Origin of the sequence: Vibrio sp. L5-1, from assembly GCF_021728315.1 — a bacterium.
In the GTDB taxonomy this organism is placed as follows: Bacteria; Pseudomonadota; Gammaproteobacteria; order Enterobacterales; family Vibrionaceae; genus Vibrio; species Vibrio splendidus_K.
Genome location: NZ_JAKKCQ010000003.1, coordinates 230,687 through 288,357, shown reverse-complemented (window position 1 = coordinate 288,357; position 57,671 = coordinate 230,687). Strand labels below are relative to the sequence as shown.

Sequence of the window (57,671 nt, the reverse complement as noted above, 5' to 3'; positions counted from 1 at the left end):
TCAACGATTGCGTTGAACAAGATGAATAGGAAACCAATCAAAATGGTTACACCCATTACTAACGAATAATCACGGTTAAACGCGGCATTAACAAACAGCTTACCAATACCCGGTAGGCCGAAGATGGTTTCAACAACAACTGAACCTGTAATGATACCTACAAACGCAGGCCCCATGTATGAAACAACAGGTAGCATTGCTGGCTTAAGCGCATGTTTAAGAACGATATAACGGTAACTTAGACCTTTAGCTCGAGCTGTACGGATAAAGTTACTGTTTAGGGTTTCAATCATGCTACCGCGAGTGATACGAGCAAAGGTTGCTACGTATAAAAGAGACATCGCGATAACGGGTAGGACGATGTACATGTACGTACCACCGTGCCAACCACCTGCTGGAAATATATGCCAGTGTAGAGAGAATAGGTAGATAAGCGCTGGAGCCAACACGAAGGATGGCATCACCACCCCGAGCATGGCGGTCGACATTATAGTGTAGTCGATCCAGGTGTTGTGCTTCAAGGCGGCAATGGTTCCGACCGTTACCCCCATCAATAATGTGAAGATAAAGGCAACAAAACCTACCTTCGCAGATACTGGAAGCGCAACCGCGATCAGCTCATTTACTGTGTAATCTTGGTATTTAAAAGATGGACCAAAGTCACCCTGAAGGATGTTGGTCAAGTACGTGGTGTACTGTTCAAATACAGGTTTATCTAAGCCGTATTTAGCTTCGATGTTAGCCATAACTTCTGGCGGTAATGGACGTTCGCTTGAAAACGGGTTACCCGGAGCGAAACGCATGAGAAAGAAAGATATAGTGATCAACACCAACATGGTTGGAATCGCTTCAAATATCCTTTTCATAATGAATTTAAGCATAAACTCACTCTTTCAGTCTGTGACAATTAAAATTAGAAAGACGCTACATGCGCGCTCTGCGCATGTAGTGTCTGTATCGTTATAGTTATATTAACTTTTTAGAATCGAAGCTTATTATTGAGCTTTGATGTATAAGTCTTTCGAGAAGATCTTATCTTCCGCGTTGTTGATAGGGAAACCACCAACGTGCGGATTTAGTAGACGTGATTTCACGTATTGGTAGATAGGTGCGATAGGCATGTCTTTAGCCATTAACGCCTCAGCTTCTAGGTAAAGTGCTTCACGCTCTTCTGCTGATGTAGAGTTAAGTGCTTTATCAATGATTTGGTCGTACTCAGCACTATCGTAGTGAACACCACCGGTAGTGTTGTTACTCTTCATTAGCGTTAGGAATGACGACGCTTCGTTGTAGTCACCACACCAACCAGCACGTGCTACTTCGAAATCACCTGAATCTTTAGAAGATAGGTAAGTTTTCCACTCTTGGTTTTCAAGCGTTACTTTAAGACCTAGAGTTTTCTTCCACATAGAACCCAGCGCTACAGCAATCTTCTTATGGTTTTCAGAAGTGTTGTAAAGTAGGTTGAAGTTAAGTGGATTGTCTTTACCGTAACCCGCTTCTTCAAGAAGACGAGCAGCTTCTTCATTACGTTCTTTTTGAGACATCTTGCCGTAAGCAGGAAGTTCAGGGTTAAAGCCAGCTGTGATTTCAGGCGTTAGGAAGTAAGCTGGTTTTTGACCTTGTGCTAGGATTGCGTCACTTACGATATTACGGTCAATTGCGTAAGAGATAGCCTTACGTACACGAACATCATCAAATGGTGCTTTCTTAGTGTTAAAGATGTAGTAGTAAGTACATAGGTTACCCGCTACAGATACATCTTCCGCATACTCTTTCTTAAGGCGCTTGAAGTGCTCAGTTGGAAGTTCATTTGTAAAGTCGATTTCACCAGATAGGAAACGGTTCATTTCCGCAACTTGGTTTTCGATTGGTAGGAACGTTACTTTATTAAGAACAGTTTTATCATTGTTCCAGTATTGATCGTTACGCTTTAGTACTAGGCGTTCATTAACAACCCATTTATCGACAGAAAACGCACCGTTACCTACAAAGTTACCCGGCTTAGTCCATTGGTCACCGAATTTTTCAACAGTCGCCTGATGTACTGGCTTCATTGTTGTGTGGCCCATCATCATTACGAAATATGGTACCGCTGTATCTAGTTCAACAACAAGCGTGTTTGCATCTACAGCTTTAACACCTAGCTCACTCTTGTCTTTCTTACCCGCTACGATGTCTTTCGCATTCACCATCTTGGTATATTCCATGTACCAAGCATATGGAGAAGCAGTGGCAGGATCGACTGCACGTTGCCAGCTGTAAACGAAATCTCCAGCTGTTACAGGATCGCCGTTAGACCATTTTGCATCTTTACGTAGGTGGAAAGTGAATGTTTTGTTGTCCGTCGTTTCCCAGCTTTCGGCTACACCTGGGATTGTATTACCTTCGCCATCTTGGTTCACTAGACCTTCTAGAAGATCACGAATTACGTGAGATTCTGGTACACCTTGAGATTTGTGTGGGTCGATAGTCGCAACTTCAGTACCGTTACCGCGAACAAGTTCCTGAACTTTTGCTAGTTCTGTGCCTGCTGGAACTTCAGCAGCGATAGAAAGAGTAGAAGTGGCAGCCACTGCCAAACCAGCACCTAGAAGAAGGGCCTGAGTGATTTTATTCTTGTACATTTAATAAACTCCAAGTTTTACGTATTGCATCCATGACTTCTTTGCTAAGTTCACTGAACGGCAGTGATTTAGATTTATTTAGCTCAAAATTTAAGCATAAAAATCTAAAACCTTACAAAGATTGAGGCACACACTATCAACCATTGAAGTAATTTGCCATAAACAAGTCGCAAAAAATCGGATAATTCTCCGAATTACTCAAGGTCACAGTGTAAATCTCTAATAAAAACCTAATGAATAGTGAATTACACATAGGGATTTATTAAAAAACAGCCTTTAGTGTTGATGTATCTGAATTGATACTTTTATTTAGCATCTTATGCTAGAACACTGTCGGCAAATTAACATTAATGCCACATGAAATCTAATTGCACATCACATATCCCCTAAATAGACTGCACTATTTGTGAGGATTATCACTTTATACAAAACAGCATAAAGCACTGCACCAAAACAGATTTGGAAATGCACCAAGACAGACAAAATCACGCTCCGAATTTATATGCAACATGAATGACTAGCTATTTATTAATACACCGATTATTTATAAATGACTTTGTAGCACGTACAAAAAAGCCGACCTTAATAGTCGGCTTTTTACTGTCTCAATCAACAGAACGAATTTTTGAAGCAATATCATATCGCGAGAATTATTTCTCCCAACGCTCCGCAGCTTTAGTATCTGAATCGCGAGAGTCAACCCAGCGAGCTGTTTCAGTCGTACGTTCTTTTTTCCAAAACGGCGCTTTGGTTTTCAGAAAGTCCATAACAAACTCACACGCTTCAAAAGCAGCGCCACGGTGTGCACTGGATACACCAACGTAAACAATCTGGTCACCGATATCTAGGTCACCCACGCGGTGAATCACTCGCATCTTCTGGATAGGCCAGCGCGCTTCAGCTTGATCACAGATCTCACTCAGAGACTTCTCTGTCATACCCGGATAATGCTCTAGAGACAAACCTATCACATTGTCACCAAGGTTCATGTCGCGAACTTTACCAACAAACGTCACAACCGCTCCCGCAGCCGTACCTTGAGCTAGATAATCGTATTCGCCACCCACAGAAAAGTCTTCAGCAGTAACCAATACTCTTGGATCAATAACTCGAGAGTCATTCATGGTTAACCTCCAGTAACTGGTGGGAAGAAAGCCACTTCATCGCCGTCTTTCACTTCAGTCGTCAAAGGTACGATTGATTGGTTGAGTGCTGCCAGCAGCTTGCCCTCTTCCAATGCGATATCCCATTTGCCTTCTTTTGTTACAAGGTGGCTGCGAATCGCTTCAATAGTATTGTATTGCGCATCGATCTCTAGGCTATCAACACCGACAAGTTCACGAGTTTGTGCAAAGAAAAGTACCGTAATCATGATTCCACCTTGAAGTGACCTGATTTACCACCTGTCTTCTCTAACAGGCGTACGTTCTCGATAACAATGTCTTTCTGAACAGCTTTACACATATCGTAAATCGTTAGCGCGGCAACAGAAGCGGCCGTTAACGCTTCCATTTCTACGCCTGTCTTACCAGCAAGCTTACATACAGATTCGATTCGAACCTTGTTTTCAGACTCGATAGCCTCAAGCTGAATTTCAACCTTAGTCAGTAGCAAAGGGTGACACAGTGGAATCAAGTCCCACGTCTTCTTCGCTGCTTGGATACCAGCAATACGTGCCGTTGCGAAAACATCACCTTTATGGTGGCTGCCAGAAACAATCAGCTCTAGCGTTTCTGCTGACATTTGAACAAAAGCTTCTGCTCTCGCTTCACGTACTGTCTCTGCTTTAGCCGATACATCGACCATGTTTGCTTCGCCAGACGCGTTAATGTGTGTAAATTGGCTCATACTCAAACCACCTTATACAGAAAGATGTGGCATGAAGTTACAAGGACGGTGGCTAGCATCCATCTGTTGCTTGATGATCTTAGTCCAACCGGTGCGGCATGCGCCTGTAGAGCCAGGCATCGCAAAGATAACCGTGTGGTTAGCAAAACCCGCAATCGCACGAGATTGAATCGTCGATGTACCAATCTCTTCGTAAGACACTTGGCGGAAAAGCTCACCAAAGCCTTCAACTTCTTTGTCGAAGAGTGGCTTAAGTGCTTCAGGTGTACTGTCACGAGATGTAAAGCCTGTACCGCCAGTGATCATGATCGCTTGTACGCTGTCATCAGCAATCCACTGAGATACGATAGCGCGGATCTTATACATGTCATCGATAACGATTTGCTTATCAACCACATTGTGGCCAGCTTCTTTAGCATGCTCCGCTAGGTAACCACCTGACGTATCGTTTTCTTCTGTACGAGTATCTGAAACGGTTAGTACTGCAATGTTTGCTGCTTGAAATTTGCTTTCTGCGTGACCCATTTGTTCACCTATTTAAAATTTTTCAATTATTAGGGCGTGTTGACCTTTCGTGATTAAATTTTGTTCGAGATAAAAGCGTTTTAATCGCGGCGAGGGGGAAGTAGCCTAGTCATTCTAAGCAAATCTCCCTCAACAAAGAGTAAAACGCTTTTAGCCGAACCCTTCGGGCAGCGTTTGCTGGTCATTTCTACTACGTTATCGGCTTCTCATGTAGGCTAGCTACACATCAAAGCCTCTGCCTTGTAGAAATACCCAGCAACTCGCTGCAAAAATCAGCTCGAAAGAGCAACACGCCCTAGACTTATTCGCCCAGCTTAAAGAAGCTGAGCGATAAAATGCTTTAGAGTATATAGCGAGTTAACCGCCGATTGACGCCAAGTTTGGAGTCATGCCGCTGTTGCCATCGTGTAAGAAATGGCTAACGGACTTGGTTTGAAGCTGAGCCTGAATTCGATCAATGAGCTCTTGCTCTTGTTGATCTTCTTGAATCAGATCTCTCAGTTCAACACCATGGTCGCCAAACAGACATAAGTGAAGTTTACCGGTCGCAGAAACACGCAGTCGGTTACAACTCTCACAGAAGTCTTTCTCGTAAGGCATGATCAAACCAATTTCACCCTTGTAGTCTGGGTGGACAAACACTTGTGCTGGGCCATCGTTAACAGCTTTGACTTTTAACAGCCAACCGTTAGCAATAAGCTGATTGCGAATCGCAACGCCAGATACATGATGTTTATCGAACAACTCGTCCATCTCGCCGGTTTTCATCAGCTCGATAAAACGTAATTGAATAGGTTTGTCTTTGATCCAATTAAGGAAGGCTGGTAATTCCTGACTGTTGAGGTCTTTCATTAATACGACGTTGACTTTGACTTGTTCAAAGCCAACCTCAAACGCTTTATCAATGCCTCGCATAACCTCTGTAAACTTATTCTCACCAGTGATCTGATGGAACATGCGCGAATCTAAGCTATCCACGCTCACGTTTATATGGGTTAAACCAGCATCACGCCAGTGCCCTACTTGTTTCTCCATGCGGTAGCCATTCGTTGTCGTGGCTACTTTTTCGATGCCTGGAGTAGAAGCAACAGTATGTATGATTTCAGGAAAGTCTTTACGCAGGCTCGGCTCTCCGCCAGTAATGCGGATCTTAGAGGTACCACAATCTGCAAACGCTTTAACAATACGTTTGATCTCGGGAACACTTAAAAAAGACGAGTTTTTTTGCCCTGACGGTTTATAACCATCTGGCAAGCAGTAAGTACATTTAAAGTTACAGACGTCTGTAACCGACAAGCGCAAGTAATAAAACTTGCGATGGAATCTATCTTCGAATTGTTGCGCCACGGAACACCTTTCCAAACACGGGAGGCATAATCATTTCCAATTAAGCCCTTGTGACAACATGTCACTGGCTCTTGATGCGTATCGGTACAGCAAATACCACTGTGCGACTTAGCATGCGAGAGCTCGGAGTTATGGCAACTGCACGTTATATTCACACGCGCAGTAGCTGAGTAATAAAATACTTAATATTTGTACGTGAATCTAGCTCTGATGACAAAAAACGGGTCACATCGGCAAAAAAAACGTATCAAACCCTCAAAATAACTCTTGTTGAGTATCTGACGAGAAGCATTTAACCTAAATTATAGTTGGTAATAATCTAACAAGAACAAAAAATGAATATTTACGCTTCAAAGAAAGTCGTAGCAATCGGTGGGGGCCATGGCTTAGGTCGCATGCTAGCTGCATTAAAAGACTTTGGTAACAACGCAACTGGCATTGTTGCGACCACAGATAACGGTGGTTCCACCGGAAGAATTCGAGACTGCCAAGGTGGTATTGCTTGGGGAGATACTCGTAACTGTATCAACCAATTAATCACAGAACCTTCGATCAGTTCGATGATGTTTGAATATCGCTTTCGCGGTCAAGGTGAACTCGATGGTCACAACTTAGGGAACCTAATGCTAACGGCGCTAGATAACCTTTCCGTTCGCCCATTGGAAGCAATTAACCTAATTCGAAATATGCTCAAGGTCGATGTCAATATCGTCCCGATGACCGAACACCCTTCAGACCTCACGGCCCTCTCAATGGATGGTCGTTGGGTAACCGGTGAAACCAACGTAGATGATATGACAGAAAAGCTGCGCATGATGGACTTATCACCGGAAGTACCCGCCACCAAAGAAGCCGTTCTAGCCGTTGAGCAAGCGGATTGTATTGTCCTGGGTCCAGGAAGCTTCCTAACCAGTGTTATGCCTCCGCTGCTACTTCCTGAAATAGGAAAAGCCATCGCTGAGAACACCAAAGCTAAAGTGATTTTTGTTGAAAACCTGTCGCCGGAACACGGCCCAGCAGGAAAGATGACGCTTCAAGAACAATTAGAATGGTGTGAGCGCACCTGTAAAGCGAGAAAAATCGATGTCGTGCTGGGTAATGCGCCCCACCCTGAACTTGAAGGACTATGGAACTGTGTAACCACTGATCTTGCCTCTCCTAATCGAGATTGGCGACACGACCGTTTAAAACTCCAACAAGCGATTAGAGATCAGTTGGTTTAATTTGGCTGCCTGAATCTAATTTCCAGCCTCCAAACAATACAAAACAAAACAAAAAAGGAGCATCATGCTCCTTTTTTAGTCTCTTTAATAACTAGCCGCTTTAGAGATCCGTCATCAACTGCTGATATTCAGTGTACGTTGATAACAGGAGCTCTTGCATATCTTGGAAATCAATCTCGGTTACAGGCAATGCTTGCTTCACTTTTGCGTCTAAGCTAATCGCAAAACTACACAAAGAATCGGCGCCAAAACTCGCAGCGCTACTCTTAAGTGCATGGCTTATATCAGCCAAGTACTTAGATGTATCCGATGCTTTATTTATCTCTAGATGTTCGTAGTAGCCTTTCAACTCACCTAAGAAGATTTCCAGCAAAACTGGTACATTCTCTTGCCCTATTTCACCGGCAAGTTCATCAACTTTTTGCTGATTTAATACTTTCGTCATTATGATTTTCTTATTGTTTGGTGATTACTGCTTCGCATTCCACGTTTGCAACTTACGGTATATCGTCGATGGACTGACATCTAAGAAACCGGCCGCGCGGGGAATGTTGCCGTCACACGCTTTTATGGCCTGTTCGATAGCCGTCTTCTCAGTGATCCACAATGGGAAAATATCTTTTACCGTGATGTCTTCGTTCTGCTTCTCTTTCAAGCGCAGGCTGTTTTCAATCGGTTGGTTCAATGGTGGTGGAAGCATATTGAGAGTAATCTCTTTGCCGTTATTCAATACCACCACGTTCCGTAATACGTTTTGTAACTGACGAACGTTACCCGGCCACTCATATTGATTAAAGCGATCAAGCACTTCCTGAGCAAAACGCACAAACGCCTTACCTTCCTCAACCGACATGTAGCCTAGTAACGAGTACGCAATCTCGATGACATCTTCACCGCGCTCGCGCAATGGCGGCAGGTGCAATGGAATCACGTATAAACGATAGTATAAATCTTCTCTAAAGCGACCTTCTTGTACTTCTTTCCAAGGGTCACGGTTGGTTGCACATACGAAACGAACATCGACACTCTTCATCTTCGAAGAGCCAACTTTTTGAAAAGTACCGGTTTGGATAAAGCGCAGCAGCTTAGTTTGCAGCTCTAAGTCCATCTCGCACAATTCATCAAGGAACAGTGTTCCGCCATCAGCGAGTTCAGCGGCACCTTGACGATCAGTTGCAGCACCGGTAAAGGCGCCTTTAACGTGACCAAACAGCTCACTTTCAATCAGATCTTTAGGGATAGCCGCACAGTTAATCGCGATGAAAGGCTTGTCACCACGCTTGCTCGCCGCATGAATAGCTTCTGCACATACCTCTTTACCCGTACCACTCTCACCCGTGATGAAAATACTGGCTTTACTCGATGCTGCAGAGTCGATAGTTCGGTAAACCTGCTGCATGGTTTGGCTACTGCCAATGAAACCTTGATAGTTTTGATTTCCCGGATGCTCCGAGCTGTTCTTAAGTTTGGTGGCTTTGCGGATCGCGTTGTTCACCGTAATACGGAGCCGGTCGGCTTCACAAGGTTTGATAAGGAAATCTTGAGAACCATGACGCATAGCTTCTACGGCTGTATCGATAGAGCCGTGAGCCGTCATGAAGATAACCGGAACTTCAGGGTATTTTTGTTTTACAGCAAATAGCACGTCCATACCGGTCATGTCAGGCAGACGTAGATCTAATAAAATAAGGTCTGGGATTCGATGATTCAAACTCTCGATTGCATCGCGGCCAGTGCCGACAATGTTGATATCAATTTCGAGCGGTGTAAGATACGAGCGATATAAAGCTGCTACCGAAGCGGTATCCTCGACCATCAACAAATACTTCGATTTGTTATCTAGCGTTTTTGATTGCATATCCTAGCCATTTATAATTTGCATTTCTTATTATAGTCGCATTCCGCTTTGCATTATGCAAATTAGCCACAATATTTGTAGTGTGTTTTTTTACTTACTTCAAACAATCAATGTTTTATCTATCTGGCACGAACGATGCAACGGTATGAATGACCTTCGGGTCACCTAGCCAACTGACGTTGTTAGTGGACCGAGTGTTCACAAACGTAAGCCAGTAGAACATTTACTACTGGCTGTTTTTTTGTCTGAAACACTCTCAATTCTTGTGTTGAGGGGAATACTTCTCGAGTGAAAAGTGAGATTAACTGTTGGTAATAAACTGCTTTCTTAACTGCTCAATTTCATCACGCTTCTGTGCGGCCAATTCAAATTCCAGATTCTGAGCATGCTGATACATCGCAGCTTCTAGCTTGCTGATCTCTTTATCAAGCTGTTGCGGCGTAAGTACTGCATAACTTTCAGAAGGCTCTGCCACCTTAGATAGTGGAACTTGTTTCGATTGGCGCTGCTGCTTCGACTTGGTTAGATCACCCAGTTCCATAATGTCTTTGATATTGCGTTTCAACGCTTGCGGCGTGATGCCTTGCTCTTCGTTGTAAGCCTGCTGTTTCTCTCTACGACGATCGGTTTCATCAATCGCTTTTCTCATCGACTTAGTAATCGAATCACCATAAAGGATCGCTCTACCTTCCAAGTTACGCGCAGCACGACCAATGGTTTGGATCAGAGAACGCTCAGAACGCAAGAAGCCCTCTTTGTCTGCATCAAGAATCGCCACCAGCGACACTTCAGGCATATCCAAACCTTCACGAAGTAAGTTAATACCCACTAACACGTCGAACTCGCCCAAACGTAGGTCTCGAATAATCTCTACACGCTCAACGGTATCGATATCCGAGTGCAAATAACGAACCTTAACACCATGCTCACTAAGGTATTCGGTTAAGTCTTCTGCCATTCGTTTAGTCAACGTAGTGACCAATACGCGCTCTTCTTTAACTGAACGGATTCTGATTTCAGATAACAAGTCATCCACCTGAGTCGCGACAGGTCTTACTTCGATGATTGGGTCTAACAGACCAGTAGGACGCACCACTTGATCAGCAATTTCACCATCTGATTTATCAATCTCATAATTACCCGGCGTGGCCGACACAAAAATGGTTTGTGGCGCGATCGATTCGAACTCTTCAAATTTCATCGGACGGTTATCCAACGCAGAAGGCAACCTAAAGCCAAACTCAACTAAAGTTTCTTTACGAGAGCGGTCACCTTTATACATGGCGCCAATTTGCGGCACAGTTACATGTGACTCATCGATGATCAGCAAACCATCATCAGGCAGGTAATCAAATAACGTTGGAGGCGCTTCCCCTTCCGCACGGCCGCTCAAGTATCGTGAATAGTTTTCGATACCGGAACAGAAACCCAACTCCGTCATCATCTCGATATCAAACTGAGTTCTTTGAGAAATACGCTGTTCTTCGAGAAGCTTGTTGTTGTCTTTTAAATATTGAGCCCTATCGCGCAACTCATCCTTAATCTTCTCAATCGCCTCAAGGATCTTCTCTCTTGGGGTTACATAGTGAGTTTTTGGATAAACTGTAAAACGCGGTAAGTCTCTTTGTTTCACCGCACCAGTCAGAGGATCAAAAATACTAATGCAGTCCACTTCGTCATCGAACATTTCAATTCGAACCGCATCTTGGTCAGATTCTGCTGGGAAGATATCAATCACCTCTCCACGAACACGGAACTGCCCACGTTCAAATGCGACATCGTTTCTTGAATATTGCAGCTCAGCCAAGCGGCGTAGGATGTCTCGCTGATCCATCACCTCACCACGACTCAAATGAAGCATCATCTTCAAATAAGACTTAGGATCACCAAGACCGTAGATAGCCGATACAGACGCAACAATAATGGCATCTTTTCTTTCTAACAAAGCTTTGGTAGCTGAAAGTCTCATTTGCTCAATATGAGCATTTATCGACGCATCTTTCTCGATAAAGGTATCCGTGGTTGGAACGTAGGCTTCCGGTTGGTAATAATCGTAGTAAGAAACGAAGTACTCAACGGAGTTATTCGGAAAGAAAGATTTCATCTCGCCATAAAGTTGAGCTGCCAACGTTTTGTTAGGCGCTAACAAGATTGCTGGTCTTTGAGATTGAGAAATGACGTTGGCAAGAGTAAAGGTTTTACCAGAGCCCGTTACCCCTAATAGAGTTTGATGTGCCAAACCAGAATCTAATCCATCTAGTAATCTGGTTATCGCTGTCGGCTGGTCACCGGACGGGCTATAGTCCGATACCAAGTCAAAGAGTTTACTCATAGGTCGCCATTTCCATACTGTGTATTTAATCAGGTCATTGTCACTCTAGGAGCTATGTCGTTGCAACTATTATCTAGAGAAATGCTTCTTAAGATTAGATATCAGTGATAGCTTTTACTTTTAGAAATTGGTATTATCCGTGCCCTTGCAAGATCTCTTCAGCTAAATCACTTAATTTTTCATCCACTACTTTTCCCCAAAAAATCTAAAAATAGCACTTGTTTTACTGTATGTTTTATAATCGTCAAAAGTTATACAATCGTGATATTTTGATACAAATCTTTTAAATACATTACCTTACCTCAGATTTTTATATTCTCAGATTTATCCTAATTATTGTTGTTAAAGTTTCACGCACACACTTATCCACAATTTTGGTGGATAACTAAAGAAAGGCTAAATCCGGTAAGGCGTCCAAGAAAGTAAAGTTTTTTATATTATTTTTTTCTGCTATTTTTTATTGACAGAAATTCGGACTATTATTAGAATTCGCGTCGCTAACAAGCAATTCCCCTTTAGTTCAGTTGGTAGAACGGCGGACTGTTAATCCGTATGTCGCAAGTTCAAGTCTTGCAAGGGGAGCCAAATTCAGAAAAAAGCTCAATCGAAAGATTGGGCTTTTTTCGTATATAACTGCGACTAACTTGTTCCAAGTTAATGTCACAAACCTAGCCGCCCGCGTTCAAGTCTCGACAAGGGGGCCAAATTTAAAGAAGCCGCATCACTTGATGCGGCTTTTTGCGTTTTAGCGGTTTGGGAACGTATTCGACTCGCAGCTTTCCTTCTCTTTTTGATAGTTCTGAGCACAAAAAGCCACAAATATGACCCTATTTGTAGGAAGTAAATCGAGTTCAATTCAAGAATGATCTTATGAAAGATCCAGTTTGACTACTCCTATAAACTGTCTCACGAAGTAAAAATTGGCCGTCTATACTTACGGTAACTTTAATAATCAATCGATTACCTGATGTTTTTTTCACCAAGTGTCTAAATCCCTAGTGATCCTTGGTTGTTATTAGGTAAGCAAAGCAGGATAATATCGGGATCGGAATCTCAAGAATTAATCCATTATGACCGAATACCTTTTGTTGTTGGTTGGCACAGTGCTGGTCAATAACTTTGTGCTAGTGAAGTTTTTAGGGCTATGTCCTTTCATGGGAGTCTCCAAGAAACTGGAGACTGCGATTGGCATGGGCCTCGCGACGACTTTCGTTCTGACGTTAGCGTCGGTATCTGCATACCTAGTAGAAACCTACATCCTTACCCCTCTGGGTATTGAATACCTGCGTACCATGAGCTTCATCTTGGTTATCGCGGTGGTTGTTCAATTTACGGAAATGGTCGTTCACAAAACCAGCCCTACCCTTTATCGTTTATTGGGTATCTTCCTGCCTCTTATCACCACCAACTGCGCTGTATTAGGTGTGGCACTTCTGAACATCAATGAAAACCACAACTTCATTCAGTCAATCATCTATGGTTTCGGCGCTGCGGTTGGTTTCTCGCTTGTATTGATCCTATTTGCTGCAATGCGTGAGCGTATTGCGGTTGCTGATGTTCCAATGCCATTCAAAGGCGCATCGATTGCGATGATCACAGCAGGCCTAATGTCTCTGGCATTTATGGGCTTTACTGGGTTGGTGAAATAAACATGAGCACCATCTTAATTGCAATCATTGCACTCGCCGTTTTAGCCGCCGTTTTTGGCGCTATCTTAGGCTTTGCTTCTATCCGCTTTAAAGTGGAAGCCGATCCGATCGTTGATCAAATCGACACCATATTGCCGCAAACTCAGTGTGGTCAGTGTGGCTACCCAGGTTGTCGTCCATACGCAGAGGCGATCGCTAACGGAGACAAGATCAACAAATGTCCTCCGGGCGGCCAAGCTACGATTGAGAAGCTTGCAGATTTAATGGGCGTAGAAGTTGAAGACTCCGCTCATGATTTAGATAACAAAGTAAAAACCGTTGCCTTCATTCATGAAGATATGTGTATTGGCTGTACCAAGTGTATTCAAGCCTGCCCTGTTGACGCCATTGTTGGTGGTACCAAGGCGCTGCACACCGTCATCAAAGATGAATGTACAGGTTGTGATCTATGTGTCGCACCGTGCCCTACTGACTGTATCGAAATGATTCCAGTGGCAACAACGACTGAAAATTGGAAATGGCAGATGAACATCATTCCTATTACTGATATCACTAACCAAGCAACTGATGCGACCGCGTCAGAGCCTAAGGCATAGGGTTAGTATGATCTCTTTAATTGAACAAATTCGCACGGGCTCTATTTGGAACTTCCCGGGCGGTGTGCACCCTGCTGAAAACAAGAAACAGTCGAATACTACTGATATCGTGCATGCAAGGCTTCCTGAAGAAATCGTTCTTCCAGTGAAACAGCACATCGGTAAGCCTGGTAACTTGTTGGTTGCTGTCGGTGATGCCGTACTAAAAGGTCAACAACTGACGGCCTTAGAGACTGGCTTCACTTTGCCAGTACATGCACCAACATCGGGTGTGATTACCGCTATTGAACCACGAACCACCGCTCACCCTTCAGGCTTGAGTGATGTGTGCGTGGTTATTAAACCTGATGGCCTAGACTCTTGGGTTACAAAACACCCGGTTGAAGATTTTTCTACAAAGACATCCGACGAACTGCTTGATGTGATTCGCCAAGCTGGTATTTCAGGTATGGGTGGCGCAGGCTTCCCTACGGCTAAGAAGCTTCAATCAGGTCTAGGTCGTACCGACATTTTGATCGTCAATGCTGCTGAGTGTGAACCTTACATCACCTCAGATGACAAGTTGCTGCAAGAGCATGCCGAAGAAGTATTGAAAGGCATCGAAGTGGTTGAACACATCCTTCAACCAAAGCTGACGGTTATCGGCATTGAAGACAACAAACCAGATGCGATAAAAGCACTGGAGATTGCTGCGAAAGACAAAGATATCGTCATTCGTGTTATCCCAACCAAATACCCTTCTGGTGGTGAGAAGCAACTTATCAAGATCCTCACCAACAAAGAGGTTCCAGCTGGCGGCATTCCTGCAGACATTGGTGTTTTGGTTCAGAACGTCGGCTCTCTTTACTCGATTAAGCGAGCGGTAATTGACGGCGAACCCGTGGTTAACCGCGTGGTGACTTTAACCGGTAAAACCTTTAAGCAACCTCGTAACGTTTGGGCGCTATTAGGCACACCAGTACATGAGTTACTTGAAGAGTTTGGCTACAAAGCAGATAAAAAACTGCCGCGTTTAATTTTGGGCGGCCCGATGATGGGCTTTACCTTGCCGCATGCCAATGTACCAATCACCAAAACGTCGAACTGTATTTTAGCGCCAACGCGTCGTGAGATCTCACCAAGCACTTACGAAATGGAATGTATTCGTTGCAGCGCATGTGCTGAAGCTTGTCCTGCATCTCTACTTCCTCAACAACTGCAATGGCATGCGAAAGCCAACGAGTTGGATAAGTGTGAAGAGCTGAATATTAAAGACTGTATTGAATGTGGTGCTTGTGCGTTTGTCTGCCCAAGTGAAATCCCTCTTGTTCAGTACTATCGCCAAGCGAAAGCCGAAATCAAAACAAGAAAAGATGAAGCGACAGCTGCAGAGCGCGCCAAGATTCGTTTCGAAGAGAAAAACGCTCGTATGGAGCGTGACAAAGCAGAACGTGAAAACCGCTTCAAGAAAGCTGCTGACAACCGTCGTAAAGATATGAAATCAGCCGATGGTGATGATGCGATTGCAGCTGCGATTGCTCGCGTTAAAGCTCAAAAAACAACAGTAGACCAAACACCTAATTCAGAACCAGCAGTGAAACCTGCGGTAGCCGCTGCGATTGCTAAGGCAAAAGCGAAACAAGCTGCAGCTCAAAAAGCAAACGACGCCGGACCTGATAACTCTGAAATGTCTAAGTTACGAGAAGAGCGTAAGAGACAAGCTAGAGAACGTAAGGCACAACAAGCTGCAACGGATAATCCAGCAGAGAACTCTGGTGATACTAAGAAAGATGCTGTCGCTGCGGCTATTGCTCGCGCTAAAGCAAAGAAAGCTCAACAAGCGGAATCAGCGTCTGAAGCTTCAGCTGAAAGTACTGGCGATGCCAAGAAAGATGCTGTCGCTGCGGCTATTGCTCGCGCTAAAGCCAAGAAAGCACAACAAACAGAATCAGCTTCTGAGGTTCCGGTTGAAAAATCAGGTGACTCTAAGAAAGACGCAATCGCTGCCGCTATTGCTCGCGCTAAAGCCAAAAAAGCACAACAAGCTGAATCAGCTACTCAAACCGAAAGTGAAGCTCCGGTTAAAAGTTCTGGCGATGCTAAGAAAGATGCTGTCGCTGCGGCCATTGCTCGTGCTAAAGCCAAGAAAGCACAGCAAGCTAAGCAAGACCAAACAGCAGAAACTCCTGAGCCAGTGATTGAAGTTGAAGCTGAAATTCAATCAGAGCCCGTCGATCCTAAAAAAGCTGCCGTTGCCGCTGCAATAGCTCGCGCTAAAGCGAAGAAAGCACAGCAAGCTAAGCAGGTCGAAGCAGAAGCAACCGCTCCTGAAGCTGTAGTTGAAATTGAAGTGGAAGTGGAAGTGGAAGCTGAGATTCGATCAGAACCAGTCGATCCTAAAAAAGCAGCTGTTGCTGCCGCAATTGCTCGTGCTAAAGCAAGAAAGGCGCAGCAAGAGCAAGACAAAAAGAATAATGAGGAGAAAGAGTAGTGGCCTTCTTTATCGCCAGCTCACCGCACGCACACAATCGTAGAAGCACCCCAGATCTCATGAAATGGGTAGCTATTTGTGCATTGCCAGGTCTACTAGCTCAAACCTACTTCTTTGGATGGGGTACGCTCATCCAGTTAGTATTTGCTATTGCACTTGCTGTTACCTTTGAAGCCGCTGTAATGCTGCTAAGAAAACGTCCGCCAGTGATGGCATTACGTGATTACAGCGCTGTTGTGACCGCTTGGCTACTCAGTGTCGCGATTCCGCCACACTCTCCGTGGTGGATTCTCGTGATAGGTATGTTCTTCGCGATTGTCATCGCAAAACACCTTTATGGCGGCCTTGGGCAAAACCCATTTAATCCAGCGATGGTCGCTTACGTTGTTTTGCTGATCTCATTTCCAGTTCAGATGACCAGCTGGAATGCACCAGCCAGCTTAACGGCTGAAGCAACGAGTTTTGTGGACTCCTTCTTGATGATCTTTACTGGTTTCAATAATGAAGGTTTATCTCTACAGCAAGCTCGTTTAGGTATTGATGGCACCACGATGGCAACGCCACTCGATGCCTTCAAAACCGCATTAACGGCAGGTAACACAGCTTCTGAAGCTCTGTCTCAACCGCAATTTAGCTGGTTAGCTGGCGTGGGTTGGGAATGGGTAAACCTTGCTTACCTTGTTGGTGGCCTAGTGTTGATTAAGCAACGTGTGATTCAATGGCATATTCCGGTAGCTTTCATCGGCAGCCTTGCGCTGTTTAGCCTGGTATTCTTAATCTTAACTCCAGGTGAAACCGCTTCGCCAACCATTCACCTATTGTCTGGCGCAACCATGCTTGGTGCATTCTTCATTGCAACCGATCCGGTTTCAGCCTCGACGACAGTGAAAGGTCGCTTGGTATTTGGCGCTCTGATTGGCGGGTTAGTCTTTATTATCCGCAGTTGGGGTGGCTTCCCTGATGGTGTGGCGTTTGCTGTATTGTTAGCCAACATGTGTGTTCCACTGATTGACTACTACACCAAACCTCGTACATACGGCCACTAAGGAAGCAGATACTATGCTAAATGCAATTAAGAAAAACGGTCTTGTACTTGCGATTTTTGCCTGCGCTTCGACAGGTTTGGTGGCCGTTACTCACTACCTGACCAAAGATCAGATCAAACAGCAAGAACAGGCTCAGTTACTGTCTGTGCTTAACCAAGTGATCCCGCACGATCTTCATGACAACGAGCTGTTTTCAGCTTGTACTTTGGTGGAAGCTGAGGAGCTTGGAACAGAACAAGCAATGCCGGCTTATATTGCTACACTCAACGGTGAACCTAGCGCGATTGCGATCGAAGCCATTGCTCCTGATGGCTACAATGGTGCAATAAAAGTAATTGTTGGGATGAAAATTGACGGTACCATTTTGGGTACACGTGTGCTTTCCCACAGGGAAACTCCGGGGTTAGGCGATAAGATTGACCTTCGAGTGAGTAATTGGATACTCTCTTTTGCAGGTAAACAAGTAACCGAGTCGAATATTGACCGTTGGAAGGTTCGTAAAGATGGTGGTGATTTCGACCAGTTTACCGGCGCAACCATCACACCAAGAGCTGTCGTTAAGTCCGTCAAACAGGCGGTTCAATACGTTAACCAAAATAACCAAGCATTGCTTGCTCAACCTCTAAATTGTGGTGGTGAATAATGAGTGACCATAAAACACTGATCAAAAATGGCATGTGGGCCAATAACCCTGCCCTAGTGCAACTTCTTGGGTTATGTCCGCTGTTGGCTGTCTCTTCAACTGTGACTAACGCTCTTGGATTAGGTATCGCTACCTTGCTTGTATTGGTCGGGTCGAACGTGTCTGTTTCTCTGGTTCGCAACCATGTGCCAAAAGAAGTGCGTATTCCAGTATTCGTGATGATCATTGCGTCACTGGTAACCTGTGTTCAACTACTGATGAATGCCTACGCATACGGGCTTTACCTATCTTTGGGTATTTTCATCCCACTGATCGTAACCAACTGTATCATCATTGGCCGAGCGGAAGCCTTCGCTTCTAAAAACGAAGTTTTACCTGCTGCTCAAGATGGTTTCTGGATGGGCCTTGGCATGACATCGGTACTGGTTGTATTGGGTGCGATGCGTGAGGTTATTGGTAACGGAACCCTATTTGATGGCGCAGACCTACTCCTTGGTGATTGGGCTTCGGTGTTACGAATCCAGATATTCCAATTTGATAACAGCTTCTTGTTAGCCCTGCTTCCACCAGGTGCCTTTATTGGTGTTGGTTTCTTGATTGCTTTGAAAAACATCATCGACAACCAAGCTAAAGCTAGACAGCCCAAACAAGAAAAACCAGCTATTGAACGCGCTCGCGTTACCAATGCCTGATAAGTTACAGTTGCTTAAACCCTGCTGAGTAGCTCAACCGCTCAGCAGGTAAATAGATTAACCAAGTACACATAATAATGACGCTCATAAGAGCGCGTGACCGATGATAAAGCCTGAACCATTGCGGAACTTGTTATTTTAAAACGAGTAAGTTTGAAAGAACTTCGCCGGAACTCAAGCCCTAACTATTTGAAAGTAATGTCGCTATGAACAATGTAAAACGAGTAGAAATACTTGAGCGTTTAAGAGAAAACAATCCAAAGCCAGAAACTGAGCTTAACTGGAACAGCCCTTTCGAGTTGCTGATCGCCGTGCTCTTATCTGCGCAGGCAACCGATGTCAGCGTCAACAAAGCCACTGATAAGCTTTACCCTATGGCTAATACTCCACAGGCTATTTTCGACCTAGGTGTCGACGGCCTGAAAGAGTACATCAAGACCATCGGCCTGTTTAATTCGAAAGCAGAAAACACCATCAAAACGTGTCGTATGCTGCTTGACCTACATAATGGTGAAGTACCGGAAGATCGCGCTGCATTAGAAGCCCTTCCAGGTGTAGGCCGCAAAACAGCAAACGTAGTGTTAAATACTGCATTCGGTTGGCCAACCATTGCCGTTGATACTCACATCTACCGTGTATCAAACCGAACTAAGCTAGCGATGGGTAAAACTGTCGACGATGTCGAAGCAAAGCTGCTCAAAGTCATTCCAAAAGAATTCAAACTGGATGTCCACCATTGGCTCATTCTTCATGGACGTTACACCTGTGTCGCGCGTAAACCACGCTGTGGCAGCTGTATCATTGAAGACCTGTGTGAGTTCAAAGAGAAAACGGACGTCTAGGCTCATAAGCTGTTAGCCCTAAGCGAAAGAAGCTAACAGGCCTATTGGCCAAAAGCGCCGCGTTTATCTAGCGGCATAAAACAGAATTACAAAAACGTATACATAATTAAAGCTAGGAGCAAATCATGTCAAACGGTCGTATTTTACACACCATGCTACGCGTGGGTGATCTAGACAAGTCTATCGAGTTCTACACCAATGTAATGGGCATGCAGCTATTACGTAAGAACGAAAACAAAGAGTACGAATACACGCTGGCTTTCGTTGGCTTTGGAGACGAATCTCAAGGCGCTGTGATTGAGCTGACTTACAACTGGGGTACGACTGAATATGACCTTGGCTCAGCTTTTGGTCACGTTGCTATCGGTGTTGATGACATCTACACAACGTGTGATGCAATTAAAGCAGCAGGCGGTAACGTAACGCGTGAAGCTGGCCCTGTTAAAGGCGGCTCTACACACATTGCGTTCGTTAAAGATCCTGATGGCTACATGATTGAGCTGATTCAGAACAAACAAGCAAGCGCAGGTCTGGAAGGTTAATTCCTCAATCTCTTTGCGAAGTTGGGCTTGAACGCCTGATGAAATGAAAAAGGAAGCGAGCACTGTGCTCGCTTCTTTTTTATGTTTCCACGCATGAACAATACCCTTCACCAATTATTATTAACAATCTCACCAATGAAACTTTACATGATAATGATTATCATTTAAATTAACCACCTATTGATTAGTGAGGTAATACAATGATTAGCGAATGGGAAAAACACACGTTACTTGCCGATACTGCATTGCAGCTCGACGATCCTGTACGAAGTATTCTTCACTATCAGCAAGCACTGAACTTGAGCGAAGAAATCACTGAGCGTACCGATATTCAGGCTGACGAACGCCTACTGATCTCAGTGATCTCTTGTCACAATCTTGCGCAATTCTGGCGATGGGCTGGTGATACCGAATACGAGCTCAAGTATCTTCAATTGGCTTCAGAAAAAGTGCTGACACTGATCCCGCAGTGCCCTAACACTCAATGTTCCAGCTTTATCGATTCTATTGGTTGCTGTAAGAAAGCGCTGATCGATTTCATGAAACGCCATCCCAATCCTAAAATTGCTTCTATGGTAGAAAAGATCGATACCGCGACCAACTGTGAAATGATCGCTCGTTTCCGCTTGAACTAAACGAGTTACGTTTAGACAATAGCTCCAAATTTTAAAGACAAAAAAGCCCGTCATTACGACGGGCTATCTGATTTCAAAACAAGCAATTATTCTGATTAAACCTGCGTACGACCTAAAGAGATAACAACGCGTCGGTTCTTGTCTTTACCAATTGGCGAATTGTTGTCTGCAATCGGACGACGTTTACCATAGCCCTGAACTTGGATACGATCTTCTGGCAAGCCTAAAGATTTGAAGTACTCTCTTAACGATTCCGCTCTGCGCTCTGAAAGGTTTTGGCTAACACCTTTGCTGTCGACAGAATCGGTGTACGTTGCCACCAGCACAAGATCGATGTCTTGGTTATAGCGAACGTAATCGGCGATCTGGCTCAGCCTTTTGCGCGACGACTTGTTCAGCTGATCACTATTACGGTCGTAGTGCAAAATAGTGAAAGAGATATCTTCAAAGCTGTAAGGCAACAGGTTAGCAACACAGTCACTGAACACATTGTATTTTTCTTGGAATAACACCGACGACAGCGACACTTCGATTCGCTGATCTCGGCTCTGCCACTCTTGGTAACTGAATGTCGGGTAGCGCCCTTTCTCCAACTCACTCAAAATCCCCCAAGCTGTTTGACCACCGACGTAGCCATTAAATTGTTGGAAGAACTTAATGGTTGTCATGCGATCAGCACTTTCACCCGGACGCCAAGGTGGCGGCATCGAAATCAAGCTGACATTACGCGTAGCACCCATTGGGCGACGCATTTTAAGCTCAAAGTCCAAAATGATTTTTTTACTCGCGCGAGATGAGAACTCAGCATCACCAAAATTTGGGATAGGGTGAACCAAGCGGCATTCGAGTGGCGTGTTGGCCACCATCTCCCACTTTGACTGTTGAGGAGATGCTCCATAACGCTTTTCTTGTGCCATTACTGGTAACGACATAAGTAGCGAAAATAGCATTGAACCTGTTATGAGTTGTTTCTTCATAAAGTGGAGTATCTCTTAAGCAATTCGTTTAACAATGCAGCCAATTGCCGCATTTTTCTCTCACGTTTAAATATGCAATTATCAAGCCGCAATGGATTAGGTAATTTATGATTTATTGCCCTTCCCTAGTTTTTATCACTGCTATTATCTGCAATAATGCAGCCTTAATCACACTTATTTGGGCTAACATGACTGTAGAAAACGAAGCTCTGACCCTAAAAAAACGCTTTCGTGGCTATTTTCCAGTGGTCATCGACGTGGAAACCGCAGGGTTTAACGCTGAAACCGATGCATTATTAGAAATCTGTGCCATTACATTAAAAATGGATGAGAACGGAGATCTGCACCCTGCATCAACGCTTCATTTTCACATTGAGCCTTTTGAAGGCGCAAATATAGAGCAGGCAGCATTAGACTTTAACGGAATTAAAGACCCATTTAGCCCATTACGTGGTGCTGTGTCGGAACAAGAAGCCCTTAAAGAAATCTACAAGCTAGTGAGAAAAGAACAAAAAGCTTCAGATTGCAGTCGCGCAATCATGGTTGCTCACAACGCTACATTCGATTTGAACTTTGTTAATGCAGCAAGTGAGCGCTGTAAGCTTAAACGCGTCCCTTTCCATCCATTTGCTACTTTTGACACTGCAGCTCTTAGTGGTCTTGCCTACGGTCAAACCGTTTTGGCTAAAGCTTGCCGCACTGCAGGGATGGAATTTGACAACAAAGAAGCACACTCTGCTTTGTATGATACGCAAAAAACCACAGAGTTATTTTGCGGCATTGTAAACAAATGGAAAGCCCTTGGTGGTTGGCCTCTTGTTGACGAAGAATAAAAAATAGAGTCGGTAAACGTTCACTCGTATTGCCTTCATAAAAAACACAACATCCCGAGAATAATATGAATCCTGTTGTAATTTCAGTTTGCATCATGCTTGTTTTAGCTTTGATGCGCGTAAACGTAGTCGTTGCTCTCACGTTCAGCGCAATTATCGGTGGCGTAGCCTCTGGTATGGGCTTGAACGACGCAGTCGCGGCTTTCGAAAGTGGATTAGGTGGCGGTGCAACTATCGCACTTAGCTACGCTATGCTTGGTACATTCGCTGTTGCTATCTCACGTTCTGGTATCACAGACCTGCTTGCTCAAAGCGTCATTAAGCGTATTCACGGTAAAGAGAACAGTGCAGCATCTAATGGTCTAAAATATGGCATCCTAGCGTCTTTGATCCTAGTGACCATGTCTTCGCAAAATGTAATCCCTGTACATATCGCCTTTATCCCAATCTTAATCCCACCTCTATTAGGCGTATTCGCAAAAATGAACCTAGACCGTCGTCTGGTTGCGTGTGTGCTGACTTTTGGTCTGATTACACCTTACATGGTGTTACCGATTGGTTTTGGTGGCATCTTCCTAAACAACATCCTGCTAAAAAACCTTCACGACAACGGTCTTGAAAACGTAGTAGCAAGCCAAGTACCAATGGCGATGTTGTTACCGGCTGCAGGCATGATCTTTGGCCTTCTTACGGCCGTGTTCTTTACTTACCGTAAGCCACGTCAATACAAAGAAACGTCTCATACTGTTGTTTCAACCGAAGTGAAAGAGATCAACAAGAAGCACATCCTAGTGGCTGCTGCTGGTATTGTTGCTGCGCTAACGGTTCAACTATCGACAGGTTCTATGATCATCGGTGCTTTGGCTGGTTTCATGGTATTCACCTTCGGTGGTGTAATCGCTTGGAAAGAGACACACGATGTCTTCACTAAAGGCGTTCACATGATGGCAATGATCGGTTTCATCATGATCGCAGCGGCAGGTTTTGCGGCAGTTATGAAGCAAACAGGTGGCGTTGAATCTCTGGTTGAAGCACTTTCAACCAGCATTGGTGACAACAAACCTCTAGCGGCACTGCTTATGCTAATCGTTGGCCTATTGGTAACAATGGGTATCGGCTCTTCGTTCTCTACGATTCCAATCCTTGCGACTATCTACGTTCCTCTAGCGGCAGCATTTGGTTTCTCACCAATGGCAACGATCGCTTTAGTAGGTACAGCTGCAGCGCTAGGTGATGCGGGCTCTCCTGCTTCTGACTCAACATTAGGTCCAACATCGGGTCTTAATGCTGATGGACAACATGAGCACGTTTGGGAAACCGTTGTACCGACATTCTTACACTACAACATCCCACTGATCGTATTCGGTTGGGTTGCGGCTATGGTTCTGTAATTGGGTTCTTTAGCTAAGAATCGATACGCAATAAACCGTAAGTAGTAAGCTGTAAGCTATAAGCTATAAGCTAAAGAAAGACATTATAAAGACCGCCTCGTGCGGTCTTTTTTGTTCCTGGGATTCATTCCACTCTTCCTTCCTCTCAATGAACCGGCGACGCCAAACAAAAAAGGCTTACTCTGATGAGTAAGCCTTGGAAATAATTTGCATTAATACAGACAACTCTCGCAGAATTATGCAGCGGGAGCGTTGTTCACAAGCACTTCACGAATCGACTTAAGCGTCGCTTCAGTCGACTGGTAATCGAGCTCGACTTCACTAAAGATACCGTTCACTTCAAGCATTAACGTCGGGTAAGAATGTACGCCCATCGCTTCTTTAAAGCCTAACTGGTCATCTAATTCACTTTCCAATAACTTACTGGAAAGATCATTTTCAAACTGTTGTACATTCATCCCTAGCTCTTCAGCTAACTGCAAATGCGTTTCTTGGCTGTGTGGCAACATCGCACGAAGATAGTAAGCGTGTTGAATTGCTTCAAGCATCGCTTCGTAATGGTCTTGAAAACCAGCAGCGATCACGGCACGACAAGCAGGGTAAGTGCTGCGAACTGGTTGGCATTCAGTCCAAAATTCGTGGTTGAACTCAGTACCCAACTTAGCTTCAATCTGCTTCCAGATAGCTTGCAGCTTACCTTTCATCTCTTCTGACATTGGATCTTCAGAATCAGGGGCCAAACCACCGACTACGTAGTTAAACTCAATACTCGCAGGTAGCTGCTGTTTCAAGAGTTCTAATGTTGGCTTATAACCCCAGCACCAACTGCACATTGGGTCATGCACATAATGAAGTTTTACGTCCATTGTTCATTCCTTATCGAGTCTTTCAAACCATTCAAACAAAAAAGGAGCCTCATTAAGGGCCCCTTCCATTCAATATTTAAGCGCAAAGGCTTAAAGCTTACTCAGCGTCGTCGCCAGCTACTTTAGCAGCCGCTTCTTTAACGATTGGCTGAAGTTCGCCTTTTTGGAACATCTCAAGAATGATGTCACAACCACCGATCAGCTCACCGTCAACCCAAAGTTGTGGGAACGTTGGCCATTGTGCGTAAGCTGGAAGCTCTGCACGGATGTCAGGGTTTTGTAGGATATCTACGTAAGCAAATTTTTCACCACATGCCATTAGAGCTTGAGATGCTTGAGAAGAAAAACCACAGCTTGGCAGCTTAGGAGAACCTTTCATGTAAAGTAGAATGGTGTTTTCTTCAATTTGCTGTTTGATTTTATCGATAGTTTCCATTGCTTCCTCGTTAATGGATTACGGCTTTTATTGCCTTTATTCTACCCCAAACCAAAAGAATAAAAACCATATAAAAAAAGTGGTTTACGAGCTAAGCTAACAATTCACACAAAAGTGATGAATTAAGCTTTTAATAAAGTAAAAACTTGCTAAACTATATCGCAAGTCAGCAAATTGACCATGGTTGGCTGTAAAGCGAACCATGAATAATAATATCACTGGAAGCAATCGAAAGAGTTAACTCTTTCATATCAATGGAGAATTGAGCAATGGCATTTGAACTACCGGCTCTTCCTTACGCGAAAGACGCGCTAGAACCACACATCTCAGCAGAAACGCTAGATTTCCACCACGGTAAGCACCACAACACTTACGTTGTTAAGCTAAACGGTCTTATCCCAGGTACTGAGTTTGAAGGCAAAACACTAGAAGAGATCGTTAAGACTTCTACTGGTGGTGTTTTCAATAACGCTGCTCAAATCTGGAACCACACGTTCTACTGGCACTGTCTTGCTCCTAAAGCAGGCGGCGAACCAACTGGCGCTGTTGCAGAAGCTATCAACGCTGCGTTCGGTTCTTTCGAAGAATTCAAAGCGAAATTCACTGATTCAGCAATCAACAACTTCGGTTCTTCTTGGACTTGGTTAGTTAAGAAAGCTGACGGTTCTCTAGACATCGTTAACACTTCTAACGCTGCTACTCCTCTAACAGAAGAAGGTGTTACTCCACTTCTAACTGTTGACCTATGGGAACACGCTTACTACATCGATTTCCGCAATGTTCGCCCTGACTACATGGCTGCATTCTGGAACCTAGTAAACTGGTCTTTCGTAGAAGAGAACCTAGCTAAGTAGTTATTACTTACGCTGCGCTATTTATAGCGAGTTATCTATTGAAAGCTCATGCCTCGGCGTGAGCTTTTTTGTATCTATCGTATTCCACAAAATCTAGACCTTTCTTAGCCTATTAACCTATTAACCTATTAGCCAGTTAGCCAGTTAGCCAAAAGAGCTTACTTATCGACCAACTCCTATCACTCTTCCCCACTCTGCATAAATTCTCTATTTGCCTGTAATTAAACACTAAAGTTTGCCGACTCCATGCCGTTAAAGGTGTATCCAATGAGAGGCAGCATGCAAATACATACTTTAGACAAAGCAGGAATCATCAACGAACTGAAGTTCGGCATCGGGATCAGCCAAGCGGTTGAGCAAGGTCGCCGTGCAGATTTCGCGTTGCTGTTATCTATGTTTTCTAATGACGTTCGTGATTGCACGCCGATTGACACCATTGAAGTCACAGAGACAACTGAAGATCGCCTGCGTAAACACTTCGGCGTGGCAGAACCGCAACAGCTGCGTTCGAACCAATCCTCGTATGAGATTTCAGCTCAGCAATCTAATCATTTTCATCAAGCTAGCCTTGCCAGCGCAAAACTCAGCCATTACTTGAAACCGGAAGCCCTTGCCTTCATGCCTGAAGATACGGCCGACTTACCCGAAGAGGTTTACCAAAACCTTTCTGGTCATGACCGACGTAAATTGGCAAACAAACAAGTACCTGATTTGCCACTTGCCACGCTCTACAATGAACTATCAACTGCCCAACGTCAGTACCAAATTCAAGCTCAAGTATAGCTGCCACCTACCTTTCCTCTCTTTCGCTCTCTATCAACTGCTATTCTTGATTAGTTCGCCGCATTTCAAATTATTCACATGAGTGATATGAACCACCAGCCTTGGGTGAGCGTGAAATACGAGTTGTCGATTACTACTTGAAGTTACTGCGAAATGTGAGCTGCCACTAAGTTCATAAAAACTTATCAATTGGCACGCCTTTGTTTGAACCTCTTCACACCCATTGTATGAAATTTAACCCATCCTTATCCGACATGGACGATTTATTTAGGTGCTGGGATGGAAATAAAAAGCTCAATTATATTGGTGACATCTGCAGGCTCGCGACTCGGAGGGACGATTGCGAACCACTTTGTTAACCTTGGAGCCACAGTCATCCTTTGTGATAAAGACACGGAAGCACTTCAAGCGACCTATTTACAATGTGCTCGTTTTTCTGACTCGGTTTACCACTACACGCTCAAAAGTAATGACAACCAAGCAATTCTCAGTGTGTTTGATTTTATTCAAACCACCTTCAACACTACGCCCGATGTACTGGTCAATAATTGGATAAGCTCTCCGATGCCAAGCCTAATTGGCGATCAGCCTGTCAGTAGCTTTATCAATGATCTTTCCTCTATGGCTACGACTCTTTTCGCATTTGGGCAAATTAGTGCCGAGAGATTACGAGAGGAGGATAAAGAAGGCGTTATTGTGAATGTGATCTCTCACGATGATTTCCATGACGTGTCCGGCTTAGAGAGTGCGAATTCAATGATCACTGGCTTTACCCATAGCTGGGCCAAAGAACTGACTCCATTTGGTATTCGAGTCGGCGGTGTTGTCCCTGCAGTCCATAACTCCGATGGCAAACTCAACCGATGCCACTGGGCTCAGCTGCAAGATGAACTGACCAGAACAACGGAATACATCGTCTCTAATGATTACTTTAGTGGGCGAGTGGTAGCTGCTGAGGTTTAGTTCTTCCCCGATGCCAAGCACATTTGAGCCATTCATTTCTAATCGAGTGACGTAAGTCTAGCCTTTCAAGCCGCGTAGAGCAGGCAGTAAACATAAAAAAAGCCCCAGTCTCTCGACTAGGGCTTTGATCTTTTCCCGATAGATAAGGTTCGTGCTAGCGAAAACTTATCTCAAAACTAATGCTTACTTATTATGCGTTAGCTTTTTCTTTTTTAGCTTTTGCCGCTTTCGCGTCAGCTGGCTTTTGGTCAGCTTTCTTAAGAATCACTGTAGTGCCTTCGAAAGTTTCACCTTCAACGTAAGGAGTACCGAAGTAAGACGTTGTTAGTACTTCTTTTAGCTCAGTGATTAGTGGGTAACGTGGGTTAGCACCTGTACACTGGTCATCGAACGCTTCAACAGCTAGCTCGTCTAGTTTCGCGATAAAGTCAGACTCGTTAACACCCGCAGCTTGGATTGATAGTGGGATGTCTAGGTCGTTCTTAAGCTCTTCTAACCAAGTTAGTAGACGTTCAATCTTCTGAGCAGTACGGTCACCAGCTTGGCTTAGGCCTAGGTGGTCAGCAACTTCAGCGTAACGACGACGTGCTTGTGGGCGGTCGTACTGAGAGAATGCAGTTTGCTTCGTTGGGTTATCGTTCGCGTTGTAACGTACAACGTTTGAGATAAGTAGTGCGTTAGCAAGACCGTGTGGTAGGTGGAACTCAGCACCAATTTTGTGAGCCATTGAGTGACACACACCTAGGAATGCGTTCGCAAAGGCAATACCAGCAATCGTTGCAGCGTTGTGTACTTTCTCACGAGCGATTGGGTCTGCTGAACCGTTTTTGTAGCTTGATGGTAGGTATTCTTTAAGCATCTTAAGAGCTTGTAGAGCTTGACCATCTGAGTATTCGTTCGCAAGAACTGATACGTAAGCTTCAAGAGCGTGAGTTACGGCATCGTAACCACCGAACGCTGTTAGAGACTTAGGCATGTTCATTACTAGGTTAGCATCAACAACAGCCATGTTTGGCGTGATTTCGTAATCCGCTAGTGGGTATTTAGCACCAGTCTTGTCGTCAGTAACAACGGCGAAAGGCGTAACTTCTGAACCCGTACCTGAAGTTGTAGTGATACATACAAGCTCAGCTTTTTTACCCATTTTAGGGAACTTGTAGATACGCTTACGGATATCCATAAAGCGCATTGCAAGTTCTTCGAAGTGAGTTTCTGGGTGCTCGTACATAACCCACATGATCTTAGCAGCATCCATTGGAGAACCGCCACCTAGAGCAAGGATTACGTCAGGTTGGAAGCTCTTCATTGCTTCAGCACCTTTCTCAACAACAGACAATGTTGGATCCGCTTCTACATCGAAGAATACTTGAACTTCAATACCCTGTGCTTTCAGGATTTGTACTACGTCGTCTGCGTAACCGTTGTTGAACAAGAAACGGTCAGTTACTAGGAATGCGCGTTTCTTACCTTCTAGGTCGCTCATTGCGATTGGAAGGCTGCCACGACGGAAGTAGATAGACTTAGGTAGTTTGTGCCACAACATATTTTCAGCTCGCTTCGCTACAGTTTTCTTGTTGATAAGGTGCTTAGGACCTACGTTCTCAGAGATAGAGTTACCACCCCATGAACCACAACCAAGAGTTAGAGAAGGTGCAACGTTGAAGTTGTACAGGTCACCGATACCACCGTGAGTAGTAGGGATGTTGATTAGGATACGAGCCGTCTTCATCTTGTCACCGAAGTAACGAATACGATCTGCGTTTACGTCTTGGTTAGTGTAAAGACCAGACGTGTGACCGATACCACCGATTTCAACCATCGTTACCGCTTGAGCAACAGCGTCTTCGAAATCGTCTGCGCGGAATAGACCTAAAGTTGGAGACAGTTTCTCGTGAGCGAATTCGTCATCGTAAGAAACTTTACCAAGACCTTCACCTACAAGAACTTTAGTATCAGCAGGAACTTTAACACCCGCCATTTCAGCGATTGCTGGAGCAGGTTGACCTACGATCTTAGCGTTTAGGTTACCGTCGATAAGAAGAACTTTACGTACTTTATCTGCGTCAGTTTTAGATAGAACGTGAGCTTTGTGAGAAGCAAAACGCTCTTTAACTTCGTCATATACTTCGCTAACTACGATTGCAGCTTGCTCAGAAGCACATACTACGCCGTTATCGAATGTTTTAGACATAAGAATAGATGCTACAGCACGTTTGATGTCAGCTGTTTCATCGATAACAACAGGAACGTTACCAGCACCAACACCGATAGCAGGCTTACCAGAAGAGTATGCTGCTTTAACCATGCCTGGACCACCAGTAGCTAGGATAAGCGCGATACCGTCGTGCTTCATAAGCGCGTTAGAAAGCTCTACAGATGGTTGGTCGATCCAACCGATGATGTCTTTTGGTGCGCCCGCTTTAACAGCCGCATCTAAAACAAGTTTAGCAGCGTCGTTAGTAGAGTTCTTTGCACGTGGGTGTGGCGAGAAGATGATGCCGTTACGTGTCTTAAGAGAGATTAGAGATTTGAAGATTGCTGTAGAAGTTGGGTTCGTTGTTGGAACGATACCACAGATGATACCTACAGGCTCAGCGATAGTCATTGTGCCTAGGCTGTCATCTTCTTCTAAGATGCCACATGTTTTTTCGTCTTTGTATTTGTTGTAGATAAATTCAGATGCAAAGTGGTTTTTGATAACCTTATCTTCAACAATACCCATTCCAGATTCAGCAACTGCTTGTTGTGCAAGTGGGATACGAGCGTGGTTAGCAGCAAGAGAAGCTGCACGGAAGATTGCGTCTACTTTCTCTTGAGAGAATGTTGCAAACTCTTCTTGTGCTGCTTTAACGCGAGCTACTAGAGCATCAAGTTCCGCTAAGTTAGTTACAGGCATGGTGGATCTCCTAAAATAATAAATATTAAAAACTTTTTATTAAATTCGCTGCTTGCCTTTAACCTTAAACATCAGCGTTCTTAGTAAATTGCTTTCAGGACTGAGTATATTATTTCACTGTGTGAAAAAAATTGACCCAGATCAGTTACCCAAAAAGAATTAACCAGAAAGTAGTAAGGCAATCGCAAAAATTAACTTAAGAGCATGATTTACATAGATTTAAATCACACTTTCCGTTAGCGCAAAAAACAAGCAAACAGACAACTTTTTTCTACATAGCGTCATAAACTGTAAAAAAGTTTCATTTTTAGTCCATTAAATTACATGTATACAGCTATATTCGTGCTACTGAGAGTATATCCATACCGTTGCAGCGGCTAGATTCTGACATAATTTTTATTAAATTCGTGCGATGGTTAACAGTTACTCAATAACAAGTTACAAAATGAAACACTAACAACTAGCTTTCAACAAGGCGAATACAAAAGTGAGATTCAATTAGTTTTTCTAAAAAAAATCCCCTATTTCAGGTTAGTTTTTTTCATTCGTGCAAATTGAGTTTGTCCCTTACATTACGCGCTCTGACTATTCACAGATCAATACTTCAACTTTAAGTACGCTAACTGGAGACCGCTCTCATGCAAGGCTTAGAACTCGCAATTTTTATGCAATTCTTCCTTGGGCTTGTTGCTGCCGTAAACCCTATCGGCATCATGCCTGTTTTTGTTTCTCTTACTGCTCATATGCCGCCAGAAGAGAGGAACAGGACAGCCTTACAAGCAAACATTGCTGTTGCCGTTATCCTGATTGTGTCGCTTGTTGCGGGGCAAATGCTGCTTGATATGTTTAGCATCTCGCTAGATTCATTTCGTGTTGCAGGTGGTTTGCTATTGCTGAGCATCGCATTTTCGATGATGAGCGGTAAGCTAGGTGAAGATAAACAGAACAAACAAGAGAAATCTGAATACATCAGCAAAGAACAAATCGGTGTTGTACCACTGGCTATGCCGCTAATGGCAGGCCCGGGTGCAATCAGCTCGACCATTGTTTATGGTTCTCGCTATCCTGCTGCCATTGATACCGTAGGAATCGGCATTAGTATCATCGCGTTTGCAACGTGCTCTTGGCTTCTGTTCCGTTCAGCGCCGGTTATCGTTCGCTTTTTAGGCCAAACGGGTATCAACGTGATCACTCGTATCATGGGCTTGATTCTTGGTGCATTGGGCATCGAGTTCATCGCCAATGGCCTACGTAACCTGTTCCCAGGTTTGGCATAACGTTTAACGGCATTTCAGTTGCTCTAAAAGGGCAACCACTACTGAACGATAGATGAGGCGAGTAAAGCAATTGGGCTTTCACTCGCCTCGTTATTATGAAGCTTGTATAATGATTGTTAATGCATTTAACAGAAGATGAATCTTTCCTTATGTCACGCAAGCCACTCAAGCATCATTTGTACGTCATTATCTTTGGTACTCACACGCCAGCCGGACGTGCATTTGATATCTCTCTGATCGTTGCAATCTTGGCTTCGCTGTTGGTTCTGATCTTAGAGTCCATCCCTAATGTGATGACCGAATGGTCACAGCAGCTGCGTTATATCGAATACACCTTTACAGCCCTCTTCACTCTTGAGTATTTATTAAGGCTCTATTGCTCTCCGAAACCAAAATCTTATGCCACCAGCTTTTATGGTGTCGTTGACCTATTGGCGATTCTTCCAACCTACCTAGCAATCATCTTCCCAGGCGCTTCATTTATGGGTGTAGTGAGACTGCTGCGTGTCATGCGTATCTTCCGAATTCTAAAACTAGTTCGCTACCTGCAAGATTCCAATATCTTGTTGCGCTCACTGTTGATGGCACGACGAAAGATACTGATCTTCTTCAGTACAGTGGGTATCTTGGTCGTTATCTTCGGCGCTCTGATCTTTGTTATTGAAGGACCAGAAAATGGCTTCACCAGTATTCCCCACAGTATTTATTGGGCAATTGTAACCATCACCACGGTTGGCTACGGTGACATGATCCCCCAAACCGCGTTAGGTAAAGCGATCGCTTCGCTTACCATGCTATTGGGTTACTCTATCCTAGCCGTCCCAACGGGTATCATTACCGCAGAACTCAGTAATGAAATGAACTCACACAAAGAGTTGGTTAAGTGCCCGAACTGCAACCGCGCTGGCCATGATTCGGATGCCATGTATTGCAAACACTGTGCGAGTGAATTGGCAGACCCAGACAAGCGTGTCGTCACCGACGAGAAATAAAAGCAGGCACGAGATTCGAGTAGCGAGATGCGAAGAGATTTAAGGACAGTTTCGAGGGCCGAATAACGAGATATCAATAAACTAAAAAGGGTTGACCTTTATCGTCAACCCTTTCGGTTTATCAGCTAATAGAATTTAAGCAATCTTGCCTATTACGCTTTCTCAGCAAGGATAATGCGCAAAGTACGACGTAGTGGTTCTGCAGCACCCCAAAGTAATTGGTCACCGACAGTGAACGCGTTCAGGAAGTCGTTACCCATAGACATCTTACGCAGACGACCTACTGGTACAGACATAGTACCTGTTACTTTCGCTGGTGTTAGCTCCTGTGCCGTGATGTCACGGTCATTAGGAACCACTTTAACCCAATCATTGTGCGTCGCGATGATCTCTTCGATCTCGTCCATTGGCACGTCTTGCTTAAGCTTGATTGTTAGTGCTTGAGCATGACAACGCATTGCACCGATTCGTACACAAGTACCATCAATCGGGATTGGCTGACCATCTAGGCCAAGAATCTTGTTCGCTTCAACGCCTGCTTTCCATTCTTCTTTGCTTTGACCATTGTCACGCTTCACATCGATCCAAGGGATTAGTGAGCCCGCAAGCGGAGCACCAAATTGGTCTGTTGGGAATGAAGATGAACGAATGGTATCAGCGACTTTTTTATCAATATCAAGGATGGAACTTGAAGGGTTTGCTAGCTCTGAACTTACGCTATCGTTGATCACACCCATTTGTGAGATCAGTTCACGCATGTTCTTAGCACCGGCACCAGAAGCCGCTTGGTAAGTCATGGCACTCATCCACTCGACCATGCCTTTCTCGTAAAGGCCACCCAAAGCCATAAGCATTAAGCTCACAGTACAGTTACCACCAACGAAAGTGTTAGTACCGCCGTGAATGCCTTGCTGAATTTGAGCCAAGTTAACAGGATCAAGAGTGATGATTGAATCAGCGTCCATACGCAGAGTAGAAGCTGCATCAATCCAGTAGCCTTTCCAACCTGCTTGACGCAGTGCTGGGTATACTTTTGATGTGTAATCGCCGCCTTGACAGGTAATCACAGCATCAAGCTGTTTTAGGCTATCAATATCAAAAGCGTCTTGAAGTAGACCCGCATCTTTACCACCTAGAACAGGGGCAGGAATACCAATCTGAGATGTGCTGTAATAAACAGGCTCAATCAAGTCGAAGTCTTTCTCTTCAACCATACGTTGCATTAGTACAGAACCAACCATACCGCGCCAACCAACTAGACCTACTCTCATCGCTCACTCTCCATGTATAAATTAAAAATTGCTCTCCCCCATCTATAAGTTTTTCAGAAACAGAACTCAAGCGCTTTTTGTCAAAAAGTGTAACTTTTTCGTTTCTTTTAAGTGAACGTAATGAATCGTGCAGTTATGTCTGTATCGACATTCAATGTCTACACCATTGTTAAAGCACCCATTATCGTCAAATTCAAACATTTACATCGCCAAAACCGCTTGAATCGACACCCATCACAAACAGTAAATCCCTCTTTTAAACCAAGGTTAATCAGAATTATATTTTACAAAACGAAAACAACGTGCGACAAACCTCAACATGTAACAATCATGAATTTAACAAAATTTCAGATTATGAAACCACAATTGATTGAGTTAACAGTCAAATATCACAACTTGGGCGTATTTTTTCGATATAATAAACTAATTACTGTAGTGTCCGTTTTGCACCACACACTATAACGAAGCACTATAAATGCTCGAATTAACAAGAGGCTTTTATGAAGCAGAGTAAAACTCGCCTACCGAACCTATTACAGGTATTCATCGCGTTAGGACTATTTCTATCCCTTGCTTTTTCCTTTACAGCAAAGCTTGACCTTCCAATTCAACTTGCCTTGTATATTGGTTGGTTCATTATCATGGTTCTTGGTATTCGTCTTGGCCACGAATACAAAGACTTAGAAAAAGCAGCACTCAAAGGAATATCCAATGGCTTAGGCGCGGTTTTAATACTTTTAGCCGTTGGCGCTCTTGTTGGTACTTGGATCTCAGGCGGGATCGTACCTACTATCATTTACTATGGTCTGAAAGCTATCCACCCTTCTATCTTCCTTTTAGCGACCATGATCATCTGTTCTCTAACCGCATTGGCGACCGGTACGTCGTGGGGTGCTGCGGGTACTGCAGGCATCGCGATGATGGGTATTGGCCAAGGCTTAGGTGTTCCAGCACCAATTACAGCGGGTGCGGTACTATCAGGCTGTTACTTCGGTGACAAGATGTCTCCACTTTCTGATTCAGTGATTCTGGCTTCTTCAATGTCTGGTGTCGAAGTGGTTGAACACATCAAAGGCATGCTGCCTGTTGCGCTAATCAGCTACATTATTACCGGCATCATGTTTACTGCGTTTGGTTTCCACTACGCAGGTAATGTTGACATGAGCCAAGTAGATTCTGTCATCAAAGCAATGGAAGTTCAGTTCTACATCACGCCTTACTCATTCGTTCCAGTACTTATCGTGCTTGGCCTGTTGGCTTTCCGCATGCCTTCATTCCCAGTCATTAGCTTTGGTTCTCTGCTTGGTATTATCTGGGCAGTCATGATCCAAGAGATCGATTTCCTAACGGCATTCAACACTGCTTGGGCACCGTTCTCTATATCATCTGGCGTAGAATTCATTGATTCAATTCTTAACCGTGGTGGCATGTCTTCAATGCTTGGTTCGGTCGCGGTTATCGTATTTGGTCTAGGTTTTGGTGGCTTACTGGATAAAGTGGGCGTACTAGAGACAATTGCTAAAGTGTTCGAGCGCCGTGTAAACAGCGCAGGTTCTCTAGCAACGAGCACAATTGGTACGGCTTTCATGGGTAACGTGTTCGGTTCTGCGATGTACGTATCGTTAATCCTTACGCCAAAAATCTGTGCGAAGAACTACGACCGTTTGGGCTACAAACGTAAGAACCTTTCTCGTAACGCTGAGTTTGGTGGCACGTTAACGTCAGGTATGGTTCCTTGGAGTGATAACGGTATCTACATGGCGAGTATTCTAGGCGTTGCAACGCTATCTTACGCACCGTTCATGTGGCTAAGCTTCATCTGTATCATCGTGACTATAGTGACCTCTTACATGGGGTGGTTCGTTGATAAGTGTGAACCAACAGCACCAGCCGTTGAAACTGAAGAAGCGGCAGAGCTTACTAAGCAGCAAGCATAAGTTAATGCCTCAGAGCTTTAGAAAGTAAGTACAAAAACGTTAATGATATAAATGCAAAAAGAGCGCCCTAGAGCGCTCTTTTTTTGATCTACTGGTTTATCTATTTATCTATTTATCTATTTATCTATTTATCTATTTATGGTTCGCTTACCCAACCAGTAACCGATGCCTAACGGTGCAAAGAACACCACTAAGATAAACAGGATGAAGTAGATAATCACACTTTTGATTAACTCCATCAGCTTATCAATCGCCAGTACCACCACCTCTTGAGATACGCGGTCAAGGTCTTGCGTAAACAACTCCCTTTCTGAAGTCACGATACCTGCAATCTCAATGCGCTCTTTCGCAATCATCTCTACCAGAGCTTCTCTTTCACGTGTCACCATTTTTTCTAACGCCACACGCTCTTCAGTGAGCATCGCTAATTTCTGGTCTGTCTTGTCGCTAAGATCGTTGAGTAGAGGCTGCATTTCTGTCGACATAATAGAAGCCAGTGTTTGCATGTACTCAGGGTTGTTCTCGATGAAGTCTTGCATGCTTGCTGACGTTTGACGAAGACTTTCTAATGTCATAGACAGGTCTTCACCCGTTAGCGAGCTGTTTAACGCAACCAGCTCCGCTTTCCAAGACATTAGTTTAGGCGTCTGGTCAGCCATCAAACTTAAACGATCGGATGCGTCACTCATTGCTTCTGGCATGGTGCCTAAGCTCTGGACAATTTGCGACTCGTCTTTACCTAGATAGTTCAGCCATTCACGGTAAGCGGGGGTGATTCTGAATGTGAGGTCTTTAAATGGGTGGCTAGCAGCAAACTGCGCAACGAACACTTTGCTGTTCTTGAAATCACTCGAGCTCAATACACCCTTTGCCAGTTTTTCTGCTTCTTGATCAAGAAAACGAGCAGTCTCTACCGCATGATCCGTCGCGAACAGATCCGCACCATCGCCTTGGCGATAAAACTGATTCATTTGGGCAGTGAACACCCACGAGTCGATTAAGGCAGACATCGGTGAAGTTTGATAAGCCGCTTGCTGTAAGCCCTGCTCCGCATGGATCTTCCAAAGCAAGACATAAGATTGATGTAAGGTGTCATCAGCAGGGTAAGATTGAGCAATGAGATCGGCAGAGTCTTCTACTCGCATAAAAAACATCTTGGCGTATTCACGCGTCATGATTCGAGCATTCAGCTCTTGTTGAGTGAGAGGCGTCGTCTGAGTATCTAACTTAACTTCTAATAGAGAACAACCACTTAGCGCAATACTAAGCACCAACACCATCCAACGTCGACTCGAAAATCTTAACATGTAAACCTCTGACAAAGACTAAGGGCGCGGATTGTATGAGCACTTCGTCAGAGTATTGTCAAAATTCCTACAAAAGTTAACGCTGCTTATCTAAATATTCAAACGCAGCATCTATAGAGGCTTTTATTGCCGCCTCTAGTTCTTCTAAATCGTGTTCACTGATCGCTCTCGACTGTTTCATTGTCATTTCAATAGTTGCTGCAATGATCGCTAATCGAGACGCTTTGATACTGCCTGCCACACCTTTTAAGCTATGTACAATACGAGCAGCAGAGGTTTCATCTTTAGTGAGAAGAGATTTGAACTTCGTGTAATCATCAGCGTGATCTTGTACAAAGACGCCAAGTAGCAATTCGACAGACTCAGCATCACCATCAAGCGTTTCTAGCATGTCTTCAATATCAATCGCAGGCTTTGAATCAGTGACACTTGCAATGTGTTTCTCTGCCACTGGAGCTTCCTCTGTGTTCTGCTGAACAATTTCCTGGCTTGCTACGTTAATGCCCTCTTGAGCTTGAAGGTCGGAATGTTTGCTCGTTGGCGTAATCTTCAATACGGAAGGGTCATTAGTTGGTTGTCTCACCGCAGAGAGAGCATTTTCCTTACTTGAATCGGCTAATGGTTCACGACTCAGTTCTTTGTCTGTTTGTTGAATCAATTTTCTCGATCTAACGCCCCACAACACTAGTGTGATCATCGTTACCAAGCTTAAACCTAGCATCACTAGCAATAGGTTAAACTGACGGTCATGGAACTCAGCTTCAAGTTTAATGATCTGTTCGTTCACCGAGTTTTTCTTGATTTTATCGACTAAATAATTGAGCTGAGCGTAATCACTCAACAACGCTGAGGCATCAGCCAATAACTGTTGCAGTGCGTCTTGCTCTTCAGTTTTTAATGAATATGATTTTTCTAGAATGGAATCAAACGCACGATAAGTCGCTGACGAGCTTTGATTGTCAGAATACATCGCTTCAAAAACAACAACGCCGAATTCATTGAGTAGCGGTTTTAGTTTAGGGGAAAGCTCTTTATCAGCGCGCAGTATCTTAATATTGTCAACGATGTCTTGAACCTGGCTTTCTATCGGGATGAACTCATCAAACTTTTCTAGGAACTGATCGGCTACGTAAAGCAGTTGATTCGCATCAGGACGAAACAAGGCGTGTTGAAAATCAGATTCAATCTGCAGTCGGATCGAATAAACCAACTGAGCATCAAGTGCTAACTCATTGATACGAGAGACTCGCAGCGGCTCAGAGAAATAAAGCGATTGCCTCAATTCATTGACGCGAATACCGAGTTCTTCAATTTGAGCAAGAGAATTGGTGTAGGAACGGCTTAGATTAAGGAGAGCCAATGAAGGAAGTAGCCACAGAGCCAAGAGCACAACCAAGAAAGTGGCCGGTTTTTTAAAGCGTTTGGGCTTTGCTACTGATTGTTCCATCTATATTCCTTGTGCGTGTTAACTTGAAGCCATGACACTTGCTAAAAGACTAAGCACAAAACAAGCGACAACATCTTGCTGCCGCTTTTACTCATTAACTTCGGACTATGACTTATTGCGAGTCAGTTGGTCACGTAAGTTCGGTGGAGTGCCTTTAATCGTTAGCGTGTCTGTCTCCGGATCGTAAAAGATACGTTCGCCTAGAAGCAGACTATCAAAACTAACATTCAAACCGCCACCAGCACCAACAAATTTTGTTAGTTTACGCATAGTTGCGCGATCAGCGGGGAAACTGTCTTCTAACTCGTAGCCTTGCTCACTAGTATAGTCAAAGAAGCTTGTACCATCAGTGCTTGCTGGCAGTTCTCCAGAAAGTTCACGAACTTGAACTTCATCGCCCGCTTTTAGCTGTTCGTTACAGTAATCCGCAACCTGCTTTTTATAGCTGATCGCTTCTTCTTTTTCTAACTTAGAGTCTGAAACGAAATCTTCTACCGCTTGCATCAGTACTTGGTTTTGCTGTTTCGCATCCAAACCGACTTCAGCTTGTAAGAAATCTAAGAAGAAATCCGCGACTTTACGGCCAACACGTCCTTTAATGTAAGTTAAGTAACGGTTTGACTCTTTGTCTGTGTCGTATGTTGAAAGGTCAAGGCGCGCCACAATATCCATCTTTGAGATATCAAGGTAATCAGTCGCACTGATGTCTAACCCTTCAGTCACTTTCAAACTTTGGTTCGAAGGCAGTAAACCGATGAAAAGGTAGTCTGTCGCCAGTGATTGGTATTCAGCGAGTACCAAAGTGCCTTCGTCAGCAAATGGGTATTTCGATAACTCATCTTTTAGACGTAGCGCACTTTTTTGAGAGAAATCATAGAAACTTTGCTCTCCCGCTCGAAATTCATGCAACGACTGCTGGAATTCGCTGTCGGATTTGAAAGAACCAAACCCTTTACCTGCTTTTGAATTAAAAACACGGTGAAGTTCAGCAACTAGGCTTTCAGATGAAGCATCGTTCTCTAGAGATTCAGCACGATAGTTAACAATCAGTTCATCCTGATCGTTCTTGCTCAGCTGGTGTAAAATTACGTTGGAAAGGTGAAGGCTCATAGTGAAAATATTACCGTTCAGGTTTCAGTTGTCGTGCATAGTAGGTTATCATAAGCCGCTTTTACTATCATTATTAGAGTCCTTATGCCGATTATATCTAAATACACAGATGATCAAGTTGAAAAAATCCTAGCTGAAGTAGGTGCTGTACTCACTAAGCACAAAGCTTCACCAGAACTTTCACTGATGATCGCTGGAAATATCGCAACCAATGTCTTAAATCAGAATGTTGCTGCTTCACAACGCAAAGGAATTGCTGAAAAATTTGCCGAAGCTTTAATCTCTTCTCTTGAAGATAAAAAGTCTCACTAAATTTGATTGACGGATAAAAGAATTATAAATGGTAGACAGCGCAAACTCATATAGCGATCGCGTATCTCGACTTGTTGGTTGGGGTCACTGGTTTGCATTTTTCAACATCATTGCTGCGATGTTGATTGGTACTCGTTATATTACTCAATCTGCTTGGCCAGAAACCCTATTGGGTCAATTTTATTTGGCTGCATCTTGGGTTGGTCATTTCGGGTTTTTAGTATTCGCGCTTTATCTATTAGTGCTGTTTCCGCTCACTTTTATTCTTCCGTCGAGGAAGTTATTACGTTTGGTTGCCGTTTGCTTTGCAACCATAGGTTTAACTGTCCTACTGATTGATACCCAAACGTATCAAAATATAAACCTCCACCTGACACCTGTCGTGTGGGAGGTTTTATTCAGTGGAGAGGAGTCTGCATTCACATCTGATTTGCAACACCTCTTCATTGTTATGCCGCTTATCTTCTTATTACAGCTAGGTCTGTCTGAGTGGGTTTGGCGTAAGCAACGTAAACTGTCTCATAAACACATTGGCCGTCCGATTACTGCCGTCTTCTTCTTGTGTTTCATCAGCAGCCACTTGACTTACATGTGGGCTGATGCGTATTTCTACAACCCAATTACTAGCCAGAAAGCGAACTTCCCACTGTCATACCCAATGACAGCGAAAAGCTTTATGGAAAAACATGGTCTGTTAGACCGTGAAGAGTATCTACAGCGTTTAGAAGCAAACAAAGAGAACGTAAACTTAGTTAGCTACCCGCTCGAAAAAATTCAATACAACCGCCGCAGTGATGATCTTAATATCCTGATGGTGAGTGTAAACAACCTTCGCTCTGATGCACTTAATGCCACAGCGATGCCAAACAGCTATGCCTACGCACAACAATCGATCAACTTCACCAATCACTACAGTTCAAGTAACGACATGTTTGGTATCTTCGGTTTGTTCTATGGCCTTCCAAGCAGCTATGCAAGCAGCATCGAAGCTCAAGGTTCAAGTGCAGTACTATTGGACGTTTTAGATAATCACAATTATAAGTTTGCGGCTTTCAGTGGCGACAACTTTGACGATGCACTTTACTCGGAAATCATCTTCCGAGGCCGTGATGTTATGCCAGAGCAAGCAACTTATGATGACAAAAGCGCGATACAAGCTTGGTCTAACTGGATTCAATCACCACAAGCCAAACGTCCTTGGTTTAACTTCATTGAGCTGACCACGCTGGATAACTTCTCTAGCTACGATTCAAGTTCAGAGTCAGACTCAACGTTAACGACAGCAGAACGTTTTGCTGCAGACTATCAAAAGTCTGCTCAAGCAGCCGATGCTCAGCTAGCAACAATCTACGCTGAACTGGAACGCTTAGAGCTAACCGACAACACGGTGGTTATCATTACCTCTAATCACGGTAGCGAGTTTAACGAAACTAAGACCAACAGCTGGGGCGCAAACTCCAACTACAGTCGTTATCAGTTACAAGTACCACTATTTATCAGCTGGCCTGGTAAGTCTGCTTCTGAATATACTCACCGTTCTAGTCATTTAGACGTGTCCGTAACGTTGATGCAAGAGCTATTGGGCGTATCTTCAAACCCAACAGATTTCAGTAGCGGTCGCAGCCTGTTTAATGAGCGTAAAAGAAAGTGGATTCTCGCGGGTGACTCACGTGAACTTGCCCTTGTTACCGACCAACAAACCACTGTGTTAGATAAATTTGGTAACTACAAGTTGTATGACCAAAACTACAAACGCCTAAAAGATGTAAGCCCTCGCTTACCTGTGTTGATGCAAGGCTTGACTGAGCTACAGCGTTTCTACACAAAAAATGACTAAATAGTCATCAAACAGAAAAGGGAAGCTAATGGCTTCCCTTTTTTATTGCCGCTAATGACTAGAAAACAAGCAACCAAACAAGATTATGATAATTAAGGGTTTACAAGGCAGTCTCCCCCTTATATTATTCACGCCAATGGAGGGATGGCTGAGTGGTCGAAAGCACCGGTCTTGAAAACCGGCAACCGTTAATAGCGGTTCTAGGGTTCAAATCCCTATCCCTCCACCACATTAAAGAAAGCCGCTGAGAAATCAGCGGCTTTTTTGCGTCTAGCGTAAAGTGAATCGAATCTAAAGTTTAATATTCAACTATTCCCCAAAGACAGATTGTTTGGTTCATTCTGAACAGTTTAAAGCCCTGTTACGACTCTATAGCTGTTTGAATATCACTGGCTAGCTCAATTTATATTCTCTCCGCACTCCAGTCATCGATACATACCTTAGACCAAACTTATCTGCACAGCGCGTTCATTCAATATGACTAGACGGTGGTGCATGCCAATCGGGTACAGTTACTCGCTAGAGAGTCAGAATTCACTGCAGGCTCGAATAGTGTTTAGGCTTGTTTCAGGCACTCATCATAAATCCATAAAAATAAAAAAAATCCAGAGGCTTCATCTAAGTCTCTGGATTTCTAAATTTGGCTTGAGCGCTACTTTAATTAAGCGTTTTCTTGCTTAGTCTCTTGCTGCTCTGCTTGTTTCTTTTGTTCAGCTTCATTTGCTTTTTCTTCGTGGTTTGAACCACCACATCCGCCACAACAGCTCATAATCATACTCTCTTTGATTGTGTTTAAGTCATTCACTGCAGACATAATATTAAAGATGTATTTTAAATGCAACTTTAAAGTCATCAATATTGAACATTCGCAACTTGTAGTAATTTAAGCTTTTGGTTTTATTAAAATTGGTAAGTACAACACAACGAAACAACTGTACGCGACAACCCACAGAGCACTGGATAAGGTAATGATATAAACAATATTATGGGTAAAGTACCCGCCAAACACTCGTACAAAAAAGGCAAAAACAATGGCGATTAACGCCGCAGTCATTATTTTACCAATCGCGATAGTTCGACCGGTATGTCCTAGAGAGACACGTGAGATCATTGATAAGATCATCACTCCCATTCCACCAACGGTTAAGGCATGAATCGCTTGTGATTGCGTGACCAATGGTGAAATGATCGAAACGCCATACAAGACCAATCCTAACGAAATGGCCCAGTAGCTTAAGTGTAAAGACCACACGAGAGGAGTCTTAAAAGCAACCCATATTTTCCACCTTACTGCCCTAATCGCATTTGCCAAGCCACTGGCAATAAACACGAAAGCAACGAGACTTTGTGGAACTGGAAGTATCTGAAAGCTCAACACAACGGCGAAAATCGTGCTCACGATGCTCAGCTTTTCAAGCCATGGTAATGCAGGGGTTCGTGGTGTCTGTGTGCCATTAGCGGTAAACATAGGAAAAACTCGTCCACCCATAATGCACATGACTAGAGTCACCAACAGCACCATACTTGTGCTAGCTTGTGAAATTAAGAGTGGCTGCTGAAATAGAACACCATAGTGCATCGCAGCATTGGCAAAGGTCATAAGCAGCAGAATAGGAATGAACAACAGATTTCGCCAAAGCTTCACACTGACAATATTGTGGGCAAGATAAATTACAGCGATCGGTAAAAACAGTAAATCGAGTCCAGCCACCAACCAAGGGCTTAGAACCTCAGGTAGGAACATGGCTATTCTCGCACACAACCATAGAGCCAGAAGTATCATTAACCCGCGTCCGTTAATACTGCGGACACCCGTCCAATTTTGTACGGCCGTCAGTAAAAAACCAACCACGACAGTGGCTGCAAAGCCAAACAACATTTCATGAATATGCCACCACATTGCACCGCCATAAACATTTAAGGTTGTACTGCCATTCCAAAAAGCAGCCCAACCAACTAATGCAGCAATACTAAAAAGTGATGCAAACAAAAAAAATGGTCGAAACGCGAGTTCGAAAAATGCCGCCATTGAAACGCCATTGTTGGGGTTTTGATTTAAATCTTTCATCATCGTAAACCTAGTGAGTAAACAAAACTTGCTTACTTTTAAATAACTTCAACCGCCAATAGTTGCCCTAGCTTGTAGCTGTGCCCTTCGCCGAGGAGATCTTGCAAGCTATAAGCGTCTAAGCTTTTGTAAAAACACTCTTGAGCTTCAGCAAAGATAGTTTTCAATTGGCAATTTGGTGTAATGACACAGCTATTATCCTCGCCAAAACATTCAACCAAGTTACGTTTGTCTTCTAACTCTCGAACTAACGTACCTATGTTGATCTGACTTGGATGACAACTGAGTTTCAAACCACCATTTTTTCCTCTTGTGGCGATCAGATGTCCTTTGAGGTTGAGTTGCTGAACGATCTTCATTAAATGGTTTTTAGAAATACCATAACTGTTAGCAATGTCGCCGATGGTGCTAAGAGATTGGTTGTTGATCGCTAAATAGATCAGAACTCGTAGGGAATAATCAGTGTAACGTGTGATATGCATGGTGGGATATTTCACTCTATAAGATGCATTCATTATGAATCTTATAGACAGCAAAGGCAAGTTAACCCTAATGAGGAATGGTGGCTACACACCAAAAGCCAAGGCTTCGGTCCTAATTACGTTCCTCACATCAGTTGTATTCGATCCTTTCTCCATTTTCCTTCCTCAAATGATACCTACCCCCCGAAGTCGAAACGATCAGGAAGATTCTTCGATGTATTTTCACTCTAACCATATAAAAATGCACAAACTTGTTCATAAAAAAAGCAGTCAGTTGATAAGGGTATTTACAAGCCAAAGCCAGCCTTATATTATACGCGCCATTGGAGGGATGGCTGAGTGGTCGAAAGCACCGGTCTTGAAAACCGGCAACCGTTAATAGCGGTTCTAGGGTTCAAATCCCTATCCCTCCACCACATTAAAAAAAGCCGCTGAGAAATCAGCGGCTTTTTTGTATCTGGAGATCACACAAGCTCACCGCTCAACTGCTAACAGCAAATGCGGCCTTCAATAACTGCATGTGAATTGGAACCAGATCTTGGTGCTGAGTTCGATATCCGCCACCGACTACGCATGCCATCGGAATAGACTCTGATTTCGCTAATTCAACCATGAAACAGTCGCGTTCAAATATCCCTTTTGTCGAAACATTCAAGTAACCCAATTCATCGTCTTGATGGATATCGATCCCAGCATCATAAATAATCAGATCAGGTTGATGGTGAGCAATCGCTAACTTAGTGACTTGTTCAAAACAACGCAGAAACTCTTTATCTTCTGTTTCACGACTTAACGGCACATCTAAATCAGATAGCGGTTTTCGTGCAGGGAAGTTTTTGTCGCAGTGGAACGACAAAGTAATGATGTCGTCATTCTCTTGGCAAAGAGTTGCTGTGCCATCGCCATGATGAACATCGCTGTCGACGATAAGCACTTTATCGATATGTTCAAAGGTCAGCGCATGTTTTGCCGCTAACACCAGATCGTTCAACAAACAAAAGCCACTACCAAAATCATAGTGTGCGTGATGATAACCACCACTCAAATGAATCGCTAAACCACTCTCTATTGCCATTTCAGCGGCCAAGCAGGTTCCACCACTTGAGTAGAGTGTTCTCTCAATAAGTTGTTTACTCCACGGGAACCCGATGCGTCTCATTTTCGCCGCGGGCAAATTACCAGAAACAAGCAAATCCACATACTCACTATCGTGAACCTGTTTTACCTGTTCAACCGAAACCGGCGTTGGTTGGAAGATTTCAAACTGGCTCTTCCATAGAGGATCGCTATCCATTAACGCTTCAACAGCACTGTGTAACAACTGATATTTGTTGATTGGGTAACGATGACCTTCTGGTAAAGGTAACTGCGAATAGATTGGGTGGTAAATTAAAGGAATCATAATCAGGTTAATTGCGTATCTTTCTCAAAATCATAACAGTCTCAGCCTAGGCGACAACCTTAATTAATGATAATAGTTATCATTATCTAAACTTTCAAAAAGAGACAGCTATGAAAAACCTAATACTCATCTTTGGGGTGATCTGCGGCTCAATGGCAGCAGTAATGATTTTTATAGGTATGCTAATGGCCAGTTGGTGGAGCGTTGATTTTCTCGTGTTAAGCCATCAAACTTAACTAATTGAACTGAAAAGGAATCACCATGAGCGTAATTTTTATTACTGGAGCGAACCGCGGCATTGGCTTAAGCCTGACTCAGCAGTACTTAAAAGGTAACCACAAGGTGTACGCGACTTATCGTGATGCCTCCTCCGCAGAAGCACTTCTGTCATTGGCGAAAAACAACACCAACTTGACCTGCATTCAATTAGAGATAACCGATTACCAAGCAGTAGGCCAACTCCCTTCGCAAATGGAGCCGATTGATATCTTGATCAACAACGCTGGCTACTATGGTCCTAAAGGCTATGGTCTGGGTAATACCGATGTCGAAGAGTGGCGCCGCGTATTCGAAGTCAACACTATTGCCCCACTGAAGCTTGTCGAAGCGCTATTACCTCTACTAGAAGACAGCGATATCAAAAAGGTCGCTTGCCTGTCCTCTAGAGTCGGTAGCATGACCGAGAACACCTCGGGAGGCGGCTACATCTATCGCTCCTCCAAAGCCGCTCTAAACTCCGTTGTAAAAAGCCTAAGTAACGACTTAACCGATAATGGCGTTACCGTGTTAGCTCTGCATCCAGGTTGGGTACAGACCGAAATGGGTGGGCCAAACGCTCTCATCGACACCGACACTTCGGCTTCAGGTCTTATCAAAGTCATCGAGTCCGCGAATACTGAAGTAAGTGGTCACTTCTTCAATTTCGATGGCAGTGAAATAGACTGGTAACCCGCAGATGAATGATGGCCCTCTCTCAAACCTAGTTAAGCACTCAACACTGTTTTGTCTGACGGTGATGCTAGCTGGCTGTTTCCGTGATGGCCCCGGAGACTTATTCGACGACTACCAAACCAAGATAGCTAGAGTACAAGATGTTGACCAGATAAAAGAGGAATGGGAATTTGAAAACCTACCGAGAAAAAGAGAACTGTTGATTGACGTGCCATCGCTTTCTATCGGTCTCATCGACAGTTACCAGCTTCGTCAGTGTGGATTGTTCAATCTAATTGCAGAAAGAAATTCGGTTCTTGGGAAAGTCGCGGATGAGTTTCGTAATTACGATTATCAAGTCGCCCTACTTGCAGGTGTTGGCAAATGTTTATCCGCTAGCGAATTAGACCCTGAGGTCGTAGAGCTACTGAAAGAAATCGAGCAGCAGAAACTCACACAGTTTCCGCTGCACCAGTGGAATCTAATCTATGCCAGCGATGCCATGCAGTCGCAAATGCGTGGTAGTCAGTGGTTACGTGCTGATATCGGCGATCAGGTACGACAAACCAGTGGCGCCTTAGAACATCTCAACCAAGCGTTAAACGCGCCGCTCGTTTCCGGCAAGACTATTGAGGTTCAAGAAATATTAGAGAAGAGCTCTACGCTCGGGGATTTATACTATTCGCTCGCTCGTGCGTCAGTTGAACTTGATACCATCACCAAGCAACTCACTACTTTTGATGCGAACATCATCTGCGGAAAACAGCGAGACACAACGAAATTTCGCTACCTTAACAATGTGTTCGAGCAACAATATATTGGTCAGGTTCAACCTTACATGGCGCAACTGGATGGCTACTATCAGCAGCTAGCCCCGCAACTTGCTATGTTTGACGCACAGCCTGAGCTACACAGTTATTACTTTCCCATCAAAGATGCGCATCAAGCCTTTCGATCATCCACTCGCCGCCACGTTGATTATTGGCAGCAGCTGTTTAAGCGCTGCGGGCGCAAAGTCGGTCGTTAATCCCGGCTTCAAATATCAAATAATGGACAGTTGTTGATCTCAGTCCCTAACAATTAATTCTTAGCTTTTAGTACCTTTCTTAGCGTAAGTCTTCTTCCTTGTCCCACCACTTTTACGGCGCTTAAAGGCCGGTCTTTCCACTTTAGGAAGATGACGTAGGGATTCAGGAACTTCACCCGTTTTTACCTTGCCCATCAAGCCGTCGATCTTGCTTTCTAACTCTTGCATGAAAGGTTGATACGCTTGATTTCGTTCAGCCATGCCTTGCAACTGATGCTCCCAGTGAGCCGTCATGTCGGGAAAGGTCGAGTCCTCAGGTAAAGCATTAATCAAGCCTCTTCCCGCCGGACTACTATGGATGCTTTTACCTTGTCGCGTTAACAGTTGTCTCTTGAATAAAGTATCTAGAATACCCGCTCGGGTTGCTTCTGTGCCAAGACCATCGGTCTCTTTCAAAATGGCTTTAAGGTCTTTGTTTGCGACAAAGCGCGCGATACCAGTCATCGCTTGTAGCAAGGTCGCTTCCGTGAAGTGCTTTGGTGGCTCAGTTTTCTTATCACCAATAATGCCTTCACGACACGTCAACACAGTTCCTTTATCCAGCGGAGGAACCGTATCTGTGCCATCACCTTTTTCTTCAGTGTCCGTTTTACCCATCAACACTTTCCAGCCCGTGTTGATAAGCTGACGTCCTTTAGCGATGAACACGCCACCAGCGATATCAAAAACCAGCTTAGCATCAGCAAAAACCGCAGGTGGGTAGAATTGCATTAGATACTGACGAGCGATTTGCTGATAGATTTTCATCTCATTAGCAGACAAGCCGTTCACTGATGACTTCTTCGGTGTTGGGATTATTGCGTGGTGAGCATCAACCTTACTGTCGTTCCATGCTTTTGATTTAAGAGAAAGGTCTGCACCTTGAGCACCACTTTGCAGCTCTTTCGCATTATTAGCGATAGCATCTACTACCGACTCTCTTTGTGAGTAGTGATCTTTAGGTAAATAACGACTATCAGAACGAGGGTAAGTGATGAGTTTGTGTTTCTCGTACAATGACTGACAAGTGTCGAGCACCTGTTGAGCACTCATTCCAAAACGCTTGGACGCATCAATCTGCAGAGCTGACAGCGAATAAGGCAGCGGTGCCGCTTGTTTGCTTTGCTTTTGCTCTGATTCCGTCACCGTCGCGGGTTGATTAGCAATTCGGTTAGCAACGTTCTCAACCAGCTTGCGATTGAGCACGCGGCCTTCTTCATCTTGCCATGGTTTACATGCTTCGCTTGGCTTCCAACGCGCTCGAATATCAAAGCTCTGGCCGTTATTTTGATAAGGGATCAAAGCGTGCAGAGTGAAATAATCTTTAGGAATGAAGTTTTCGATTTCTTCATCACGCCTTACAACCAAACCAAGTACAGGCGTTTGAACTCGCCCTACCGACAACACGCCTTGGTAACCCGCCTTTTGACCAAGCAAGGTGTAAGCTCGGGTCATGTTCATGCCATATAACCAATCGGCTCTAGAGCGTGCTAAAGCAGAAATAGACAGTGGAATAAAATCTCGGTTACTGCGCATCTGAGAGAGCGCACGTTTCACCGCTGGTAAGTTCAAATCGCTGATCAGCAGCCTGTCCATCGACTCTTTCTTGGCCTTAGACACCTTGCAGTAATCGATAACTTCATCAACTAGCAACTGCCCTTCTCTATCAGGGTCACCCGCATGGACAATTTGGGTCGCGTCCTTCAATAGCTTTCGGATCACCGTGAGCTGTTTGCTGGAAGTCTTGCGTGGTCTCAGCTGCCATTGCTCCGGCACGATAGGAAGATCGGCTAAGTTCCACTTCTTATAACGGTCGTCATAAGCGTCTGGCTCAACCTGCTCCAATAAGTGTCCAATACACCAAGTCACCACATCCCCATTGCCACACTTAATAAACCCTTGGTCTTTCTTCTGTGGATTCGGTAGTGCAGCGGCGATCGCGCGGCCTAGGCTTGGTTTTTCAGCAATAATAAGACGAGACATGTTTTTCCAGATGCTACAAACAATTAGGGCCACATTATCTAATGTGGCCCCTAGAAATCAAGGAAAACTGGTTGTTTATACAGTTAGCATTCCACTATTCAAACTTCAGCTTTCTTTACAAGAACTCGACGAACTTTGAGAAGTCACGTTCTGGCGCTTTCATTGGCGTACAGCCCGGAGTACCTAGATATAAGAAACCAACAATTTCGTCATCGCCTCTGTTAGCGACTTTTCTGTAACTGTACAACGTCATTTGAACACTTGACGCTTACTATACTACCAAGCCTGACATTCCATATTTAAAAGATCTGATCGATAAGGGTCGTATGGCCGATACAATGGCTACCCTTCTTTGCTTTTTAGAATTGTCATTTGTACTACTCTTGCGTAGGACATATTTAAGTGTCTATTAAATCAAGTCTTTTTAGCAGTTTTTTTATTGTTACATTGTTTCTTTTCGACTTGAGAACTCACGTAATAACATTGAATTTATCTTATTCAGCGTGCGCGTTTTATTGATCTGAATCAATACTCAAAGTTGGTGGTTCTCGTTAAATACGACACAATATCTTGTAGTAATCACTAAATTAAAATCAATATGCTGTGCTAAGGAGAAGCAAGAAAAGCAAGATGTAGTCTAGGTAGAAATCGAATTAAGGGAGGTAAGATGACAGAGTCTAAACAATAAAAAAGCCCACACAAAGGCGGGCTGATTTATCAGTCTCATACACGTTTTTAGCAAGAAGATTGCAGTCTTCTGAACTGAGAGTACGATGACGTATTACATCAATAATCATATCAAAGTTCACGTTAAAGACAACATTCAAAAATCGCAAAACCAAGGCGGTGTTTATGAAATTGACTGAGTTAACAACTGTTTTGCTCAACGTAACGAGAACGATCTACTATCTTTTATTGATACCACCAATCATGTGGGACTTAGCAAGTACGCTAATGACCTAGTATTATAAGCAGCTCACTAGTGGGCTGTTTCGCTCTTCTTTTCTCAAATAATCTTACCTAGCGATAAACAAAACCTGTTCAAACCACATCCTTTAGGTCGCAACAACGTAAACATTATCTAATGTAGCCCCTAAAAATATACAGTTAGCATCCAACAATTCGTTGTATAGCTATTTTCCTTGCTAAACCTACAGGAACTCGACGAACTTTGAGAAGTCACGCTCTGGGGCTTTCATTGGTGTACAACCCGGCGTACCTAAATATAAGAAACCAACAATTTCGTCATCGCCTTCTAGGCCAAATGCTTGGTGTACTTCAGGGTGGAACATCCACTTACCTGAACGCCAAAAACCTTGGAAACCTTGAGCGACGGCCGCCATTTGCATCGCCTGTGCAGCGCAACCCGCAGATAGGTGTTGTTCGAATGCAGGCACTTTTTCGTGCTCAGTTACCTTTGCGATGATAGTGATCACCATTGGTGCTCGAAACGGCGCTTTTTTAACTTTCTCAATGACCGCTTCTTCGCTCTCGTCAGCTTGTGCTGCACGAACCAAAATATCAGAGAGCTTCTGTAACCCTGAGCCTTGTGCGATAACAAAGCGCCATGGTGTCAATGCGCCGTGGTCTGGAGCACGTAAGCCCGCTTTAATGATATTTTCTAACGCCACACCTTCAGGTGCCGGATCAGAGAGTTTTGCGATTGAGCGCCTGTTGAGCAATAGATCCAAAGCATCCATTTGAAGTCCTTACTAATTTTTATTGTTTGTATAATTGAACTGTAGCACAGAACACAAACGATAATAAATCTCAACGGCTGTCTATTTGAAGCAATATTTGAAACGACACTAGAAACAACAAAGGCCCCTAAATCTATGACTTAGGAGCCTTATTTATCTGTCTAGTCCAAGCTCAGTTACCCGTCGAGTTCAGCTTATTGAACTTTCTAATTCAAGCTTATCAAACGAGAACATTCTGTTTGTTGTTAAAGCTTAATCGCTAACTCAACACCTTGTCGAATCGCACGCACGGCATCCAGTTCACCTGCGTAATCGGCACCGCCTATCACGTGCAGTTTGCCACCAAACTCTTGCCACATGTCTTCGAATGGACGAACTGAAACCTGACCCGCACACACGATAACGGAATCGGCATCGAGTACCTGATCTTTCTTACCAACGCTGATATGCAGACCTTGGTCGTCAATCTTGTTGTAGCTCACGCCTCCAAGTAAGTTCACACCACGTTTTTCTAATGTGCGTTTATGAATCCAACCTGTAGTCTTACCCGGGCCTTTACCGACACGACCCGCTTTACGCTGCATCACCCAAACCGTTTTGTCACTGAACGAATCAGGGTAAGGATAAAGTCCACCAGGGTGTTCCATATTCTTATCAATGCCCCACTCATGCAGCCAGTCATCCAAGCTGTGAGAAGTAGGCTCTGTCAGCATAGTTGCCACATCAATACCGATACCACCGGCACCAACAATCGCGACTTTTTCGCCTACGGGTGTCTTTTCACGAATCAAGGTTTGATAATCGATTACGTTTTCTTGGTCAATCCCTTCAATATCAAGCTTTCTTGGCTCAACACCGGCAGCCATCACGACTTCATCGTACTTCAACAACATCTCAAACGTCGCTTCAGTATCCAGTTTTAAGTTCACGCCTGATGCATCTATTTGATTAGCAAAGTAACGAATCGTTTCTCTGAACTCTTCTTTACCCGGAATCTGCATTGCCAATCTAAATTGTCCACCGATACGGTCATTTTTCTCAATCAGATCAACATTATGACCACGCTGTGCCAACGTCGTCGCGCAGGCTAAACCAGCAGGCCCAGCCCCAACCACGGCAATAGTTTTGGTCGCTTCGGCAGGCTGAACAACAATTTCAGTCTCGTAACAAGCTCGAGGGTTAACCAAACAACTCGCTCTTTTGCCTTTGAATACGTTATCAAGACAAGCTTGGTTACAACCGATACAGGTGTTAATGAACTGCGCTTGGTCTTGAGCGGCTTTATTAACAAAGTCAGGGTCTGCCAAGAATGGACGAGCCATTGATACCATGTCGGCCTGTCCTGAACTGAGGATACGTTCAGCCTCTTCTGGCGTGTTGATACGGTTACATGTCACCACTGGGATCGACACGTATGGTTTAACTTTTTCCGTCACCCAAGAGAATGCTCCTCTTGGAACTTGTGTCGCAATAGTCGGGACACGAGCTTCATGCCAACCAATACCAGTATTGATAATGGTCACGCCCGCTTCTTCTAGCTTCTGAGCCAAAAGTACAACATCTTCGAACGTGCTGCCTTGCTCAACCAAATCCAGCATCGATAAGCGGAAAATAATGATGAAATCTTTACCCACCGCTTCGCGAATCGATTTAACGATCTCTAGCGGGAAACGCATGCGCTTCTCATAAGAACCGCCCCATTCGTCATAACGCATGTTGGTACGTTTACAGATGAATTGGTTAATCAAGTAGCCTTCAGAGCCCATAATCTCAATGCCGTCATAGCCAGCAACCTGAGCTAGTTCTGCACTGTTGGCAAAAGCACCGATGGTTTTTTTAATTTGACGAGGGCTCATCTCACTCGGTGCAAACTTAGCGATTGGCGCTTTGATGCCCGAAGCACTTTGCGCGAATGGGTGCATTGCATAGCGGCCAGCATGCAGCAACTGAAGGGCAATTTTACCGCCATGCTTATGCACGGCCTCGGTAACAACTTGGTGAGCTTTTGCGTGCTTAACTTTACTGAACTCAGCACTAAATGGGGTCAATCTGCCACGTAAATTAGGAGAGAAACCACCGGTAACAATAAGGCCAACGCCTCCTTTTGCTCGCTCTTCATAAAACGCGGCAAGCTTGTGGAGGCCTTCTTTATTTTCTTCTAAACCCGTGTGCATTGATCCCATCAATACACGGTTACGTAACTGAGTAAATCCAAGATCGAGTGGTTCGAGTAAATGTGGGTACATGGCAGACATCACTTCTATTATTATATCCTTGTGGTCTGACCACAATATAACTCAATCACCAAAAGTTCAAACAACCGTTTACATTTTTGTAACACTGATCATAATGCTGAAGGTATTAATCGTTCAGAAACCCTTAATTTGTCTACACTTAATGAGAATATATATCGATTAACAATTCTTGGTGTAGTTTGAGCTAGGGAATTATCGTAGGATACTAAGCAGTTCATATTATTGAGATTAATAGTACTGTTGCTTGTTAAAGCCACGTGATCTCACTGCGGAGACATAATGAAAAAGATATTCAAATTTATAGGTATGATCTTTAAAGGGATTTGGAAGCTCATCACGTTTGTGCGTCTTGCGCTCGTTAACCTCTTCTTTTTACTCAGTATCGCCATCATCTACTTTGTATACTTCCACTCAGACACAGCTCAGCCCACTGTTCCACAGGAATCGGCTTTAGTGCTTAACCTGTCTGGTCCTATCGTGGAGCAAAGTCGCTATATCAACCCGATGGATTCGGTCACGGGTTCACTGCTTGGCAAAGACCTTCCAAAAGAGAACGTCCTGTTTGATATTGTTGAAACGATTCGCTACGCCAAAGACGATGACAACGTTACTGGTATCGTTTTAGCACTCAAAGAACTGCCAGAAACCAATCTGACCAAGCTTCGTTACATTGCTAAAGCACTCAACGAGTTCAAAGCAACTGGCAAACCAATTTATGCGGTGGGTGACTTTTACAACCAAAGCCAATACTACCTAGCCAGCTACGCAACTAAAGTCTTCCTATCACCAGATGGTGGGGTTCTTCTCAAAGGTTACAGCGCTTATTCGCTTTACTACAAAACGTTATTAGAGAAGCTAGACGTCAACACGCACGTGTTCCGTGTGGGTACCTATAAGTCAGCTATCGAGCCTTTCATTCGTGACGACATGTCAGATGCAGCGAAAGAATCTGCTTCTCGTTGGTTAGGCCAATTATGGGGCGCATACGTTGATGACGTAAGCAACAACCGTCAGATCGACGCGAAAACGCTGAATCCAAGCATGGACTCTTTCTTAAAAGACCTTGAGTCGGTTGATGGCGATATCGCAAAACTGGCAGAGAAGCTTGGTTTAGTTGACGAACTGGCGACTCGCCAGCAAGTACGACTAGAGCTTGCTGACGTCTTCGGCAGTGATGGTCAAGACAGCTATAACGCGTTTGGGTACTACGAGTACCGTACAACCATGCTTCCAGACCTAACAAGTGAATCGCACGATGTTGCTGTGATTGTTGCTAGCGGCGCAATTATGGATGGTAAGCAGCCACGTGGCACCGTTGGTGGTGATACGACAGCAGCACTACTTCGCCAAGCGCGCAACGACGACAAAGTAAAAGCTGTTGTACTTCGTGTAGACAGCCCTGGTGGTAGCGCATTTGCTTCAGAAGTGATTCGCAATGAAATAGAGGCGATCAAGCAAGCGGGCAAGCCGGTTGTTGTCTCTATGTCTAGCCTTGCCGCTTCGGGTGGTTACTGGATCTCGATGGGTGCGGACAAGATCTTGGCTCAACCAACGACCTTAACTGGTTCGATTGGTATCTTTAGTGTTATCACAACCTTCGAAAAAGGGTTGAACGATATTGGTGTTTATACTGATGGCGTTGGCACATCACCTTTCTCTGGTCTTGGTATTACGACTGGGCTTAGCGACGGCGCGAAAGATGCGTTCCAAATGGGCATTGAAAACGGTTACCGCCGATTCATCAGCCTAGTTGGAGAGAATCGCGGCATGGAAGTCGATGCTGTCGACAAGATCGCTCAGGGCCGAGTATGGACTGGCCAAGATGCAATCCAGAAAGGTCTAGTCGATGAAATTGGTGATTTTGATGATGCGATTGCAGCAGCGGCTTCACTTGCAGAGCTTGAAACCTACAACATCTACTGGGTAGAAGAACCACTTTCAACGACTGAACAATTTATTCAAGAATTTATGAATCAAGTTCAGATGTCGATAGGCTTTGATATCCAATCAATGATTCCAAGCAGTTTACAACCTGTTACTCAGCAGTTAGCTCAAGATAGCCAGCTGTTAGGCAACTTTAACGACCCACAAGGCCGATACGCTTTTTGCTTAAACTGCCAAGTTCAATAAGATAAGCTCAACGCTTTGTTATCAAGAGGCGCCTCTGTGTGAGGCGCCTCTTTTTATTGCATGATAATTCGCTATAATCGCCCCCCTGTTCCCTATATCACACTAAGTATTAATCGCCATGGAAAGAAAACACATCTATATCGCGTATACCGGCGGCACAATTGGCATGCAGAAGTCTTTGGACCACGGCTATGTCCCAGTCGCAGGTTTTATGGATAAGCAGCTAGCTGGCATGCCTGAATTCCATCGCCCAGAAATGCCTGAGTACACCATTCATGAATACTCTCCATTAATGGACTCTTCAGATATGACGCCACTTGATTGGCAGACTATCGCTGATGATATTCGCGCGAACTACGATAAGTACGATGGTTTCGTTATCCTACACGGTACAGACACAATGGCTTACACCGCTTCTGCTCTGTCTTTCATGCTGGAAAACCTCGGCAAACCTGTGATTGTTACGGGCTCTCAGATCCCATTGGCAGAGTTACGCTCAGACGGACAAGCAAACCTGCTGAATGCTCTGCACATTGCAGCGAACTACCCGATCAACGAAGTGACACTGTTCTTCAACAACAAGTTGATGCGCGGTAACCGCAGCACAAAATCACACGCAGATGGCTTCAATGCGTTTACCTCTCCAAACCTAACCCCATTGTTAGAAGCGGGTATCAATATCCAGATCAGCAATAACGTTAAGGTAAACGAGCAACCTGAAGGTGCTTTCAAGGTTCATAACATTACTCCGCAACCCATCGGTGTAATCACTATGTACCCAGGTATCTCACATGAGGTGATTCGCAACACGCTACTACAGCCTGTTAACGCAATGATTTTGCTTACTTTTGGTGTTGGTAACGCACCACAAAATCAAGAGCTACTTCAGCACTTAAAAGACGCATCAGAACGAGGTGTGATTGTAGTGAACCTAACTCAGTGTTTGGCGGGTAAAGTCAATATGGGTGGCTACGCGACGGGTTGTGCATTAGCAGAATCTGGAGTTGTCAGTGGTTACGATATGACACCAGAAGCGGCACTGGCGAAGTTACATTACCTGTTGAGCCAAAACTTAAGCTACGAACAAGTGAAGGATAAAATGCAACAAGTGTTGCGCGGTGAGATGAGTTTATAAGCTTGTTTAGCTATAGGTTTAGAGGTTTAGAGCTATAGGTTCAGAGGTTTAGCTATACGTTTAACCAAAACCTTCGCATTAACCCAGTCGTTTCATGGGTATCGCAGGCGTTTAACGTGAACTAAATCGTTTTATTGCTTATAAATAAACGGCTTA

General features: G+C 44.1%; 49 protein-coding genes, 3 tRNA genes, 1 pseudogene and 1 riboswitch (1 of these 54 cut by a window edge). Of the genes and pseudogenes, 27 read left to right on the top strand and 26 right to left on the bottom strand.

Annotation, left to right across the window (positions count from 1 at the left end; translation table 11 throughout):
* From oppB to moaA, 7 genes are all read right to left on the bottom strand, one after another.
* Positions 1 to 881, bottom strand: partial view of an oligopeptide ABC transporter permease OppB gene (gene oppB, locus L3V35_RS13765; protein WP_004734022.1) — the 5' portion only. Its footprint begins 40 nt before the window's first position; the window shows 881 of its 921 coding nt (coding positions 1-881); it begins with the start codon at positions 879 to 881; its stop codon lies off the left edge, out of view.
* 114 nt (positions 882 to 995) lie between these two features.
* Positions 996 to 2,627, bottom strand: coding sequence for an ABC transporter substrate-binding protein (locus tag L3V35_RS13760; protein ID WP_054547242.1), 1,632 nt, complete (start codon positions 2,625 to 2,627; stop codon positions 996 to 998).
* A gap of 650 nt (positions 2,628 to 3,277) precedes the next feature.
* Positions 3,278 to 3,751, bottom strand: a complete 474-nt coding sequence (moaE, locus tag L3V35_RS13755; RefSeq protein WP_237300068.1) for a molybdopterin synthase catalytic subunit MoaE — start codon at positions 3,749 to 3,751, stop codon at positions 3,278 to 3,280.
* 2 nt (positions 3,752 to 3,753) lie between these two features.
* Entirely contained in the window at positions 3,754 to 3,999 is a 246-nt protein-coding gene (moaD, locus tag L3V35_RS13750) for a molybdopterin synthase sulfur carrier subunit (RefSeq protein ID WP_017107315.1), read from the bottom strand.
* Entirely contained in the window at positions 3,996 to 4,475 is a 480-nt protein-coding gene (moaC, locus tag L3V35_RS13745) for a cyclic pyranopterin monophosphate synthase MoaC (RefSeq protein ID WP_237300067.1), read from the bottom strand. The genes moaD and moaC overlap by 4 nt, the downstream gene beginning before the upstream one ends.
* 12 nt (positions 4,476 to 4,487) lie before the next feature.
* Positions 4,488 to 5,000, bottom strand: a complete 513-nt coding sequence (gene moaB, locus L3V35_RS13740) for a molybdenum cofactor biosynthesis protein B (RefSeq protein ID WP_010437177.1) — start codon at positions 4,998 to 5,000, stop codon at positions 4,488 to 4,490.
* A gap of 357 nt (positions 5,001 to 5,357) precedes the next feature.
* A complete protein-coding gene (gene moaA / locus L3V35_RS13735) occupies positions 5,358 to 6,347 on the bottom strand; it encodes a GTP 3',8-cyclase MoaA (RefSeq protein ID WP_237300065.1) in 990 nt (329 codons plus the stop codon).
* Positions 6,336 to 6,488, bottom strand: a riboswitch (molybdenum cofactor riboswitch). It overlaps the preceding gene by 12 nt.
* 194 nt (positions 6,489 to 6,682) lie before the next feature.
* On the opposite strand from moaA, the gene L3V35_RS13730 reads away from it, so the two are divergent.
* Positions 6,683 to 7,570, top strand: a complete 888-nt coding sequence (locus tag L3V35_RS13730; protein WP_237300063.1) for a YvcK family protein — start codon at positions 6,683 to 6,685, stop codon at positions 7,568 to 7,570.
* Positions 7,571 to 7,670: 100 nt separating this feature from the next.
* Here the strand turns inward: L3V35_RS13730 and luxU are convergent, their stop codons facing one another.
* From luxU to uvrB, 3 genes are all read right to left on the bottom strand, one after another.
* Positions 7,671 to 8,015 (bottom strand): quorum-sensing phosphorelay protein LuxU, encoded by a 345-nt coding sequence (luxU, locus tag L3V35_RS13725; protein ID WP_017063462.1) that lies wholly within the window; start codon positions 8,013 to 8,015, stop codon positions 7,671 to 7,673.
* A gap of 24 nt (positions 8,016 to 8,039) precedes the next feature.
* Entirely contained in the window at positions 8,040 to 9,428 is a 1,389-nt protein-coding gene (luxO, locus tag L3V35_RS13720; protein WP_004734031.1) for a quorum-sensing sigma-54 dependent transcriptional regulator LuxO, read from the bottom strand.
* 301 nt (positions 9,429 to 9,729) lie between these two features.
* On the bottom strand, positions 9,730 to 11,760 hold the full coding sequence (gene uvrB, locus L3V35_RS13715; protein ID WP_065204945.1) for an excinuclease ABC subunit UvrB: 2,031 nt from the start codon (positions 11,758 to 11,760) through the stop codon (positions 9,730 to 9,732).
* Positions 11,761 to 12,269: 509 nt separating this feature from the next.
* Between uvrB and L3V35_RS13710 the strand changes: the two genes are divergently transcribed.
* From L3V35_RS13710 to L3V35_RS13665, 10 genes are all read left to right on the top strand, one after another.
* A tRNA-Asn gene (locus tag L3V35_RS13710) sits at positions 12,270 to 12,345 on the top strand.
* A 485-nt stretch (positions 12,346 to 12,830) separates the two neighbouring features.
* Positions 12,831 to 13,409, top strand: a complete 579-nt coding sequence (gene rsxA, locus L3V35_RS13705; RefSeq protein WP_004734039.1) for an electron transport complex subunit RsxA — start codon at positions 12,831 to 12,833, stop codon at positions 13,407 to 13,409.
* A 2-nt stretch (positions 13,410 to 13,411) separates the two neighbouring features.
* Positions 13,412 to 14,005 (top strand): electron transport complex subunit RsxB, encoded by a 594-nt coding sequence (rsxB, locus tag L3V35_RS13700; protein ID WP_102394337.1) that lies wholly within the window; start codon positions 13,412 to 13,414, stop codon positions 14,003 to 14,005.
* Positions 14,006 to 14,012: 7 nt separating this feature from the next.
* Positions 14,013 to 16,475: an electron transport complex subunit RsxC gene (gene rsxC, locus L3V35_RS13695; protein WP_237300061.1), complete on the top strand. Its 2,463-nt coding sequence runs from the start codon at positions 14,013 to 14,015 to the stop codon at positions 16,473 to 16,475.
* A complete protein-coding gene (gene rsxD / locus L3V35_RS13690; RefSeq protein ID WP_060982282.1) occupies positions 16,475 to 17,521 on the top strand; it encodes an electron transport complex subunit RsxD in 1,047 nt (348 codons plus the stop codon). The genes rsxC and rsxD overlap by 1 nt, the downstream gene beginning before the upstream one ends.
* Positions 17,522 to 17,534: 13 nt before the next feature.
* Entirely contained in the window at positions 17,535 to 18,164 is a 630-nt protein-coding gene (gene rsxG, locus L3V35_RS13685; protein ID WP_237300059.1) for an electron transport complex subunit RsxG, read from the top strand.
* Entirely contained in the window at positions 18,164 to 18,856 is a 693-nt protein-coding gene (locus L3V35_RS13680; RefSeq protein WP_004734044.1) for an electron transport complex subunit E, read from the top strand. Before rsxG ends, L3V35_RS13680 begins: the two co-directional genes overlap by 1 nt.
* A 206-nt stretch (positions 18,857 to 19,062) precedes the next feature.
* A complete protein-coding gene (nth, locus tag L3V35_RS13675; protein ID WP_004734045.1) occupies positions 19,063 to 19,698 on the top strand; it encodes an endonuclease III in 636 nt (211 codons plus the stop codon).
* Between the two features lie 125 nt (positions 19,699 to 19,823).
* The gene (gloA, locus tag L3V35_RS13670; protein WP_004734046.1) at positions 19,824 to 20,240 is read left to right on the top strand and encodes a lactoylglutathione lyase; all 417 of its coding nucleotides are present in this window, start codon (positions 19,824 to 19,826) and stop codon (positions 20,238 to 20,240) included.
* 200 nt (positions 20,241 to 20,440) lie between these two features.
* Positions 20,441 to 20,875 (top strand): DUF2753 domain-containing protein, encoded by a 435-nt coding sequence (locus tag L3V35_RS13665; RefSeq protein WP_004734047.1) that lies wholly within the window; start codon positions 20,441 to 20,443, stop codon positions 20,873 to 20,875.
* A 95-nt stretch (positions 20,876 to 20,970) separates the two neighbouring features.
* Here L3V35_RS13665 and L3V35_RS13660 read toward each other — a convergent pair whose 3' ends face one another.
* Positions 20,971 to 21,852: an OmpA family protein gene (locus L3V35_RS13660; RefSeq protein ID WP_237300057.1), complete on the bottom strand. Its 882-nt coding sequence runs from the start codon at positions 21,850 to 21,852 to the stop codon at positions 20,971 to 20,973.
* Positions 21,853 to 22,040: 188 nt separating this feature from the next.
* On the opposite strand from L3V35_RS13660, the gene rnt reads away from it, so the two are divergent.
* Together rnt and L3V35_RS13650 are read left to right on the top strand one after the other, a co-directional pair.
* Complete coding sequence (rnt, locus tag L3V35_RS13655; protein WP_017061178.1) at positions 22,041 to 22,685, top strand: ribonuclease T; 645 nt, start codon at positions 22,041 to 22,043, stop codon at positions 22,683 to 22,685.
* Positions 22,686 to 22,750: 65 nt separating this feature from the next.
* Complete coding sequence (locus L3V35_RS13650; protein WP_017079305.1) at positions 22,751 to 24,076, top strand: Na+/H+ antiporter family protein; 1,326 nt, start codon at positions 22,751 to 22,753, stop codon at positions 24,074 to 24,076.
* Between the two features lie 236 nt (positions 24,077 to 24,312).
* Here the strand turns inward: L3V35_RS13650 and L3V35_RS13645 are convergent, their stop codons facing one another.
* Both L3V35_RS13645 and L3V35_RS13640 read right to left on the bottom strand, forming a co-directional pair.
* Entirely contained in the window at positions 24,313 to 24,942 is a 630-nt protein-coding gene (locus L3V35_RS13645) for a DsbA family protein (RefSeq protein WP_054547231.1), read from the bottom strand.
* 97 nt (positions 24,943 to 25,039) lie between these two features.
* Entirely contained in the window at positions 25,040 to 25,378 is a 339-nt protein-coding gene (locus L3V35_RS13640; RefSeq protein WP_017076187.1) for a Grx4 family monothiol glutaredoxin, read from the bottom strand.
* A gap of 269 nt (positions 25,379 to 25,647) precedes the next feature.
* Between L3V35_RS13640 and sodB the strand changes: the two genes are divergently transcribed.
* The 3 genes from sodB (at position 25,648) to L3V35_RS13625 (ending at position 27,978) form a co-directional block, all read left to right on the top strand.
* Positions 25,648 to 26,232, top strand: coding sequence for a superoxide dismutase [Fe] (gene sodB / locus L3V35_RS13635; protein WP_004734050.1), 585 nt, complete (start codon positions 25,648 to 25,650; stop codon positions 26,230 to 26,232).
* Positions 26,233 to 26,511: 279 nt separating this feature from the next.
* Complete coding sequence (locus tag L3V35_RS13630; RefSeq protein WP_004734051.1) at positions 26,512 to 27,015, top strand: VC2046/SO_2500 family protein; 504 nt, start codon at positions 26,512 to 26,514, stop codon at positions 27,013 to 27,015.
* 279 nt (positions 27,016 to 27,294) lie between these two features.
* Positions 27,295 to 27,978, top strand: a complete 684-nt coding sequence (locus L3V35_RS13625) for an SDR family oxidoreductase (protein ID WP_054547229.1) — start codon at positions 27,295 to 27,297, stop codon at positions 27,976 to 27,978.
* Positions 27,979 to 28,168: 190 nt separating this feature from the next.
* Here L3V35_RS13625 and adhE read toward each other — a convergent pair whose 3' ends face one another.
* Positions 28,169 to 30,874, bottom strand: coding sequence for a bifunctional acetaldehyde-CoA/alcohol dehydrogenase (gene adhE / locus L3V35_RS13620; RefSeq protein ID WP_054547228.1), 2,706 nt, complete (start codon positions 30,872 to 30,874; stop codon positions 28,169 to 28,171).
* Positions 30,875 to 31,512: 638 nt separating this feature from the next.
* Between adhE and L3V35_RS13615 the strand changes: the two genes are divergently transcribed.
* Positions 31,513 to 32,151 (top strand): YchE family NAAT transporter, encoded by a 639-nt coding sequence (locus L3V35_RS13615; protein WP_004734056.1) that lies wholly within the window; start codon positions 31,513 to 31,515, stop codon positions 32,149 to 32,151.
* Between the two features lie 149 nt (positions 32,152 to 32,300).
* Positions 32,301 to 33,143, top strand: coding sequence for an ion transporter (locus L3V35_RS13610; RefSeq protein ID WP_026012221.1), 843 nt, complete (start codon positions 32,301 to 32,303; stop codon positions 33,141 to 33,143).
* A gap of 152 nt (positions 33,144 to 33,295) precedes the next feature.
* On the opposite strand, the gene asd is transcribed toward L3V35_RS13610, so the two are convergent.
* Positions 33,296 to 34,414 carry an aspartate-semialdehyde dehydrogenase gene (gene asd, locus L3V35_RS13605; protein WP_171310760.1) on the bottom strand — a complete coding sequence of 373 codons (1,119 nt, stop codon included), beginning with the start codon at positions 34,412 to 34,414 and terminating at the stop codon, positions 33,296 to 33,298.
* A 500-nt stretch (positions 34,415 to 34,914) separates the two neighbouring features.
* Between asd and nhaC the strand changes: the two genes are divergently transcribed.
* A complete protein-coding gene (gene nhaC, locus L3V35_RS13600) occupies positions 34,915 to 36,351 on the top strand; it encodes a Na+/H+ antiporter NhaC (protein ID WP_017079531.1) in 1,437 nt (478 codons plus the stop codon).
* Between the two features lie 128 nt (positions 36,352 to 36,479).
* Here the strand turns inward: nhaC and L3V35_RS13595 are convergent, their stop codons facing one another.
* From L3V35_RS13595 to yejK, 3 genes are all read right to left on the bottom strand, one after another.
* Positions 36,480 to 37,658, bottom strand: coding sequence for a chemotaxis protein (locus L3V35_RS13595; protein ID WP_237300055.1), 1,179 nt, complete (start codon positions 37,656 to 37,658; stop codon positions 36,480 to 36,482).
* A gap of 76 nt (positions 37,659 to 37,734) precedes the next feature.
* Positions 37,735 to 39,105: an Hpt domain-containing protein gene (locus L3V35_RS13590; RefSeq protein ID WP_237300053.1), complete on the bottom strand. Its 1,371-nt coding sequence runs from the start codon at positions 39,103 to 39,105 to the stop codon at positions 37,735 to 37,737.
* A 105-nt stretch (positions 39,106 to 39,210) separates the two neighbouring features.
* On the bottom strand, positions 39,211 to 40,215 hold the full coding sequence (gene yejK / locus L3V35_RS13585; protein WP_017079528.1) for a nucleoid-associated protein YejK: 1,005 nt from the start codon (positions 40,213 to 40,215) through the stop codon (positions 39,211 to 39,213).
* Positions 40,216 to 40,299: 84 nt separating this feature from the next.
* Here yejK and L3V35_RS13580 point away from each other — a divergent pair, with 84 nt between their 5' ends.
* The 3 genes from L3V35_RS13580 (at position 40,300) to L3V35_RS13570 (ending at position 42,593) form a co-directional block, all read left to right on the top strand.
* A complete protein-coding gene (locus L3V35_RS13580) occupies positions 40,300 to 40,527 on the top strand; it encodes a YejL family protein (protein ID WP_004734063.1) in 228 nt (75 codons plus the stop codon).
* 28 nt (positions 40,528 to 40,555) lie between these two features.
* Positions 40,556 to 42,364, top strand: a complete 1,809-nt coding sequence (locus tag L3V35_RS13575; RefSeq protein ID WP_114633828.1) for a DUF3413 domain-containing protein — start codon at positions 40,556 to 40,558, stop codon at positions 42,362 to 42,364.
* 138 nt (positions 42,365 to 42,502) lie between these two features.
* Positions 42,503 to 42,593 (top strand) — tRNA-Ser (locus L3V35_RS13570).
* A gap of 432 nt (positions 42,594 to 43,025) precedes the next feature.
* Here L3V35_RS13570 and L3V35_RS13565 read toward each other — a convergent pair.
* The 3 genes from L3V35_RS13565 to L3V35_RS13555 are packed head-to-tail and all read right to left on the bottom strand — an operon-like array spanning position 43,026 to position 44,914.
* Positions 43,026 to 43,217 (bottom strand): hypothetical protein, encoded by a 192-nt coding sequence (locus L3V35_RS13565; protein ID WP_065204961.1) that lies wholly within the window; start codon positions 43,215 to 43,217, stop codon positions 43,026 to 43,028.
* Positions 43,218 to 43,247: 30 nt separating this feature from the next.
* Positions 43,248 to 44,432 (bottom strand): NnrS family protein, encoded by a 1,185-nt coding sequence (locus L3V35_RS13560; RefSeq protein ID WP_065204962.1) that lies wholly within the window; start codon positions 44,430 to 44,432, stop codon positions 43,248 to 43,250.
* Between the two features lie 38 nt (positions 44,433 to 44,470).
* Positions 44,471 to 44,914 carry an Rrf2 family transcriptional regulator gene (locus L3V35_RS13555; RefSeq protein ID WP_004734067.1) on the bottom strand — a complete coding sequence of 148 codons (444 nt, stop codon included), beginning with the start codon at positions 44,912 to 44,914 and terminating at the stop codon, positions 44,471 to 44,473.
* Positions 44,915 to 45,239: 325 nt separating this feature from the next.
* Here L3V35_RS13555 and L3V35_RS13550 point away from each other — a divergent pair.
* Positions 45,240 to 45,330: transfer RNA gene (locus L3V35_RS13550), tRNA-Ser, on the top strand.
* Positions 45,331 to 45,395: 65 nt separating this feature from the next.
* Here the strand turns inward: L3V35_RS13550 and L3V35_RS13545 are convergent.
* Positions 45,396 to 46,316 carry a histone deacetylase gene (locus L3V35_RS13545; RefSeq protein WP_237300049.1) on the bottom strand — a complete coding sequence of 307 codons (921 nt, stop codon included), beginning with the start codon at positions 46,314 to 46,316 and terminating at the stop codon, positions 45,396 to 45,398.
* A 261-nt stretch (positions 46,317 to 46,577) separates the two neighbouring features.
* On the opposite strand from L3V35_RS13545, the gene L3V35_RS13540 reads away from it, so the two are divergent.
* Both L3V35_RS13540 and L3V35_RS13535 read left to right on the top strand, forming a co-directional pair.
* A complete protein-coding gene (locus tag L3V35_RS13540; protein WP_237300048.1) occupies positions 46,578 to 47,264 on the top strand; it encodes an SDR family oxidoreductase in 687 nt (228 codons plus the stop codon).
* A 7-nt stretch (positions 47,265 to 47,271) separates the two neighbouring features.
* A complete protein-coding gene (locus tag L3V35_RS13535; RefSeq protein ID WP_237300046.1) occupies positions 47,272 to 48,273 on the top strand; it encodes a DUF3080 domain-containing protein in 1,002 nt (333 codons plus the stop codon).
* A gap of 60 nt (positions 48,274 to 48,333) precedes the next feature.
* Here L3V35_RS13535 and L3V35_RS13530 read toward each other — a convergent pair whose 3' ends face one another.
* The 4 genes and pseudogenes from L3V35_RS13530 to L3V35_RS13515 form a co-directional block, all read right to left on the bottom strand.
* The gene (locus L3V35_RS13530; RefSeq protein ID WP_237300043.1) at positions 48,334 to 50,295 is read right to left on the bottom strand and encodes a DNA topoisomerase III; all 1,962 of its coding nucleotides are present in this window, start codon (positions 50,293 to 50,295) and stop codon (positions 48,334 to 48,336) included.
* 115 nt (positions 50,296 to 50,410) lie between these two features.
* Positions 50,411 to 50,512, bottom strand: a pseudogene (locus L3V35_RS13525) (nitroreductase); the annotation flags it as partial.
* A 934-nt stretch (positions 50,513 to 51,446) separates the two neighbouring features.
* Entirely contained in the window at positions 51,447 to 51,995 is a 549-nt protein-coding gene (locus tag L3V35_RS13520; protein WP_004734087.1) for an NAD(P)H nitroreductase, read from the bottom strand.
* Positions 51,996 to 52,240: 245 nt separating this feature from the next.
* Complete coding sequence (locus L3V35_RS13515) at positions 52,241 to 54,250, bottom strand: NADPH-dependent 2,4-dienoyl-CoA reductase (RefSeq protein WP_029224607.1); 2,010 nt, start codon at positions 54,248 to 54,250, stop codon at positions 52,241 to 52,243.
* A 279-nt stretch (positions 54,251 to 54,529) separates the two neighbouring features.
* Here L3V35_RS13515 and sppA point away from each other — a divergent pair, with 279 nt between their 5' ends.
* Positions 54,530 to 56,380, top strand: coding sequence for a signal peptide peptidase SppA (sppA, locus tag L3V35_RS13510; RefSeq protein ID WP_017079514.1), 1,851 nt, complete (start codon positions 54,530 to 54,532; stop codon positions 56,378 to 56,380).
* 118 nt (positions 56,381 to 56,498) lie between these two features.
* Positions 56,499 to 57,515, top strand: coding sequence for an asparaginase (gene ansA / locus L3V35_RS13505; RefSeq protein WP_114633838.1), 1,017 nt, complete (start codon positions 56,499 to 56,501; stop codon positions 57,513 to 57,515).
* The last annotated feature ends 156 nt before the right edge of the window (positions 57,516 to 57,671 follow it).

Coding starts and splice junctions, on each gene's coding strand:
- L3V35_RS13580 (WP_004734063.1), top strand. CDS start 40,300: ATGCCGATTATATCTAAATACACAGATGATCAAGTTGAAAAAATCCTA.
- L3V35_RS13645 (WP_054547231.1), bottom strand. CDS start 24,942: ATGGACGTAAAACTTCATTATGTGCATGACCCAATGTGCAGTTGGTGC.
- moaC (WP_237300067.1), bottom strand. CDS start 4,475: ATGAGCCAATTTACACACATTAACGCGTCTGGCGAAGCAAACATGGTC.
- L3V35_RS13650 (WP_017079305.1), top strand. CDS start 22,751: ATGAATCCTGTTGTAATTTCAGTTTGCATCATGCTTGTTTTAGCTTTG.
- L3V35_RS13625 (WP_054547229.1), top strand. CDS start 27,295: ATGGAAATAAAAAGCTCAATTATATTGGTGACATCTGCAGGCTCGCGA.
- L3V35_RS13730 (WP_237300063.1), top strand. CDS start 6,683: ATGAATATTTACGCTTCAAAGAAAGTCGTAGCAATCGGTGGGGGCCAT.
- luxU (WP_017063462.1), bottom strand. CDS start 8,015: ATGACGAAAGTATTAAATCAGCAAAAAGTTGATGAACTTGCCGGTGAA.
- nhaC (WP_017079531.1), top strand. CDS start 34,915: ATGAAGCAGAGTAAAACTCGCCTACCGAACCTATTACAGGTATTCATC.
- rsxA (WP_004734039.1), top strand. CDS start 12,831: ATGACCGAATACCTTTTGTTGTTGGTTGGCACAGTGCTGGTCAATAAC.
- L3V35_RS13615 (WP_004734056.1), top strand. CDS start 31,513: ATGCAAGGCTTAGAACTCGCAATTTTTATGCAATTCTTCCTTGGGCTT.
- gloA (WP_004734046.1), top strand. CDS start 19,824: ATGTCAAACGGTCGTATTTTACACACCATGCTACGCGTGGGTGATCTA.
- L3V35_RS13610 (WP_026012221.1), top strand. CDS start 32,301: ATGTCACGCAAGCCACTCAAGCATCATTTGTACGTCATTATCTTTGGT.
- L3V35_RS13590 (WP_237300053.1), bottom strand. CDS start 39,105: ATGGAACAATCAGTAGCAAAGCCCAAACGCTTTAAAAAACCGGCCACT.
- sodB (WP_004734050.1), top strand. CDS start 25,648: ATGGCATTTGAACTACCGGCTCTTCCTTACGCGAAAGACGCGCTAGAA.
- sppA (WP_017079514.1), top strand. CDS start 54,530: ATGAAAAAGATATTCAAATTTATAGGTATGATCTTTAAAGGGATTTGG.
- L3V35_RS13595 (WP_237300055.1), bottom strand. CDS start 37,658: ATGTTAAGATTTTCGAGTCGACGTTGGATGGTGTTGGTGCTTAGTATT.
- L3V35_RS13640 (WP_017076187.1), bottom strand. CDS start 25,378: ATGGAAACTATCGATAAAATCAAACAGCAAATTGAAGAAAACACCATT.
- L3V35_RS13560 (WP_065204962.1), bottom strand. CDS start 44,432: ATGAAAGATTTAAATCAAAACCCCAACAATGGCGTTTCAATGGCGGCA.
- rsxB (WP_102394337.1), top strand. CDS start 13,412: ATGAGCACCATCTTAATTGCAATCATTGCACTCGCCGTTTTAGCCGCC.
- L3V35_RS13575 (WP_114633828.1), top strand. CDS start 40,556: ATGGTAGACAGCGCAAACTCATATAGCGATCGCGTATCTCGACTTGTT.
- yejK (WP_017079528.1), bottom strand. CDS start 40,215: ATGAGCCTTCACCTTTCCAACGTAATTTTACACCAGCTGAGCAAGAAC.
- L3V35_RS13555 (WP_004734067.1), bottom strand. CDS start 44,914: ATGCATATCACACGTTACACTGATTATTCCCTACGAGTTCTGATCTAT.
- L3V35_RS13630 (WP_004734051.1), top strand. CDS start 26,512: ATGCAAATACATACTTTAGACAAAGCAGGAATCATCAACGAACTGAAG.
- L3V35_RS13540 (WP_237300048.1), top strand. CDS start 46,578: ATGAGCGTAATTTTTATTACTGGAGCGAACCGCGGCATTGGCTTAAGC.
- uvrB (WP_065204945.1), bottom strand. CDS start 11,760: ATGAGTAAACTCTTTGACTTGGTATCGGACTATAGCCCGTCCGGTGAC.
- L3V35_RS13665 (WP_004734047.1), top strand. CDS start 20,441: ATGATTAGCGAATGGGAAAAACACACGTTACTTGCCGATACTGCATTG.
- rsxG (WP_237300059.1), top strand. CDS start 17,535: ATGCTAAATGCAATTAAGAAAAACGGTCTTGTACTTGCGATTTTTGCC.
- asd (WP_171310760.1), bottom strand. CDS start 34,414: ATGAGAGTAGGTCTAGTTGGTTGGCGCGGTATGGTTGGTTCTGTACTA.
- L3V35_RS13660 (WP_237300057.1), bottom strand. CDS start 21,852: ATGAAGAAACAACTCATAACAGGTTCAATGCTATTTTCGCTACTTATG.
- L3V35_RS13760 (WP_054547242.1), bottom strand. CDS start 2,627: ATGTACAAGAATAAAATCACTCAGGCCCTTCTTCTAGGTGCTGGTTTG.
- moaB (WP_010437177.1), bottom strand. CDS start 5,000: ATGGGTCACGCAGAAAGCAAATTTCAAGCAGCAAACATTGCAGTACTA.
- luxO (WP_004734031.1), bottom strand. CDS start 9,428: ATGCAATCAAAAACGCTAGATAACAAATCGAAGTATTTGTTGATGGTC.
- L3V35_RS13565 (WP_065204961.1), bottom strand. CDS start 43,217: ATGACTTTAAAGTTGCATTTAAAATACATCTTTAATATTATGTCTGCA.
- rnt (WP_017061178.1), top strand. CDS start 22,041: ATGACTGTAGAAAACGAAGCTCTGACCCTAAAAAAACGCTTTCGTGGC.
- moaD (WP_017107315.1), bottom strand. CDS start 3,999: ATGATTACGGTACTTTTCTTTGCACAAACTCGTGAACTTGTCGGTGTT.
- ansA (WP_114633838.1), top strand. CDS start 56,499: ATGGAAAGAAAACACATCTATATCGCGTATACCGGCGGCACAATTGGC.
- nth (WP_004734045.1), top strand. CDS start 19,063: ATGAACAATGTAAAACGAGTAGAAATACTTGAGCGTTTAAGAGAAAAC.
- L3V35_RS13545 (WP_237300049.1), bottom strand. CDS start 46,316: ATGATTCCTTTAATTTACCACCCAATCTATTCGCAGTTACCTTTACCA.
- L3V35_RS13680 (WP_004734044.1), top strand. CDS start 18,164: ATGAGTGACCATAAAACACTGATCAAAAATGGCATGTGGGCCAATAAC.
- adhE (WP_054547228.1), bottom strand. CDS start 30,874: ATGCCTGTAACTAACTTAGCGGAACTTGATGCTCTAGTAGCTCGCGTT.
- L3V35_RS13535 (WP_237300046.1), top strand. CDS start 47,272: ATGAATGATGGCCCTCTCTCAAACCTAGTTAAGCACTCAACACTGTTT.
- L3V35_RS13520 (WP_004734087.1), bottom strand. CDS start 51,995: ATGGATGCTTTGGATCTATTGCTCAACAGGCGCTCAATCGCAAAACTC.
- L3V35_RS13515 (WP_029224607.1), bottom strand. CDS start 54,250: ATGTCTGCCATGTACCCACATTTACTCGAACCACTCGATCTTGGATTT.
- rsxC (WP_237300061.1), top strand. CDS start 14,013: ATGATCTCTTTAATTGAACAAATTCGCACGGGCTCTATTTGGAACTTC.
- L3V35_RS13530 (WP_237300043.1), bottom strand. CDS start 50,295: ATGTCTCGTCTTATTATTGCTGAAAAACCAAGCCTAGGCCGCGCGATC.
- moaE (WP_237300068.1), bottom strand. CDS start 3,751: ATGAATGACTCTCGAGTTATTGATCCAAGAGTATTGGTTACTGCTGAA.